Source organism: Paenibacillus whitsoniae, from assembly GCF_003955665.1.
Taxonomy (GTDB): domain Bacteria; phylum Bacillota; class Bacilli; order Paenibacillales; family NBRC-103111; genus Paenibacillus_E; species Paenibacillus_E whitsoniae.
The window spans coordinates 173,015-230,685 of the sequence record NZ_RXHU01000011.1 but is presented as its reverse complement, the minus strand read 5'-3'; the positions used below and the strand labels follow the sequence as shown (position 1 = coordinate 230,685).

At 54.9% G+C, this 57,671-nt stretch carries 47 protein-coding genes and 1 riboswitch (2 of these 48 running past the window's edge); of the genes, 33 read left to right on the top strand and 14 right to left on the bottom strand.

The genetic code is table 11. The annotated features are described in order from the left end of the window. Window positions 1-278 carry the final stretch of a sensor histidine kinase gene (locus EJQ19_RS03350; protein WP_126139778.1) on the top strand. It extends 1,444 nt beyond the left edge of the window, so only the last 278 of its 1,722 coding nucleotides appear in the window; the start codon falls outside the window, past its left edge; the stop codon is at window positions 276-278. Continuing rightward, the gene (locus EJQ19_RS03345) at window positions 253-1,854 is read left to right on the top strand and encodes a response regulator transcription factor (protein WP_164716290.1); all 1,602 of its coding nucleotides are present in this window, start codon (window positions 253-255) and stop codon (window positions 1,852-1,854) included. The genes EJQ19_RS03350 and EJQ19_RS03345 overlap by 26 nt, the downstream gene beginning before the upstream one ends. 59 nt (window positions 1,855-1,913) lie before the next feature. On the opposite strand, the gene EJQ19_RS03340 is transcribed toward EJQ19_RS03345, so the two are convergent. The 6 genes from EJQ19_RS03340 to EJQ19_RS03315 all read right to left on the bottom strand — a co-directional run bounded on the left by EJQ19_RS03340 (window position 1,914) and on the right by EJQ19_RS03315 (window position 13,801). Further along, complete coding sequence (locus EJQ19_RS03340) at window positions 1,914-4,130, bottom strand: helix-turn-helix domain-containing protein (protein WP_126139776.1); 2,217 nt, start codon at window positions 4,128-4,130, stop codon at window positions 1,914-1,916. A gap of 116 nt (window positions 4,131-4,246) precedes the next feature. Next, entirely contained in the window at window positions 4,247-5,914 is a 1,668-nt protein-coding gene (locus tag EJQ19_RS03335) for an extracellular solute-binding protein (protein ID WP_164716289.1), read from the bottom strand. A gap of 104 nt (window positions 5,915-6,018) precedes the next feature. Further along, window positions 6,019-6,894, bottom strand: a complete 876-nt coding sequence (locus EJQ19_RS03330; RefSeq protein ID WP_126139774.1) for a carbohydrate ABC transporter permease — start codon at window positions 6,892-6,894, stop codon at window positions 6,019-6,021. A 12-nt stretch (window positions 6,895-6,906) separates the two neighbouring features. Further along, window positions 6,907-7,902 (bottom strand): ABC transporter permease, encoded by a 996-nt coding sequence (locus EJQ19_RS03325; protein ID WP_420901658.1) that lies wholly within the window; start codon window positions 7,900-7,902, stop codon window positions 6,907-6,909. 118 nt (window positions 7,903-8,020) lie between these two features. Then, a complete protein-coding gene (locus tag EJQ19_RS03320; RefSeq protein WP_126139773.1) occupies window positions 8,021-9,142 on the bottom strand; it encodes a glycoside hydrolase family 88 protein in 1,122 nt (373 codons plus the stop codon). A gap of 1,059 nt (window positions 9,143-10,201) precedes the next feature. Next, complete coding sequence (locus EJQ19_RS03315) at window positions 10,202-13,801, bottom strand: polysaccharide lyase 8 family protein (protein ID WP_126139772.1); 3,600 nt, start codon at window positions 13,799-13,801, stop codon at window positions 10,202-10,204. A gap of 363 nt (window positions 13,802-14,164) precedes the next feature. Here EJQ19_RS03315 and EJQ19_RS03310 point away from each other — a divergent pair, with 363 nt between their 5' ends. The 3 genes from EJQ19_RS03310 to EJQ19_RS03300 all read left to right on the top strand — a co-directional run bounded on the left by EJQ19_RS03310 (window position 14,165) and on the right by EJQ19_RS03300 (window position 17,764). After that, window positions 14,165-15,148 (top strand): ABC transporter permease, encoded by a 984-nt coding sequence (locus tag EJQ19_RS03310; protein WP_338143320.1) that lies wholly within the window; start codon window positions 14,165-14,167, stop codon window positions 15,146-15,148. Between the two features lie 18 nt (window positions 15,149-15,166). Next, window positions 15,167-16,120, top strand: a complete 954-nt coding sequence (locus tag EJQ19_RS03305) for a carbohydrate ABC transporter permease (protein WP_126139771.1) — start codon at window positions 15,167-15,169, stop codon at window positions 16,118-16,120. Between the two features lie 87 nt (window positions 16,121-16,207). Beyond that, window positions 16,208-17,764, top strand: a complete 1,557-nt coding sequence (locus EJQ19_RS03300) for an ABC transporter substrate-binding protein (protein ID WP_126139770.1) — start codon at window positions 16,208-16,210, stop codon at window positions 17,762-17,764. 48 nt (window positions 17,765-17,812) lie between these two features. On the opposite strand, the gene EJQ19_RS32385 is transcribed toward EJQ19_RS03300, so the two are convergent. Next, complete coding sequence (locus EJQ19_RS32385) at window positions 17,813-17,929, bottom strand: sporulation protein YjcZ (protein WP_126139769.1); 117 nt, start codon at window positions 17,927-17,929, stop codon at window positions 17,813-17,815. Window positions 17,930-18,165: 236 nt separating this feature from the next. On the opposite strand from EJQ19_RS32385, the gene EJQ19_RS03290 reads away from it, so the two are divergent. Both EJQ19_RS03290 and EJQ19_RS03285 read left to right on the top strand, forming a co-directional pair. Further along, window positions 18,166-18,891 carry a class I SAM-dependent methyltransferase gene (locus EJQ19_RS03290; protein WP_126139768.1) on the top strand — a complete coding sequence of 242 codons (726 nt, stop codon included), beginning with the start codon at window positions 18,166-18,168 and terminating at the stop codon, window positions 18,889-18,891. Between the two features lie 79 nt (window positions 18,892-18,970). After that, window positions 18,971-20,185 (top strand): ROK family transcriptional regulator, encoded by a 1,215-nt coding sequence (locus tag EJQ19_RS03285; protein ID WP_241242707.1) that lies wholly within the window; start codon window positions 18,971-18,973, stop codon window positions 20,183-20,185. A 629-nt stretch (window positions 20,186-20,814) separates the two neighbouring features. On the opposite strand, the gene EJQ19_RS03280 is transcribed toward EJQ19_RS03285, so the two are convergent. Further along, window positions 20,815-21,612, bottom strand: a complete 798-nt coding sequence (locus tag EJQ19_RS03280; RefSeq protein ID WP_126139767.1) for an alpha/beta fold hydrolase — start codon at window positions 21,610-21,612, stop codon at window positions 20,815-20,817. Between the two features lie 174 nt (window positions 21,613-21,786). On the opposite strand from EJQ19_RS03280, the gene EJQ19_RS03275 reads away from it, so the two are divergent. From EJQ19_RS03275 to EJQ19_RS03230, 10 genes are all read left to right on the top strand, one after another. Continuing rightward, window positions 21,787-22,167, top strand: coding sequence for a hypothetical protein (locus tag EJQ19_RS03275; RefSeq protein ID WP_241242706.1), 381 nt, complete (start codon window positions 21,787-21,789; stop codon window positions 22,165-22,167). Window positions 22,168-22,459: 292 nt separating this feature from the next. Further along, complete coding sequence (locus tag EJQ19_RS32770; RefSeq protein ID WP_126139766.1) at window positions 22,460-26,878, top strand: rhamnogalacturonan lyase family protein; 4,419 nt, start codon at window positions 22,460-22,462, stop codon at window positions 26,876-26,878. A 245-nt stretch (window positions 26,879-27,123) separates the two neighbouring features. After that, window positions 27,124-27,837 (top strand): response regulator transcription factor, encoded by a 714-nt coding sequence (locus EJQ19_RS03265; RefSeq protein WP_126139765.1) that lies wholly within the window; start codon window positions 27,124-27,126, stop codon window positions 27,835-27,837. After that, the gene (locus tag EJQ19_RS03260; protein ID WP_126139764.1) at window positions 27,834-29,021 is read left to right on the top strand and encodes a sensor histidine kinase; all 1,188 of its coding nucleotides are present in this window, start codon (window positions 27,834-27,836) and stop codon (window positions 29,019-29,021) included. Before EJQ19_RS03265 ends, EJQ19_RS03260 begins: the two co-directional genes overlap by 4 nt. A gap of 550 nt (window positions 29,022-29,571) precedes the next feature. After that, on the top strand, window positions 29,572-30,150 hold the full coding sequence (locus tag EJQ19_RS03255; protein WP_126139763.1) for a stalk domain-containing protein: 579 nt from the start codon (window positions 29,572-29,574) through the stop codon (window positions 30,148-30,150). A 135-nt stretch (window positions 30,151-30,285) separates the two neighbouring features. Further along, window positions 30,286-31,641 (top strand): molybdopterin-dependent oxidoreductase, encoded by a 1,356-nt coding sequence (locus EJQ19_RS03250; protein WP_126139762.1) that lies wholly within the window; start codon window positions 30,286-30,288, stop codon window positions 31,639-31,641. A gap of 197 nt (window positions 31,642-31,838) precedes the next feature. Next, window positions 31,839-32,444: an MOSC domain-containing protein gene (locus EJQ19_RS03245; protein WP_126139794.1), complete on the top strand. Its 606-nt coding sequence runs from the start codon at window positions 31,839-31,841 to the stop codon at window positions 32,442-32,444. Beyond that, window positions 32,441-33,049 carry a molybdenum cofactor guanylyltransferase gene (gene mobA / locus EJQ19_RS03240; protein ID WP_126139761.1) on the top strand — a complete coding sequence of 203 codons (609 nt, stop codon included), beginning with the start codon at window positions 32,441-32,443 and terminating at the stop codon, window positions 33,047-33,049. Before EJQ19_RS03245 ends, mobA begins: the two co-directional genes overlap by 4 nt. A 98-nt stretch (window positions 33,050-33,147) precedes the next feature. Beyond that, on the top strand, window positions 33,148-34,155 hold the full coding sequence (gene moaA / locus EJQ19_RS03235; protein WP_126139760.1) for a GTP 3',8-cyclase MoaA: 1,008 nt from the start codon (window positions 33,148-33,150) through the stop codon (window positions 34,153-34,155). A gap of 23 nt (window positions 34,156-34,178) precedes the next feature. Next, window positions 34,179-35,444 (top strand): molybdopterin molybdotransferase MoeA, encoded by a 1,266-nt coding sequence (locus EJQ19_RS03230; RefSeq protein ID WP_241242705.1) that lies wholly within the window; start codon window positions 34,179-34,181, stop codon window positions 35,442-35,444. A gap of 341 nt (window positions 35,445-35,785) precedes the next feature. Here the strand turns inward: EJQ19_RS03230 and EJQ19_RS32135 are convergent, their stop codons facing one another. After that, complete coding sequence (locus EJQ19_RS32135) at window positions 35,786-35,887, bottom strand: YjcZ family sporulation protein (protein ID WP_206438357.1); 102 nt, start codon at window positions 35,885-35,887, stop codon at window positions 35,786-35,788. A 157-nt stretch (window positions 35,888-36,044) separates the two neighbouring features. Further along, a complete protein-coding gene (locus tag EJQ19_RS32765; RefSeq protein WP_164716288.1) occupies window positions 36,045-36,836 on the bottom strand; it encodes a stalk domain-containing protein in 792 nt (263 codons plus the stop codon). 6 nt (window positions 36,837-36,842) lie between these two features. Then, window positions 36,843-36,996: riboswitch (cyclic di-AMP (ydaO/yuaA leader) on the bottom strand. Between the two features lie 156 nt (window positions 36,997-37,152). Between EJQ19_RS32765 and EJQ19_RS03220 the strand changes: the two genes are divergently transcribed. The 5 genes from EJQ19_RS03220 (at window position 37,153) to lepB (ending at window position 41,236) form a co-directional block, all read left to right on the top strand. Next, window positions 37,153-37,806, top strand: a complete 654-nt coding sequence (locus EJQ19_RS03220) for a PspA/IM30 family protein (protein ID WP_126139758.1) — start codon at window positions 37,153-37,155, stop codon at window positions 37,804-37,806. A gap of 416 nt (window positions 37,807-38,222) precedes the next feature. After that, window positions 38,223-38,885, top strand: coding sequence for a cell wall-active antibiotics response protein LiaF (gene liaF, locus EJQ19_RS03215; RefSeq protein ID WP_126139757.1), 663 nt, complete (start codon window positions 38,223-38,225; stop codon window positions 38,883-38,885). Window positions 38,886-38,910: 25 nt separating this feature from the next. Further along, window positions 38,911-39,975, top strand: a complete 1,065-nt coding sequence (locus EJQ19_RS03210; protein ID WP_126139756.1) for a sensor histidine kinase — start codon at window positions 38,911-38,913, stop codon at window positions 39,973-39,975. Window positions 39,976-40,019: 44 nt separating this feature from the next. Continuing rightward, window positions 40,020-40,670 carry a response regulator gene (locus EJQ19_RS03205; protein WP_126139755.1) on the top strand — a complete coding sequence of 217 codons (651 nt, stop codon included), beginning with the start codon at window positions 40,020-40,022 and terminating at the stop codon, window positions 40,668-40,670. A gap of 17 nt (window positions 40,671-40,687) precedes the next feature. Beyond that, entirely contained in the window at window positions 40,688-41,236 is a 549-nt protein-coding gene (gene lepB, locus EJQ19_RS03200; protein ID WP_126139754.1) for a signal peptidase I, read from the top strand. Window positions 41,237-42,100: 864 nt separating this feature from the next. Here lepB and EJQ19_RS03195 read toward each other — a convergent pair. After that, window positions 42,101-42,796, bottom strand: coding sequence for a hypothetical protein (locus EJQ19_RS03195; protein WP_126139753.1), 696 nt, complete (start codon window positions 42,794-42,796; stop codon window positions 42,101-42,103). Window positions 42,797-42,923: 127 nt separating this feature from the next. Here EJQ19_RS03195 and EJQ19_RS03190 point away from each other — a divergent pair, with 127 nt between their 5' ends. Next, a complete protein-coding gene (locus EJQ19_RS03190; RefSeq protein WP_126139752.1) occupies window positions 42,924-43,370 on the top strand; it encodes a GNAT family N-acetyltransferase in 447 nt (148 codons plus the stop codon). A 36-nt stretch (window positions 43,371-43,406) separates the two neighbouring features. Here EJQ19_RS03190 and EJQ19_RS03185 read toward each other — a convergent pair whose 3' ends face one another. Beyond that, on the bottom strand, window positions 43,407-43,805 hold the full coding sequence (locus tag EJQ19_RS03185; protein ID WP_126139751.1) for an LSm family protein: 399 nt from the start codon (window positions 43,803-43,805) through the stop codon (window positions 43,407-43,409). A gap of 190 nt (window positions 43,806-43,995) precedes the next feature. On the opposite strand from EJQ19_RS03185, the gene zwf reads away from it, so the two are divergent. The 3 genes from zwf to EJQ19_RS03170 all read left to right on the top strand — a co-directional run bounded on the left by zwf (window position 43,996) and on the right by EJQ19_RS03170 (window position 48,409). Beyond that, the gene (zwf, locus tag EJQ19_RS03180) at window positions 43,996-45,531 is read left to right on the top strand and encodes a glucose-6-phosphate dehydrogenase (RefSeq protein ID WP_126139750.1); all 1,536 of its coding nucleotides are present in this window, start codon (window positions 43,996-43,998) and stop codon (window positions 45,529-45,531) included. Between the two features lie 151 nt (window positions 45,532-45,682). Then, window positions 45,683-46,765, top strand: a complete 1,083-nt coding sequence (locus EJQ19_RS03175; protein WP_126139749.1) for a metallophosphoesterase family protein — start codon at window positions 45,683-45,685, stop codon at window positions 46,763-46,765. Between the two features lie 45 nt (window positions 46,766-46,810). Then, window positions 46,811-48,409 carry a peptide chain release factor 3 gene (locus EJQ19_RS03170; RefSeq protein ID WP_420901657.1) on the top strand — a complete coding sequence of 533 codons (1,599 nt, stop codon included), beginning with the start codon at window positions 46,811-46,813 and terminating at the stop codon, window positions 48,407-48,409. A gap of 550 nt (window positions 48,410-48,959) precedes the next feature. Here the strand turns inward: EJQ19_RS03170 and EJQ19_RS03165 are convergent. Next, window positions 48,960-50,138, bottom strand: a complete 1,179-nt coding sequence (locus EJQ19_RS03165) for an ROK family protein (RefSeq protein WP_126139748.1) — start codon at window positions 50,136-50,138, stop codon at window positions 48,960-48,962. Between the two features lie 80 nt (window positions 50,139-50,218). On the opposite strand from EJQ19_RS03165, the gene EJQ19_RS03160 reads away from it, so the two are divergent. From EJQ19_RS03160 to EJQ19_RS03150, 4 genes are all read left to right on the top strand, one after another. Further along, window positions 50,219-51,010 (top strand): glucosamine-6-phosphate deaminase, encoded by a 792-nt coding sequence (locus tag EJQ19_RS03160; protein ID WP_126139747.1) that lies wholly within the window; start codon window positions 50,219-50,221, stop codon window positions 51,008-51,010. Then, complete coding sequence (locus tag EJQ19_RS03155) at window positions 51,007-52,176, top strand: N-acetylglucosamine-6-phosphate deacetylase (RefSeq protein ID WP_126139746.1); 1,170 nt, start codon at window positions 51,007-51,009, stop codon at window positions 52,174-52,176. Before EJQ19_RS03160 ends, EJQ19_RS03155 begins: the two co-directional genes overlap by 4 nt. A 56-nt stretch (window positions 52,177-52,232) precedes the next feature. Further along, complete coding sequence (locus EJQ19_RS31695) at window positions 52,233-52,400, top strand: hypothetical protein (RefSeq protein ID WP_164716287.1); 168 nt, start codon at window positions 52,233-52,235, stop codon at window positions 52,398-52,400. 300 nt (window positions 52,401-52,700) lie between these two features. Further along, on the top strand, window positions 52,701-53,537 hold the full coding sequence (locus EJQ19_RS03150; RefSeq protein WP_126139745.1) for a YheC/YheD family protein: 837 nt from the start codon (window positions 52,701-52,703) through the stop codon (window positions 53,535-53,537). Here the strand turns inward: EJQ19_RS03150 and EJQ19_RS03145 are convergent. Continuing rightward, window positions 53,532-54,890 carry a putative bifunctional diguanylate cyclase/phosphodiesterase gene (locus EJQ19_RS03145; protein WP_164716286.1) on the bottom strand — a complete coding sequence of 453 codons (1,359 nt, stop codon included), beginning with the start codon at window positions 54,888-54,890 and terminating at the stop codon, window positions 53,532-53,534. The genes EJQ19_RS03150 and EJQ19_RS03145 overlap by 6 nt on opposite strands. A 215-nt stretch (window positions 54,891-55,105) precedes the next feature. Between EJQ19_RS03145 and EJQ19_RS03140 the strand changes: the two genes are divergently transcribed. The 3 genes from EJQ19_RS03140 to EJQ19_RS03130 form a co-directional block, all read left to right on the top strand. After that, window positions 55,106-56,209, top strand: coding sequence for a LacI family DNA-binding transcriptional regulator (locus EJQ19_RS03140; protein WP_206438356.1), 1,104 nt, complete (start codon window positions 55,106-55,108; stop codon window positions 56,207-56,209). Window positions 56,210-56,274: 65 nt separating this feature from the next. Then, the gene (locus tag EJQ19_RS03135; RefSeq protein ID WP_126139743.1) at window positions 56,275-57,435 is read left to right on the top strand and encodes a Gfo/Idh/MocA family protein; all 1,161 of its coding nucleotides are present in this window, start codon (window positions 56,275-56,277) and stop codon (window positions 57,433-57,435) included. Window positions 57,436-57,458: 23 nt separating this feature from the next. After that, a protein-coding gene (locus tag EJQ19_RS03130) for a ThuA domain-containing protein (protein ID WP_126139742.1) crosses the window boundary here: on the top strand, window positions 57,459-57,671 show its 5' portion. The gene runs 417 nt beyond the window's last position; the window shows 213 of its 630 coding nt (coding positions 1-213); it begins with the start codon at window positions 57,459-57,461; its stop codon lies off the right edge, out of view.

The window sequence follows — 57,671 nt, the reverse complement described above, 5'->3', positions numbered from 1 at the left end:
CGAATGATTTTTTCCTGCTGCGCATTGAGGATAATGGGAAGGGCTTTCAGGCTGAGCTATTGTCACAGCTTAATTCGGCGCAGTATTTGGATCAGTCCGGGGACGAACATTTGGGGATCTGGAATGTCAGGCATCGACTGCAGATGAATTTTGGACGCGAGGTTGGCATACAGTTTGGGAATCGAGAGGACCATGGTGCGGTCGTGACGCTCAGGCTGCCGTGGCATAAACATGGGGAAGGGAAGAAGGACCATGATGAACTTGCTGGTCGTGGATGACGAGAAGTTTGCAGTCAAAGGCATTACGGTTGGCATCGATTGGTCGGACATGCCGATTGGCGGCATTTATGAGGCGTTGGATGTCGAGGAAGCGAAGCGTATTTTGTCCACGCAGCGGATTGACATTATGATCTCGGATATCGAGATGCCAGGTGCGAACGGGCTGCAGCTGCAAGAATGGGTGCGGGCGCATTCGGCGCATACGGAAACGATTTTTCTCACGGGACATGCAAACTTTGAATATGCGCAGCAGGCGGTCAGGCTCGGCAGCTTTGACTATGTGTTGAAGCCCGTGGACCATGATCGGTTGCATCAGATTGTCGGCAGCGCCATGGAGAAGATTAGAGCGGATCAGGAGCAGCAGGAGTTTCATGAGACGTACAAGACGTATTATCAGCACTGGGTGAGTGAACTCCCAGCGATTGTGGAACGCTTCTGGCAAGAGCTGTTAGGGGGAAAAATACCGGCGAATCCGGAGCGGTTGCTGCGGCACTTCCAGATGTATGAGCTGCCCCTACAGATAAGGAGCACGATTCTGCCGATTCTCATCTCCGTGGAACATTGGAAGGAGGCGTTGAATGCCCGCGATGAGGAAATCATGGAGTATGCGATTCGCAAGGCGGCGGCGGAGCTTATTGTCGCGGAGCAGCAAGGCTGTGTGATTCAGGAGAACGGATCGACGCTGGTGCTGCTGTACGATGCGGAGGCGTGTTTGTCGGAGCAGGAAGTGAGGCGGAGATGCGAAGGGTTCATCGCGGCGTGCAATCGTTATTTTCAGTGCAGCTTGTCGTGCTACATGGGCTCGTATACGGCGCTGACGGATGTGGCGGTGCGGGTGGCGGATCTGTGGCAAGCGGAGCGGAACAATGTGACTCGGAGCAACTGCGTGTTGACGGAAGCGGAGTCAGCGGACGGGGCGAGCGGCAGAAAGCGGGAAGCGCCGTCTTTCGGCGATTGGAGCGTTTTACTGGAGGCGGGGAAAAAAGAGGAGCTGATCCAGCGCATTCAGGAAACGATTGCCCGCTACCAGGGGGAAGAAATCGGCTCTGAGACGGTGGAAGCCATTTACTATGGCTTGCTGCATCTGGTGTATCAGGTGTGCCATAAGAAAGGGCTGGCGGTGCATGATCTGCTGCCTCCGCAAGAACTGCAGGATTACGCGGGGGCAACGCGTTCGCTCCACCAATTGCAGAACTGGGCGATTCGCGTCGCAGTGAGCTGCTGTGACTATATGAACGAGCATCTGAAGGACGTATCGGCAGTCACAATGCGCGTCTGCCAGTATATCGAGACGCATCTGCACGAGGAGCTGAGCCGCGAGGAACTGGCCGCAGCGGTATATCTCAACCCGGCGTACTTGTCCCGGTTGTTCAAGAAGGAGACCGGGCTCTCGATCTCGGAGTTCAGCCTCAAGGTTCGGATGGAGCGCGCGAAGAAGCTGCTCGCGGAGTCCAATGACAAAGTGAGTGCGGTGGCAGAGCAAACGGGGTATTCGCATTTCTCCTTTTTTGCGAAAATGTTTAAGAAATATACCGGTTTGTCCCCACAGGAGTATCGGAAGAGCTTTCAAGGGTAGAAGAAAACCAGCAACCGCGGAGGTTGCTGGTTTTTTGGCGTGGAGCGCGCCGGAGGCGCTCACTGATGAACTTTGCGGTAGTCGCCGGGTGTGACGCCGACGGTTTTTTTGAACGTCCGGATAAAGGACATCGGGTGCAGGTAGCCGACTTTGCCGGAAATGTCCTGAATCGGGAGGTCGGTGTTGCGCAGCATGTCTTTGGCATGCTCCATGCGCACCTGGCATAGATAGACGACGAATTTTTCGCCGAATTCCTCTTTGAAGAGCGTGCTCAAGCTTGAGGTGTTCATGTTGAACTGTTCACCGAGCATCGCGAGCGACAGGTCGGGATTGTCGAAGTGCGACTCGATGTACTCGCGAACCCGGCGGACAACGGCGTGGTTACCCTTTTCTTCGCGAAGGCTTCGCATGAGGCGTGTGCAGGCCGTCAGGCGCTCCTGATAGAACGATTCCAGCTCGTCAAGCGTTTCGAGCGACTCCATGCGCGCTTCCCATTTGGCACGGAATTCGGTGTTCCATAGTTCCTGATACTCGGGCGGCAGCTCCATCATTTCTCTTTGGAAAAAGAAGTTCATATAGATGAGAACGCCGTCGATTTCTTCCTTCGGTAGCAGCAAGGAGCGGAGGCCGTTAAAGAGCAAGGTCAACTGCTCCTGCCAGCCGTCGTTGCCGACGCGGAAGGCCTGTGCGATGGTCCGCACGTACTGCAGGTACACAAACAGATCGTCGTGGGAGAGCACTTCGATTTCCCAGTGGCCGATGACGCGGTTGCTGCCGAGCGCGGATTTGTAGCTGAGCGCTTGGGTCGCGGATTCGTACGATTGCGCGATGGCGCGGGCATCCGAAACGGCCGTCCCAATGCCGAAGGTGACAGTCAGCTTCAGGTTCTCGAGCAACCACACGCGAATCTGCTCGGATTGCGCCAGGATGCGGCTGCCGCCATGCAGCGGCTTGTCTTCGTCGGCGTCAAAATAGATGACGCACAGCCGGTGATTGGTCACCCATTCCTGCCAAATGCGCAGAGAATCGGCTTTGGCCGTTTCGTCTACGACTTTGGTCAGGATGTATTTGAACAAGCCCTGATCTTCATGCGAATATTGCCGGATAAACTCCGGATATTTATCGATTTCGATGATGCTGACCGAGGCGCCGTTCAGCGTGCCGATCTTCATCTCGCTGAGTTCCTCGCGCCACTCGTTGTCGTTAAGCGAGCCGTTACCTTCGACGAGCTCCTGAAACACGCGCAAGCGGCGATAGCGCTTGTTCTCTTGCGCGCGGTGCTCGTAGTCCTGCGTAGCTTCGATCATATTGCTGAGCGTAAAGTCGATGTAGCTGAGCTCATCTGTGGAAGGTTCCTGAATAGCCGCATGTTGATGCTGCTGGTTGTATTTCTGAATGCGGGACATCATCGTCTCGATCGGCTTGTAGTTTTTGCGGGAAATGTAAACCATCCACCAGATGCCCAGAACGAGCCCGAGGAAGCCTACGATTAGCCAGCCGCTGGTCAAGTAGCTGAAAAGGTTGCTGAATGACTTCACTTTTAATCCGCTGTGATAGGTCCAACCGGTGTAGGCGGAGGTGAGAATGATGTCCTCGGTATCTGCGGGACCCTTGTCTTGCTGGAACAAAGCGTTGCCTTGCTGGTCCGTGACCGAGATGTAGCTGACGTCAGAACTAGCGAAATTGCTCAAATACGACCGAATAGCTTCTATATTAACGTTAACCACCATCAGGGCAATTCCTTTGCCGCTGAGTGGAACGCCTTTGGCGATGGAAATGACGTTTTCTTTCTCGGTACTGTCTGGAAAAACCTGAAATATGCGCGGTCTGCTCCAACCGTTCGGGCGCTCGGTCAGGTTATCATCGATAAAAGCACGGTCAGCGAACTGATCGATGATGAGCTTGGTTTTGTCCGTCACGATCGCACCGTCACCGGCTCGATAGATGTAGACGGAATCAATCCAGCTATTCGTGTTGAGCATGCTTTCCAAGAGACGCGAGAGGTCGATGATGAATTCGGGAGAGCTCTCCATGCCTGCAAAATACGTTAATTTGGCGTTACGGGATATGGTTTCCATCATCATCAATTCGATGGAACGCAGTGAGGTATCGATGTTGTTTTGCAGATTTTGCGCATAGACGCGGCTTGATTTGGTGGCTTCCTTTTGGGAAAGCTCACTTAGCTGAACGATGCCGATAAAGGCAAACAGACAAACAAGCAAAAGCAAGACGGGCAAATACGAGAGAAGCAGCCTGTGGAACCAATTTTTGCTCATCGTTGTAACACTCCTTCGAATAGGACCGTCTTCAGTCTACCACACAATTCTGCGTGTATAGAAGCAGTGGAAATGAGAGAGAAGGCGAGTGAGGTACTCGCCTTCGAAATGATGCTTTACTTTTTCATATATTGGTAAAAATCTTTGGTGAAGATGACGCCGTTATTTTTGTAGTCGGTATAAGCTTTCTGTTGGAAATCGTCAATTTTTTTGCCGCCGCTCTTTTCCCAAGCCTCTTTCGCGTCTTTGATCGCTTGCTCGGTCGTGTAGCTGCTTCCGCTGACAATCGCTTTCGTGATCGTGTTCGTGATCGTTGTTGTTGCGGTGTTATTGATGACGACGAGGTCATCGGTGAGTGTCACCGGCAATGTCAGGTCGTAGTAAAGCGGACGATCCGGCGAAATGTAAGCATCGCGGCCTTTGGCGATCAGCTCAGCATACTGTTTGTCGATCGGCTTGCTCAAGTTGAGTGACGTGTTCACAAACTCGGCGCATTTGCCGAATTTATACGTTTGGCTGAGCATGGAGAAGTCGGCGTTCCAGGTCAATTCTTTCTTATTCTTCTCGACATCGATCGGTTTCGGGCAGCCGGTTGTCGCATCTTTCTGATAGTGGACACCTTCCAGACCGTATTGCAGCGTATTCGCTGTCGAATCGCTCATGAGCCAGTCGACGTATTTGATGACGGCTTCGACGTTTTTGGTCGTTGCGTTGATCGCCGCATCAAATTGGAACGGTGTTGCACCTGCCGGTGAGTATTGACCGAATTCCGTTTTGGGTAGCGGAATGACGGAAACTTCGGCATTTGGATTGTTTTTCATCAGGGTATCGTAGATGCCATAACCTTTCGAGCCTTCGAGGCCGTCGCCGACGTACATGCCCAGCTTGCCGTTGACCCAGTCCTGTTGGGCTTTCGCACCTGTTTTATCTGCGAAAATATCTTTATCTACCGTTCCGGCATCATACAGACGCTTTTTCAGCTCGGTAGAAGCTTGGAGACGGTCCCAAGAGCGAACGTACTGGTCGCCTTGCAGGTGGTACATCCAAGCCGGCGAGCTCGGCTCAAAGCCGTAGAACATGTCGATGTCTGTGAAAATTGTGCCGAGCGTATCCTTTTTACCGTTGCCATCCGGATCTTGCTCTGTAAATGCTTTGGCTACTTGGTAAAATTCTTCGGCTGTTGTCGGAGCTTTCAGGTTCAGCTTTTTGAGCCAGTCATTGCGAACCATCAGGTAATGGTTCGTGGAAGCGGGCAGCAGGCGTCCGAAGAAGAACGTTTTGCCGTTATAGGATGTCAGCGTTTTAATAATCGGGTTATCTTTCAAGAACTGCTTATACGTTGTGGAATATTTCTCAATGGCGTCGTCGAGCGGGATGATTTGCCCTTTAGCGGCAAGATCTTTCATATACGCATTGGAGAATTCTAAAATGAGATCAGGCGCGTCGCCGGATGCGAAGAGCACGTTCCACTTTTCCTGCGAATTCGTCCTAGGGACCGGTACAAACTCGACCTCAACCGGCGCATTTTCATTAATCCATTTGGTCCAACGGTTGTCGGTAATTTTACCTTCGCCCTCAGGGACGTTATTGCGGTCATAGATGGACACTTTAATTTTAGGTTTAGGTCCTTTAGTTGCTGCAGCAGTCGCAGAAGAAGTGGAAGCTGCACCTGGAGTGCTTGTCGTTTCATCGGACTTGCTACCGCAGGCTGTCAGCAGCACGCTTCCTGCCAGCATCAATGCGAAAGAGGTTGTAACGGTTTTGTTGAGTAGTTGTTTTTTCATTGTATAGACACTCCCCTTGTCATATTGTCGCATACTTTGGATCGCTTTCAAACTGAATTACACGGAATGTGTTGGATCACCACCTAGGCAAAGTATGGAAGCCATTAGCCTTTCACTGCGCCGATCATCACGCCTTTCACAAAATAGCGCTGCAGGAATGGGTATACGACCAGCATCGGAATGGTCATGACGATAATGCCTGCGGCTTTAACCCCTTCCGGTGTGAGCGAGAGGGCAAGATCCGGTTGCACGTTGGCCATTTCCTGCATGAGGCTTGAATTTTGAATCATTTGTTGAATTAGAACTGCCATGTTGTGTTTGCTGGAATCGTTAATATAGATCAGAACGCTCATGAACGAGTTCCAATGGCCGACCGCGTAGAATAAAGAGAGCGCTGCCAAGACTGGCGTGGAGAGCGGCAGCACGATTTGGGTGATCAGCCGCCATTCCGAACAGCCGTCAATCCGTGAGGCCTCTTCGAGTTCCTCGGGCATCCCTTCAAAAAAGCTCCGCAGCACCATCATGTTCCAGACACTGACGAGGCCGGGCAACCAGAGCGCCCAGTAGGAATTGATCAGGCCGAGGCTTTTGAGCAGCAGGTAGCTTGGGATGAGGCCTGCGCCGAACAGCATGGTGAAGATGATGCCGAACGAGTAGACTCTGCGTCCGATGAAGTAACGCTTGGACAGCGGATATGCCGCCAAGATGCTGGCGACCATATTGAGCGCCGTCCCCACGACAGTGATGACAACGCTGTTGCGGAACGCTTCGACTACCGGTGTTTCCTTCAGGAGCGCTTTATAGCCGCTTAGCTCCAGATTCACCGGCCAGAAGGCGATGCTCCCGGAAGCGATGGCGTGCTTATCGCTGAGTGATACGGCCGCGATATGAATGAGCGGAAGCAGGCAGCTCAGCCCGACGAGTGCGAGAATCAGATAATTGACGGTGTAAAATATTTTTTCACCGGTCGTATGCTTCATGGTGGTTCCTCCTTACCATAGGCCTTGGCCGAAACGTCTGGCGATTCGATTGGCGATGACGACCAGCAGCAGGCCGACCAGCGATTCGAATAAACCCATTGCGGTAGCGAGACTGAATTGCGCTTGCTGAATACCGGTTTTGTACATAAAGGTTGAAATGACCTCGGAAATTTCGGCAACGGTATTATTTTGCAGAACAAAGACTTGATCAAAGCCGACTTCCATCAGATGGCCGATTTTGAGAATGAGCATGATAATAGCCGTAGGGATGATGCCTGGAACGGTGATTCGTATGAGCTGCTGCCATTTGTTCGCCCCATCGATGCTCGCGGCTTCGTACAAGCTTTGGTCGATGGAGGTAAGCGCAGCCAAGTAGATGATGGCGCCCCAGCCCGCTTCTTTCCAGATGCCGGACGTCAGGAAGATCGTGATCCACGATACGTCTTTGTAAAGGAACGGGTACGTGAAGCCGAACAAGCTGTCCAGGACATGGTTGATGGCCCCTGTGCTTTGCGAGAAGATCGTCACGACGATGCCGCCGATAATGACCCAGTTCAGAAAGTGGGGCAAGTATACGAACGTTTGCACGATGCGTTTGAACCACATTTTCCGGACCTCATTCAGAAGCAGTGCCAAGATGATCGGCATCGGAAAGCCGATGATGATGCTGAGTCCGCTCAGGCGAAGGGTGTTCCAGATGATATTCGTCATCTGCTTGGTGGAGAAGATGAGTTTGAACATATCGAGTCCCGCCCAAGGACTGCCCCAAATGCCTTTGATGAACGTGTACTTTTTGAATGCAATCACAAGGCCGGTCATTGGATAGTATTTGAAGATGAGAAAGTAGATCAGTATCGGTATAAACATGATGTAAAGCGGAATGTTTTGTTTCAGCACCCGTTTGGTGTATTTGCGCTGCAGCCAACCGGTTCTGACGACCGGCTTCGCGTCGGTGGCTGGCGGGATGGTGGTGGTCACGGAAGAGACCGAGTCGTCCATCGATTTCATTGCTGCTGTCACTTCCTCTCGGTTGAAGTAAGGCTATCGTATAGCAAACGCGCTTTGGCGCTCAATATACATGATTTTGTGCGATTAACAGAGGGCGAAAAGCGCGCCGCTATGCGATTTATCTCGTCCATGGCCCCCAGAAACCGGACTTGCCCTTCAGCTTGGCCAATGCTTCCATGTAATAGTAGTCGCCGTAGATGAGCGGCCGGTCGATGTTCTGGTTCATCGGCAGGTTGCCGGTGCCGTGAAGCAGAATCGCTTCCTCGTTGTCGTCGGCGTGATAGTTCGTATACAGCGAGTGCAGGATGCTGAGTGCCTGCTCGTGATAGTAGCGGCCTTTTTCGCCGCCGACGATGTCCGCCAGGTCGAGCAGCCCAGTCGCCGTAATGGCGGCGGCGCTGGAGTCGCGCGGCGCACCTTCCTGCGTCGGCAGGCGAAAATCCCAGTAAGGCACACGGTCTTCCGGCAAATGGTTCAGGAAGAAGGCAGCGGCGCGTTCGGCGGCATCGAGGAATTCCCGGCGCCCTGTGTGCCGGCAGCCGAGCGTCCAGCCGTAGATGCCCCAGGCCGCGCCGCGTGCCCAGGCAGACCCTTCGGCGTAGCCTTGCCCGCCGCCGGCGCCGGTGCGTTCCCCCGTCTCGGGATCGAAGAAGACGACGTGGTGGACCGAGCCGTCGCTGCGCAGGAACTGCTGCGCGGCGGTGAGGGTGTGCGCGACCGCGATGTGGCGGAAGCGGGGGTCGCCCGTCTGTTCCGTGGCCCAATACAGCAAGGGCACGTTCATGAGGCAGTCGATGATGGCCCAACCGATGCGTTCGGGTTGATTCCAGGCGCGGATGAAGCGGCCCTGGATGTTGAACCGGCCGGCGAGGTGGCTGGCGGCCAGCATGCCTCTACGGTGAGAGGCTTCGCTCTCCGTGACCTGCCACTGCGCGAGCGAGCTCAGCGTCCACATGAAGCCGATGTCATGGCTTAATGAGCTGTAGTCCTGCAGCAGCGCGTCGAGCTGCGCTTCGCAGTCTTCGGCGATGGCGCGAAGCTCTTCGTCACCGTGCTCGCGGTAGACGAGCCACAGGAGGCCGGTCCAGAAGCCGGCTGTCCAGTACACCGGCGGCATGAGGTGATATTCGCCGTCGATGGAGCCGTGCGGAAAGCGTGCGCCGATGCGCAGGCTTGCTTTTTTTATTTTCCGGGCACCTGCGTCCCAAGCTTGTTCGATCCATTCGGGTGTCGTATGCATGTGTATTCTCCATTCCTTGGCTAGTTAGGTTCGGCAGCCCCTCGCTTCTATGTGAGCGATTATTAGCTTGCTGCGGGAACACGCTTAGCTTACTGCGCCTGGGCGGAATCCCTCAATATACATGTTTTTGCGGGATAAACAGCGGTTGAATTTGGAGCGAAGGGGGTGAACGGAGTGAACGGGGGAGGGGGAGTGTTGGGAAACGTCAAGGAAGAGCGGCAAGAGGGGCTGTAGGATGAGAGCAGCAGGAAGCGTCTAAAATTAGAAGAGGAAAAGGGAGGCGAAGAGCGGGTGAAGAGTAGATTAGAGCGGATGAGAGCGGATGAAAGCGGATGAAAGCGGATGAAAAGCCTGGGAGAGCCGGTAAGGCTAGGAGCGGCTGCATGTAGGACTACTGGGCGAGGCATATAGGGCGTAAATGGACATGTTAATCTCTGAAAAATTGCTAATCCCGGATATTTCCAGGGACTAGCTGGCTGGTGTGATGCGAGAACTTGTATTTTGTACAGTAAACTGTGGGGAGAAGGGGGGAATTTGAGTGTTTTGCTGCAAAAAGTACAGGTAAATTTCCGGTCTGAGCCTGGAAAGGGGCTAAAAGGGGGGCGAGTTCGAAAATTTGATGTACATTTTACAGGATTTCGCTCGATTTCTGCCGATTTTGCGAAATTTGATGTAATTAATGCAGGTGAGCCTGGGCGAGCGATGGTTAGGCGGGGGAGCGAGGTAGCGGGAGGCGTAAGGAGCGAGGTAGCAGGGAAGTGGGGAGAGTGAAGAAGCGGGGAGGCGTTGGGCACGAGGGAGAATGGAGCAGCAGGGGAAGACTGGTAATCAGGTAGCAAGAGCGGGGAAGAAAGGCATCGAAATTCACGGAAACAAGGGTCAGAAAAAGGGTGAGGTGCCCAGTAATAAGGATGTGAGGATTCGTGGAACCTACGAATCGAGTCAAAAAAAGGAGGGGGGGCCCCTCCTTTTCAACATGGCGGATAGTAGTACTTCTAGCAGCGTCATCTAGCAAGCAAAACGCTGCCGTCTGGATGCTTCAACAACGCCACTTGCCGCTTACGGTTTATAGCTGACCTTCACATCGTCTATGCTCATCGAGCTGGCGTTGCCGGCGATGGAGGAGATGATTTTATCCACTTTCGTCAGTCCCGAATACCGGTAGTTCCACTGCGAGCCGCGCAGTTCGCCGTTGATGTAGACGTCGAATTTTTGGGTCGAGGTGTTAATGATGACTTTCAGGCGGTAAGGCTCCCCGTTGGCGGTGGAAGTCAGCAGGTTCGTCTGCGTGCCGCCGTTGTAGCCCCAAATTTTGCCGTTCTGCATAATGATGTGCGCGGCGTAGCCGTTTGAGGTCAGGCTGCTGTCGCCGAGGACCAGCGCGTTTTTCCAGTTGTTATCGTCTGCGGTGATGGTCGCTTCCGCAATCAATGTGCTGCCGGCTGGCGCGGTAAATACTTGATACGCTTCGGCTTTGCCGCTGGTGGACGTTGTCGTCAATTTGGCCGCTTTGTTGCCCGCGAGCCCGATGGCGTTCTGCACAACGGCCGTATTCCCAGAGGCGCCTCCATTATCGAACGTCCAGCCGCCTTGCCCGTTCAAATTGCCGAGCGCGAGGCCGTCAAAATCCGTAGCGATCACCGTGCTCAGCGTCAGCGGTGCGTACGAGATCTTCACGTCGTCGACGCTCATGGAGCTGGCATTGCCTGCGATGGAGGTGGAGAACTTATCAAGCGTGTTCACCGCGGCATACCGGTAGCTCCAGTTGGAGGCGCGGAGCACATCGTTGACGTAGACGTTGAATTTTTTCGTCGATGCGTTGATGACGACTTTCAGGCGATACGGCTGACCATTGGTAGTGCCTGTTAAAATATCCGTTTGAGTGCTGCCGTTATAGCCCCAGATTTTGCCGTTCTGCATGATCAGATGCACGGCTGAGCCGCCACTGGTCAAGCTGTTATCCGCGATGACCAACGCATTCTTCCAGTTATTATCGTCCGCAGTGACGGTGGCCTCTGCGGTAATGTAGCTATCTTGCGGCGCGCTAAAGATTCGATTCGCCACCGCACCGCCGCTGGTGGAAGTGGTCGTCACTTTCAGCGACTTCGCTGCATAAGCGCCGTTTACCGGCGAGACGACGACGGATTGACCGGCAGCGCCGCCGTTGTCGAAGATCCAGCCGTTTTGCCCGTCAAGGGAACCCAGGGTCAGGCTGTTAAAATCTTCGTTCACAGCATAACCCGTGACCGCTCCGCCGACTGGCGCTGCGAAGAACGCCTTGATGCTCTTGCCGGCAGCACCGCTCACGTTGACGGTTAGCGTCGTCGTGCCGCCGCTCGTGCTGACGGTGATGCGGGAATCTTTGTAAGCCAACGGGCCGAGGCTTTGCGTCAACGTCAGCTGGATCGTACCTGTATTCTCCATCGTAGGGTCGGAGATGGAGACTTCGGTGCCGTTCTCGGAGGTGCGGACCATGACCGACGCCTTTTTGTTGGAGGTAATGCCGCTTACCGTCTTTGTTGCGTTCTGCCAGAAATTGATACCGAGGGCATTCAAATTATTTTCACGAACGGCTTGCGCCTGCGTGCTGTTCTCGATGATCGTCACGTCCGGCGACGCCGCGTAATTCGCGACTTGCGTCGTCGTTTTATTCGGCAGCAGCACGTACGAATAGCTTCCAGCCGTCGGTGCATTGCCGTGATCCAGCCATAAGGTCATAAAGTTCCGCGTGTAATTGACAAAATACTCAGGGGTCAGCGCCGGATCGTTGTAGTAGGTGTTGATGCTGTTCCAGTTGGCGGTGCGGGCTTGACGCAGCCCTTTCACGGTTGTCGCCGTCGGGAAGTAGTAGCCGATGTCCGCGCCTGCCGTGTTGCCGGCAAGGTGCATCCAGCTAACGCCGGACATCGTCTCCGACCAACCGAGCGAGGCGGATTTCGTGGTGCCGCCGACCGTCAGCGCGTTATTGCCGCTGCTGTTCAGCTTGCGGTTCTCGATTATGGTTTCTACCGGCTTGGTCGTTACGGAAGATTGAATGCCGGCGCCCAGGTTGACGATTTCATCGTCGAACTGGAACCAGGACTTGTAGGCGGACATGGACGAGTCCGGAGCGATGACTTGCATGCCGGTCACGCCGTACAAGCCGCCGACGTCGGTACCGCCGACCCAGTTAGAGCCGTTCTTCAGCTGTCCGCCAGGCTCGCTGTTTTGCAGGACGGTCGTGCCTGCCAAGCGGTGGCTATCGACTGTCGGCCAGAACGCATCGTGATACTGGGCGATGTCGGTATTATACAGGTAGGTCATCCCATCGCCGGTGTGCCAGCCTTTTATATTTTCCGTATTGACATTCTCGTAGTTTCCGACACGTCCCGATGACATGCTGACACCGAACGCAAAGCCAGGTCTGCGCTGCACGGCTCTCGCCATATTCGGATACTGCTTGTTCCCGTACAAATCGCCTGCGGCAACGATGGAAGCGTCGTTCATAATCGCTTTCGTCTGCTGGATAAGCTGAATCGAGCCCAGACTCGCATAAGGCGTCGGGGATGTGGCGTCGCTCATCCACTGCTTCACCATGGACTTGTAGCGTGCGGCGTCGGCAGGGTTTGGAGCGGAATAGGCCAGCCGCACCAACGATGAGCCTAATGCGCCCACTGTCGTGACGCCCAGGTTGTCGTTGGCGACGCGGGCGATGTTCCGTCCGTTCACCATTTCCATCATATTATCTTTATAGAGGAGCGGCTCGTACGCGTTGTAAATCCACTCATACACATGGCTGAGATCCGGGTCGGTAAAATCCCAGGTCGAGCCGGCAATCAGGTACATGAGTTGCGTCAGATTATCGAGCAGCGAACGACCGTAGCCGGCGTTGTAAGGAATTAGCGCCGTATGCTGGAGGAACGAGCCGTCGCTGTAGAAGCCTTCGCCTGATGTGACATAGTCGAAGACAGGGCTCATGCCGTTCACGCCGTTCGTGATTTTGGTGCTGTTCTTGGCCAGAATGCCTCCGGTAATCATAATGTTGCACGTCCAGACGCGGTTAGCGCCCGTGTTGGAGGAGGTGAACGGCAGGATCTGCCAATCGATAACGGCCTGCCAGTTATTGATTTGCGTCGTGCTCAAATACGGATAGAGCAGGACGGAGATGGCATTGATCGACAGGGGCGATGAGATTTGCCAGTCGAACCAGTTGCCGTAACCGCGCTTAGGCACGCTGGTGTTGTAGCGGTTCGTGTACATCCAATCCATGGCGCTGATGATGTCGGCGCGCAGCGTCGCGTTTTGATACAGGGCGGAGCCGTTCGTGCTGTAGGCTGTGGCCATCGTTTGAAGCCGGCTGTAGCTGCCGGAAACGTGGGTGGAGTTCATGCTCGCGCCGAGCGGATCTCCGAGCTCACTCCACAGATAGGTGCGGCCTGCGGATTTGTCCATCGTGCTCCAGAACTGTTGAGCATTCGTATCCAGAGCCGTAATCTTCGGCGCAATATCGGGATCCAACGGGTTAAACGAGGTGCCGCCGGTAATGACGTCAGATAGCTTGAGGCGCAGCGTATCATACTCATCACTGGCATAAGCGGTACGGTTTGGTACGAGCAGCAGACTGCATAATAAAGAAGCAATAAGCAGCATAGCGGTGATGGCGGATGGTTTACGTTTCAAATTCCTTCCTCTCCTTCGCTTGGGTGTTGGGACAACTTGAAAGCGATTTCAATTCTGACGAATTCACCTCCCCGGACGGGATTGCACACAGCCAAATGTGCCCATTCAACATACAATTCGCTTTCGCTATCCGGCAATATACAAATTTTTGAGCCATATACAGAACGACGCCATTTGCCGATAACGCCTGCTTGCTAGGCGCACACTCGTGCCTCGAAGCAGGTCAATTGCATCGACGGGCAGCATTTCACGCCCATGTCACAGAACTGCTGATTCGGTCATTTCCAGGATAGAGATTTGACCGGGAAAAATTTACAATAAGCTTACAGAACAGGATTAAGCGGAAAGGAGCGCAAGAAGCAGATGGAACATACGCCCAAAGCGGCAGTGCAGACGATGCCTGCGAAAGCTGTGAAGCGGGAGCGGGTGAGATCGACATTTTTACGGACGGTCCGAAGGTACTGGATCTTCTACATCATGATGGCGCCGGCGGCCCTGCTGCTGATCATTAACAATTACATTCCCATGGCAGGCGTCCTGATCGCCTTCAAGAATGTCAACTACACGAAAGGCATCTGGGCGAGCCCTTGGATCGGTTTCGATAATTTCAAATATTTGTTCGCCAGTGAATCGGCCTGGGTCATTACGCGAAATACGATCTCGTACAATGTTGTGTTCATTGCGTTGAATCTGGTGATCGCCGTCACCATGGCCATCCTTTTTAATGAAATGCGAAGCAAGTTCCTAGCAAAATTTCACCAAAGCGCGATGTTTCTACCGTTCTTTCTCTCGATGGTGTGCGTGGCTTATCTTGTATACGCTTTCCTCGGGGCAGAGCATGGCTTCTTGAACACGGTGCTGCTTCCGAAGCTAGGGATTCAGCCCATCGATTGGTACACGGAGCCGAAATATTGGACGGTCATCCTGCCGATCGTGAACACCTGGAAAAACCTTGGCTACTACACGGTCATCTACATGGCGGCCATCCTCGCGATCGATCACGAGTATTATGAGGCGGCGATTATGGACGGCGCGAGCAAATGGGCGCAAATCCGGCGCATCACCATTCCGCTCATTATGCCCGTCATGATTACGATGACGCTGCTGCAGGTAGGGCGCATATTCTATGCGGACTTCGGGCTGTTCTTCCAAGTGACGAAAAATGCCGGGGCCTTGTTCCCGACGACCCAAGTCATCGACACGTATGTGTATCAGACGTTCCTGACGATGGGCGACATCGGGATGTCGTCCGCAGCGGGACTGTATCAAGCGGTCGTCGGCTTCCTGCTCGTCCTGGTGACGAACTTGTTCGTTAGAAAAGTGAGCAAAGAGAACGCCCTATTTTAAAAGGAAGGAGTGTCTGTCATGCGCGAAACCACCATCCCATCGACGGTCAGCCAACTCCGTGTCCGCAAGACGAGGGGACCCAATGAGCTGTCCGCTCCGGCAAACTTGCTGGTCAACGTGTTTTTCTGGCTGTACACGGCGGCTTGTCTGATGCCGCTGGCCCTGGTCATCATCGTCTCGTTCTCGGATGAGAAAGGCGTGCTCATTCACGGGTACAACTTCCTTCCTGAGGCGTGGAGCCTGGAAGCGTATAAATTTATGTTCAAGGATTGGCATCAAATCCTGCGATCCTTCGGCATCTCGGTGTTTCTGGCCACCGTCGGCACGGCGATCTCCCTTATCCTGATGTCGCTGTATGCTTATCCGATTTCCCGGAGCGATTTTCCGCATCGCCATTTCTTTTCATTCTTCATGTTCTTCACGATGCTGTTCAATGGCGGACTCGTTCCGTGGTATCTTGTATACACCCAGCTGCTGGATCTGAAAAATACGCTGGCTGCGCTCATGCTGCCGCTGCTCGTCTCCGCGTTCTTCGTGCTGCTGCTGCGCACGTTTTTCGCCAGCTCGATTCCGATGCCGCTCATTGAAGCAGCCAAGATCGACGGTGCGGGCGAGATTCGCATCTTTTCCCGGATTATCCTGCCCTTGTCGATGCCGGTACTGGCGACGGTGGCGCTTTTCCAGGTGCTCAACTATTGGAACGACTGGTTCCTCAACCTCGTGTTCATCTCGGGCAGCAAGAACATCAATCTGCAGTTTATGATGTACAAGACGATGCTGGACATTCAATTCCTCAGCTCTAATGTGCAGGCGAGCCAAGGTTTGTCGCAGGCCGGCGGGATTTTGCAGCTGCCGACAGAGACGGTGCGCATGGCGATGGCCGTGCTTGGCATCGGGCCGATCGTGTTCGCGTATCCGTTTTTTCAGAAATATTTTAAGAAAGGTCTCACGGTAGGTGCGATCAAAGGGTAATTTCCGCAAGGCTTGTCCCGGTTAACGGTCATTCCGTTTATCGGATCAGCATACAGAACGTTGATAAAAAAGGGAGGAACATGTTTCATGAAAGTGTTCAAAAAAGGCACGATTGTCGGTTTAACATCCCTGTTCGCGCTATCGCTTACTTTGGCAGGCTGTTCATCTGAGGCCAGTAAGGAGCCGGCGGCCAGCACATCAGCGGCTCCCGCCGCGTCAGAGAAGCCCGCTGCAACGAAAGCCGCGACAGGATCGGATTTGAAGCCATACGAAGTGAAGCTCGTCTATCCGGGTACGCCGCAGCCTGACCAAGCGAAAGTCGAAGATGCGATGAACAAAGTGCTCAAGGATAAAATCAATGCGAGCATCAAGCTCATGCCGATCGATTGGGGGCAATGGGACAACAAGACGAATCTGATGATTGCGTCTCGCGAGGAATTTGATATTCTATTCACGGCGCAGTGGAACGGCCATGCGGTAAACGTCGGCAAAGGCGCACTGATGCCGCTGAACGATCTGCTGACCCAATACGGCAAAGGCATTACGGATGCGCTCGATCCCGCTTTCCTCGAAGGCGCCAAAATTAACGGTAAAAATTACGGAATTCCGACCAACAAGGAATTGGCCGCTTCCGGCGGTGTCGTGTATCGTGCCGACATTGCGAAAGAGCTTGGCCTTGATATGGGCAAGGTCAAAACGATGGCAGATCTCGGCGATGTACTGAAAACGGTTAAGGAGAAAAAGCCGGAAATGACCGCCCTGTTCCTGCGCGACGGAGATAATCTCAATGCGCATTATATGGCACAGTACGATTATCTCGGCGACAGCACGATCCCGGGTGTGATTCTGAAGGATGGCAGCGACACGAAGGTTGTGCCGAAGTGGGATCAGCCGCGCTATAAGGAGATTCTGAAGCTGACCCGCGATTTTATGCAAAAAGGCTACATTAATAAAGATGCGGCGACCACGCAATTGTCCGGTCAGGATGCACTCAAATCCGGCAATGTGTTCATGATTACCTCCTCGCTCAAGCCAGGCAAAGATGCGGAGCTCGCCAATGCGACCAATCTGGTCGGCAAGCTGGGGCAGATTGAGCTGACACCGCGCACCATTTCCACTGGCGATACGGCGGGATCGATGCTGGGCATCTCCGTGACGTCCAAGGATCCGGCGCGTGCCATGATGGTCATTAACCTGCTGCATACCGATAAGCAGCTGAACAACCTGATCAACTTCGGGATCGAAGGTGTACATTACACGAAAGTGTCCGACAACATCATTAAAGCGACGGATGCAGGTAAAAACTATGCGCCGGGTGCGGCGTGGCAGTTTGGCAACCAGTTCTTGAACTATTTGTACGATAACGAAGATCCGCAGAAGTGGGACAAATTCAAGGAATTCAACAAGTCAGGCAAAAAGTCGCCGGGCCTCGGATTCACCTTTGATTCCGAGCCTGTGAAAACGCAAGTCGCCGCTGCGGTCAACGTCGGCAAAGAATTCGATGCCACGCTGGACACCGGCTCCGTCGATGTAGATGCGTCCTTGCCGAAGTACCAGGATAAAATGAAAGCAGCCGGCATCGATAAAATTATCGCCGAGAAGCAGAAGCAGCTCGACGCGTTCCTGGCGGCCAATAAGAAATAACCCTATGTAGAAGGAGCCGGGTTCCTCAGAACCCAGGCTCCTTTACGATTACCAAGCGTAAGTCATCGTTACGATAACAAGCAAGATGAACAATACAAGAACTGCAGCAGCGGATGTATATCCGCCTCCATAACCAGCACCAGTCGTACCTACAGCAACACCCATTCACGTCACCCCCCATCGCAAGGAATGCTCTCTGTCTGAATCGGATGAGAGACAATACTATCCTATGGAGATGGTTCCCTGAATGTTTGGGTGTTTTGACTATATGCGGGGAAGAAGATTTCCTCACGTAGGCAAGCGCCCTTTTTGCTTGAAAACGGGGAACTCGCCGAACAAGTGGCAGACGCCATCCATATGGTAGTTAAAGAAACGTTATGCCACCATGGAGGTGTAGGGTGATGGAATATTTGGATATGCTCGCTAAGCTCGGCATCGGCAACGCCCATCCCGGCGGCTTCGGAGAGACGGTCGAACAGCTCAAGCGGTATCCGATCGAGCAGGGGAAGCGGGTGCTGGAGGTCGGATGCGGCACAGGTAGAACCGCTTGCTATTTGGCAGAGCAGGGCATTGAAGTGACCGCCGTGGACATCCGGCCGGAAATGATTGCGAAAGCGAAGGTTCGGGCAGAGAAACAAGGCGTATCCGTGAATTTTATCGTCGGCGATGTATGCTGTTTGCCTTTTGAGGACAGTACTTTTGATGTTGTGCTGGTGGAGTCGGTGACGAATTTCGCCGATGCGGAGAAAGCGGTCTCGGAGTACTATCGGGTGCTTCGTCCGGGCGGCAAGCTCTACGATCGCGAAGTCATTCGCATAAAGGAGTTGAGCCCTGCCATTCACCGCGCACTGTGCAGCTTCTATGGCGTGAATAAAATATACAGCCAGGAGGAGTGGCAGGCGCTGTTCGAGGGCAAGCGCTTCGATCCGGTCGAATCTTCCGGGGTTCATGCGTTCCCGCTCGCCATGTTTGAAGACCAGGTGCAGCATCCGGACCCTGTCCATTTATCCGACAAGCAATCGTTCTTGGATCCGCGTATTTGGCAAATTACGGCCCGCTATGACGAGCTGGTGAACAAATACCATGCCTATCTGGGCTATACGCTCATGATTGGCACGAAAGGGTAACGGTTTACGCCGGCTAAGCAGGAAATTCGTTCGTGAATGGCGAACATGTGAGAAAGATTTTCAATGGAGGCTGCTTCTTTTGAACGTAGACGTCATATCTGAACGTATTTCCAACCGCAAAGCGAAAGAAATTTATGAGCTGATCTGCAGACAAACGACCGTTTCCAAAATAGAGCTGCTGGAGCAAAGCGGCATGACGGTCTCGACGTTAACCCGGCATCTGGAGGAACTGACGGCGCAGGGCCTGATTCTCGAATCGGGCTTTGGCGTTTCGACAGGTGGGCGCAGACCGATTCTGTATGAGACCAATCCGGCTTATGCCTATGTCTTTGGTCTGGAGATTTCGCGAACACTATCCAAGCTCGTATTGGTCGATCTCGGGATGACCAAGCTGGAGGCCAGAAGCTGGGCGATGACGGCGGAAATGACGCCTGATGTGCTCGTCGGCCTGATTGTGAAGGAAGCGCAGGCGATGCTGGCGCATCATGGGATAGCGATTTCCGACGTGCTCGGTATCGGCATCGGGTCGGTCGGTCCGGTCGACCGTCATTCCGGCGTAATTCTGGAGCCGTCGTATTTTCCGTCTAAAGGCTGGCAGCAGGTGCCGATCTGCAAGATGCTGAGTGAGGAGCTTGGGATTCCGTCGATGCTCGACAACGGGGCGAATACGGCGATTCTGGCGGAGTCGTGGCACCAGCGCTCGCAGAGCTTCAAGCATCTGCTGTACATCCATGCAGGTGTAGGCCTCCGTTCCTCGATGGTTTCCGAGGGGAAGGTCATTTACGGTGCCGTGGATATGGAGAGCTCGGTCGGTCAGATGATCATCCAGACCGACGGCGTCGCGCCTCGGGACAAGTCAGGCAATTATGGCGCGCTGGAGTCGTACGTATCGCTGCATGCGATCGAAAAGAGGGCCAAATCGGCGATCAAGATGGGCCGGACAACCTTGCTGACGCAGTTGGTAGCCGATCCGGAGCAGCTGACCTATGTACATATGATGGAGGCACTCCAAAAAAACGATGGGCTTGTCGTGGAGATCGTGACGGAAGCGGCAACGTACTTCGGGATCGGGCTGGCGAATTTGCTCAATATTTTGCATCCGGAGAAGGTCATTCTCGGGGGGCCGCTTCTGGCCGGCGGAGAGCTGTTCTTCCAAACGGCGACCGCGGTCGCGATTCGAAAAGCGTACTACTACCCCGCGTACCAAGTGGTATTCAGCCGAGGCGGGCTCGGCGAAGAGGCGCTGGCGATCGGCGCGGCGGTGCTCGTGATGAACCGGCTTTTTAAAGTGTGAGTAGTGGTTGGAGCGTTCATTTGGTGGTGAGCGCTTTTTTGTGCGGATGGGGTGTGTAGATAGTGCCGCGCTTCGGACAGAAGCGGGCGCTATCGCGTTGACGCTGGCGAGCAATCCCCACGGAGCGGATCCGGCGAGCCTTTCGGCGTTTGTATGCGATAAGATGAGCCTGCTTCTCCCCGCCAGCACCGCCTTCCGAGCACGTCGTACTCCACTTACGCGGTTCGATCCTGCAAAAAGTACATGTCATATGGCCATAGAGGCTATTTTTCCACAAAGACCTGCATAATGTGCAGCTAAATTTGGCTATTCAAGCGATGAAAGGGCTTACATCGAGGGTGGAGCTTTATTTTGATGTAGGAAATGCAGGTTTTCATCTGATTAAGCCTTTTTGGAGAGGATTTACTGTAGGTTCTGCAGGGTGTGGGTAAGGGGGAAATGATGGAGAAGGGGCTGTCCCAAAAGTGTTCGCATGACAAGGAACGTCCCATTTTACAAGCAAAAGAACCTCAAATTCCACTTCAAAGTGGAGGATGAGGTTCTTTTACTTGACGATATTTGGCTCAAAGTGGGGCTAAAAAAATCACAAATTGCCTTTTGGGACAGCCCCTTCTATTTGTCAGACGTTGTTAGCTTGCAGCAACGTTACGTAGAAAATCAAGCAGCAGGGCGCTGAACGCCTCCGGCGCCTCCATCGGCGCGAGGTGCGAGGCGCCGGCGACGACCTCGAAACGCGCGCCGGGGATGGCGTCCGCCATCTTGCGCATGACGTCGGGCGGCGCGATGGCGTCGTGCTCGCCGGCGATGACGAGCGTCGGCACGCGGATCCCGCCGAGCAACGCGGCGGAGTCCGGGCGGAACGCCATCGCCAGCGCGGCGTGCACGAGCCCTTCCGCCGGCATCGCGTCCATTGTCGCGCGCAGGCGGTCCACCAGCGCCGGCTGGGTTTCCAGCGTCGCCGGCGTCAGCAGCTTCGGCAGCATCGCGTCACGTGCGGCCGCGGGGCCTTTCTCGTACAGCGAAGCCGCCATGTTCATGCGGTTCTTGCGGGCTTCGGGGCTGTCCGCCTCCGGCCGGGTATTCGCCAGAATCAGCCCCGTGAAGCGGGCGGGTGCCTTGCGCATGAGCGCAAAGGCGACGTAACCGCCCATGGAGAAGCCGCCGAGGGCGGCTTTTTCGATACCGAGGCTGTCCATGATGGCCAGCACGTCGTCGGCGTAGCGCTCAATTGCGATCGCTTGCTCGGGTACTGCGGACTGCCCCATGCCGCGTAAATCCGGCGTCACGACGCGGAACGAAGCGGACAGCGCGTTCGCCTGCGCCTCCCACATGCCGTGATCCAGCGGGAAACCGTGCAGTAGAATAACCGCGTCTCCTTGTCCTTTTTCCTCAATAAACAACTCCGCGCCTTCGACATTGATCTTCATTATCCAACAACTCCTCGGCAAAATTGTGACAAATTATTCTGCTCATACTTTCTATATGAGAACCTTATACTTACTTAACATTTGATTGCTATTCTTTGATTATACAATGTTTGCTTCGAGAGAAGAAACTGAGCAGGAAAATTTTTGACGATGAGCGAGAAAGGGAGTTGGTCGATGATGACAAAAAAACCTTGGTCGACACAAGAATTAGACAAATTGCTTCGTCTAGCCACAGAATGCCCGCCGGTAGTCATCGCGCGAGAATTGTCTCGGCCAGTGACATCGGTCCGCAAAAAAATGCGGGAAATGGGCATCAGCTACGTATCCGGCGAACAATGGAAAAAAAATCAGTTTCAGTTTTTGATTGCGGATGACGGCAACGACTACAAGCATATTTGCGCGAGAGAGCCAAAAGAGAACGATTGGGATTCCCCGGTTTTGGATGAATTCTGGACAACGCTTGTGAAAATGGCTCGTGTGGCGAAAAGCAGAGGAAAACGCGTGGATGTGCTTTCGTTTATCGATACATATCGCAAAATTCGGATTGGCGGATAGTTGACGGTGACAGTGATTGCCTTAGCGCAAACTAAGGTATTGGAATAAAGGCTGAGTTCGCTCTTGGGGCGGACTTGGTCTTTTTTGCGTTTGCTAAGCCCTTACTGCCGCGGCCAGACGGGGACTTCAATATAGTCCAAGCTCTGCAACAAAATGCAAGTCCAGTTCGGCGTTGTGCAAACGTAGTTAACACTGTTTTTTAGAGATTTGCCTCGGTTTATTGCATTGTTGCGGAGATAGCGTTGGGTGAATAATGAGGGAGAATTTTACATGAGAGAGAGGTTGAGTAAATATGAGCTTTTGGCGGAAAATGGCCGGGACGGCATCAGTCAAACTGCTGCTTGCGGCGGCCATCGTTGTACCGTGGCTTCCTATGAAAGCGGTTCCTGCATTCGCGGCGGACACGGCTATAGTCAGTGATGATTTCAGTACGTACTCGCTTGGCGCGCTCACGCTTGGAAGCGGTAACAAATGGGCGTCGGAGGGAGGGGTGCCGACAGTTAATGTTTCGCAGGATTCCGTGACGGGCATTACTTATGGCGCGGTCAGTTTTCCCTCGGCAGATCCACCGGTGTCTTCTTATTTCGGGCAGCGCTTTACTCCGGAAACCGGAGGGATGCTGATGCAGTTTGATGTAAACATGCCTGCAACAACAAACGTGAGCTTCTTTTTGATGGACGGAAAAATCAATGCAACCAACGCAGTAGCTTCACAATTCCAGATTCAGAACGGCACCATTAAGAAGATGACGGCTAAGAACACCGGCACAACGCTGGTGAATTATGATGCTTCTCATTGGTATCGGTTTTCGATGATTGTGAATGTGCCTAAGCAGAAGTATTCGTTGACGATTAAAGATTTGAATACGGGAACGGAAGTTGTGACCGATCAAAGTTTTTACACGGCCAATCTTCAACGGGTCAGCAGTTTCTCATTCTGGAATAATAAATTATTAGATGTGCAGAAAATCAACGTTACAAACGTCAAGCTGACTTCGCTGGATTTGACGTTAAGCAGTCTGGCTGTAAATTCGGGGGATTATATGCCTTCCCTCTCCTTCGATCCCGCCGTACAAAATTACAAAATTGATGTGCCTTACTCATCAGCCATCGTTACAGTGGCGCCGACGGCGAGCAACACGGGGCAAGTATCGCTCAAAGTAGGAACGGAAAGCGTAAGCAGCGGGTCTTCGGCGACAGTGCCGCTTACCGGATTGTCCACGGCGGTACCTATTTCCGTTACCTCGCTTACCTATACCGACGTCGCAAGGACGTATAACTTAACGGTCAATAAGCTGGAAAAGTCTCCGAAAGTGACGGATGTTGTTGCGGAAGGACATGACGGCAAGGTGCAAATCGGCTGGAAGCCGCCTATCGATCCTGCGTATCAAGCAGCGCGGATTTATGCGGTGGGCAGCGATCAATCCTTGACGCTTGCGGCGACGCTGCCGAAAGGCACGTCCATGGCAACGCTGAACGGCCTTGTGAATGGAACGGCCTACAATTACAAAGTTACAGCCGTCTATGAATATGACGGTGAAGGCGAGTCCGAGTCTGCCGCGGTGGACGTGAGCGCGACGCCGACCCAGTTCCCGGCCAGACAGATGGAGAAGCTGGATCGCGGTCTGGTTGCGATTCAGGACAGCGGGAACGTTTTTGTGAGCTGGCGCTTGCTGGGAACGGATCCTGCCGATACAACATTTAATCTATATCGCGACGGTGTGAAGCTGAACACTACGCCGATTGCCGGCAGCACCAATTATGTAGATGCCACAGGGACAGCAGATTCTTCCTACTACGTGCGTGCCGTCATGGGCGGCGTGGAGCAGAAAAAGTCCGAGACGGCAATGCCTTGGGCTAGCAATTATTTGACGGTACCGCTGCAAAAACCGGCCGACGGTGTGACCACAGCGGGCGAATCGTACACGTATCGCGCGAATGATGCATCGGTCGGCGACCTGGATGGCGACGGCCAGTATGAAATTGTTTTGAAGTGGGACCCTAGCAATTCCAAGGACAATTCGCAGTCGGGCATCACCGGCAATACGTATGTCGATGCCTATAAGCTAGATGGCACGCGATTGTGGCGGATCGATATGGGCGTGAACATCCGCGCCGGTGCGCACTATTTGGATCTGATGGTGTACGATCTGGACGGGGACGGCAAAGCGGAAGTCGCGCTGCGTACAGCCGACGGTACGGTTGACGGAACAGGCGCGATTATCGGCGACGGAACTGCGGATCACCGGAACGGTACGGGGTATGTTTTGGAAGGGCCGGAGTATTTCTCGATCTTCGATGGATTGACAGGCAGAGAGCTGGTGCGTGAAGCTTACGACCCGCCAAGAGGCGATGTCGGCGGCTGGGGAGATACGTATGGCAACCGTGTAGACCGTTTCGGCGCGGCGATCGCATATCTGGACGGCCAAAGGCCAAGTCTGGTGCTGCAGCGCGGCTATTACACAAGAATGGCAATTGTGGCTTACAACTGGAGAGATGGCCAGCTTACCAAGCTGTGGGCGTTCGACAGACCGAACCCTGGCTATGGACAGGGGAACCATCAGTTGAGCGTGGCAGACGTTGATGCCGATGGCAAAGATGAAATTGTGACAGGCAATACCGCGATTGACGATAATGGCCAACTGCTCTGGGATACGAAGCTTGGTCATGGCGATGCGATGCATCTCAGCGATTTGAATCCAAATCGTCTAGGCATGGAACTGTGGACGGTGCAAGAAGAAACAAGCGCGCCAACCTCGGGTACGATGATTGATGCCCGTACAGGCAAAGTGCTGTTCGGTCAGCCGCAAGTCGGGGCGGATACGGGCCGCGGTCTTTCGGCAGACTTAGACCCGCGCTATCCGGGTGAGGAAGTTTGGGCAATTGATGCGACCAAATCAGCGGCAACCGAAAACAATTCAGAAGGCTTCATGTTTACGAGCGATGGAACAAAAATTTCCAACAAAATTCCAACTTCCAACTTTGCGATCTGGTGGGACGGCGACTTGAGCCGCGAGCTGCTGGATCATAATTGGGATGGAACCAACGGCGTACCGAAAATTGACAAATGGGATTATGCGAACAGCAGTCTGGTAAATTTGGTTAAGTTCAACGGAACTTACTCGAATAACGGCACCAAAGGTAACCCATCGCTGCAGGCCGATATTCTCGGCGACTGGCGTGAGGAAGTTGTGGCTAGAACGGAAGACAGCTCAGCACTTCGCATCTATTCCTCGACGGCTGTAACGGATTATCGCTTCGTCACATTGATGCACGATCCGGTGTATCGTCTAGGCATTGCTTGGCAAAATACCGGCTACAACCAGCCGCCGCATCTGAGCTACTATTTGGGTAACGGCATGCAAACGCCGCCTGCTTCAAATATGTATACAGTGCCTGCGCCGGAAGCGCCGGATACGGGATGCGATTGTGGCGGGGATAGTGGTTCCGGCGGCGATCAAGGAGGAGATAACGGCTCCGACGGAAACGGCAGCGGTGACACACCATCGGGAGACAGCAGTTCAGGCAGCGGGCAATCGGGCTCTGCGCAAACAGGCGGCATCACTACACCGTCCCCTACGGTAAAAGAGGGCGAGCTTTCGCTGACGGCACAGCCGGATGCAAGCGGTAAAGCGGCCGTGACGATTCAGAAGGATGATCTTCTGAAAGCTGCGGGCAGCCAAGCGGGCAACGTTCGTCTGCAAGTAACGCCGGCGGCAGGTACGAAAGAAGTTCAGGTGGACGTCCCGGTACAAGTTCTGCTGAAAACAGATTCAGTGAAGCAACTGGTGATGAACGTCGGGTTAGCGGAGCTTGCTCTTGACACCGACTATCTGAAATCCGGCGCATCCAATCTGCAGCTCCAGGTGGCTAAAGTCGAACCGGCTTCCTTACCCGCGGAAGCAGCATCGCTTGTTGGCAATCATCCGGTGTATGAGCTGAACTTGAAGGTTGACGGCGAAAAAGCGGCGAACCTGGATGGCAAAGTCACCGTCGGCTTCCCGTACGAGCTGCAGCCGGGTGAAGATCCGAACGGCATTGTCGTGTATTACATCGATGGCAGTGGTCAAACGCAAGTCGTGAAAAACGGCAAATGGAACAGCGCGACAGGCAAAGTTGAATTTAAACCGGCACATTTCAGTATGTACGCAGCTGCTTATGTGTCCGTAAGCTTTAACGACTTGTCCGGCGCAGCATGGGCGAAAGACAGCATCGTGAAGCTGGCTTCCCGAGGTATTGTGGACGGTGTAAGCGATCAAGCGTTCAACCCGAATACGCATGTGACGCGTGCCGAATTTGTTAAAATGCTGATGCAAGCATTTGATCTCGCTGATCCGGCGGCGACAAGCAGCCTGACGGACGTGCAGGCCGATGCTTGGTACACCAGCTCCATCGCGGCAGCGCAGAAGCTGGGCATCGTGCAAGGCAAAGCGGATGGCAGCTTTGGCGTGAACGATGAGATCACACGTGAGGATATGTCCGTGCTGATCTATCGCGCATCCGAGCTGCTTGGCATGAAGCTGGCCGGCACATCCACAGGCGGCGCGTTCGCGGATCAGGCGAATATTTCGCCATATGCCGTGAAGGCGGTTGAACAGATGAAAGCAAATGGCATCGTGAACGGTGTGGACGGCGGCAAGTTTGCGCCGCAGGACGCAGCGAACCGCGCGCAAGCGGCAGTTATCATTGATCGGTTGTTTCAATTGAATTAATAAAAAAAAGGCTGGCCGAGAATTGTATCGGTCAGCCTTTTTTATTTGCAGTAAGTAAAGCGTATGTGGGAATTTCAACGTGCAGCTGATGCCCGTATTCGGCAGGAATATTGTTCCTGCGGTACCTGTCGTGGAGGAGAGCAGTTGGCACGGCAGGCGATTTGTAAGGTTTTTGTAATCCTTTTCCGGGGAGAATGCCGTATAATCGGGAAAGAAGACAAAACCGGACAAGGAGGCTGAGCCGGATGAGTACACGTATACTTGTCGTCGATGACGAATCCAATATAACGGACGTATGCAGCGTGTATTTTAACCGCGAAGGCTATCGGGTCATCACGGCGGCAAGCGGCGAGGAAGCGCTTCGTCAATGGCGCCTGCATAGACCGCAGCTTATTGTGCTGGATCTGATGATGCCGGGCATAACGGGCTGGCAGGTCTGCGAGGAGATTCGCAGCGAGGAGGATGTGCCGATTATTATGCTAACGGCGCTTGGAGATGAAATGGACCGTCTGATGGGCCTCACGATGGGGGCGGACGATTATTTGACGAAGCCCTTCTCGCCTCGCGAGCTGGTGCTCCGGGCTAAGGCGATTTTGCGGCGGCAGTTCCGCAGCCAGCCGGAGGATAGCAGCCAGACGGCGCCGGGGCACGTCCTCAGGTTTCCGGGTCTGGAGCTGAATGCGCTCTCCAGAACGGTGCGCACGGAAGGCAAAGAGATTGAGCTCACGGTGAAGGAGTTCGAGCTGCTGCATCTGTTTGCCTCGCATCCGGAGCAGGTTTTTTCGCGGAACCAACTGCTTAATCGAGTCTGGGACATCGACTACTACGGCGACACGACGACAGTGACGGTACATATTCGCCGGCTGCGGGAGAAGATCGAGCCCGTTCCTTCGCAGCCCCGTTACATTAAAACGGTCTGGGGCATCGGTTACAAATTCGAAGGCAGGGAATCGTCATGAAACTGCGGGACTATCTGCTGGTTGCAAGCGGAGTCAGTACCGGCATGATTCTGCTCACCCTGTTTATTTGCTATCGAACGATGATCCTGAACGGGCGGGATGTGTTGATTCTGACAACCGTGACATTAGGGGCAGCAGGCGTATCCATGGTGCTTCACTACGTCATGACGAGGCCGCTCGAAAAAGCGATTCGTGCCATTACGCGAGAAACAGAACAGTTGGCGGAAGGGCAGTTTGAAGGCAAGGCCCCGGAGATTGGCCCAGTAGAATTTCAAGGGCTTGCCCGGCAATTTAACGTGATGTCTGTGAAGCTGAAGGAAAGCTTTCAGCAGCTAAGGTCGGCTGAGGCTTCGCGCAGGGAGCTGATTGCCAACGTCTCTCACGATTTGCGCACACCGATGGCGTCGATTCAGTCCTATGTCGAGGCGCTTCAGGACGAGGTCATTCAGGACCGTCCGACGTTTGAGCGCTATTTGCAAACGATTAAGCTGGAAACCGGCCGTTTGGATGCGCTGATCCAGGAGCTGTTCAAACTCTCGCAGTTGGAAGCGGGCGGAACGATGTACGATCCCGTGCCCTATTATGTGGACGTTCTGCTGATCGACAGCCTGCAAGGCTTGGCGCTGAAAGTCGAGGAGAAGCAGCTGCAAGTCGAGGTTGACGTGCCGGATCGGCTTCCTCCTGTAGCCATTATGCCCCAGGAAATCAATCGGGTACTGGGCAACATGCTGAGCAATGCGATCCGCCACTCCCCTCTGGGAGGCACGATAAAGATACAGGCGGAGCTTGCAGACGACGGCTTCGTGAAGCTTGCGATCCAGGATCAAGGGCCGGGCATTCCTCCGGAAGATGTTGCGAGGGTATTTGAACGCTTTTATCGCGTCGATCCGTCCCGGACGCGCGCTGGAGGCGGTGCAGGGCTCGGACTTGCGATCGCGAAATCGATCGTCGAGCTGCACGGCGGCGCGGTTGGTGTCCTGAGCGGTCAGAGCGTTCAGGGGGGACGAGGCTGTCAGAGTGTGCAGGAGGAGCAGGGCGGACAGAGCGTACAGGAGGAGCAAGGCGATCAGAGCGTGCAGGAGGAGCAAGGCGGGCAGAAGGCGAATGGGGCTCAGAGCATTCTGAGCCAGCACCGTACAGGGAGCTGCTTTTGGTTCACACTGCCTGTGTATAGAACGGAATAACGCATGGGGAGCCTTCTCCTGTCGCTGATTGCGGTGGGGGAGGGCTTTTTGCGCTGGCGCGGTGCGTCTAGATGTCTGAGGAGAGCTACCGCACAGCTTGCCAAAACTTGATGATACTCGCGTCATTGGAAGCTGGCAGGAGACTCACACGCATGCGCCGTAGTCGGCTACCTGTAAAAACTACAGGTTATTTGCTAAACTTCCGCAAAAAACATCGAAGACATGTAAAACATACAGTTAATTTTTGGATATAGACTGATTTTCGCCTTTTTCCATCCAAATTAGGGGATTTACATGTACATTATGCAGGTAAGTCGGTCATTTGGCTGTTTAGATTCCCATTTACATGTACAAAATGCAGTTCATGACCTTTTGTGGTACTGTAGGCATCTAGCTTGTGAACACTTCGGTACGGATTATACGGCACGCCGCACAGTTCTGATAGGCTTTTGTAAGCCTTTTGTAAGAAACCTGTTAGTCATCGGTAATCTTTGTCCCTTAATTTTGTAGAGGAAGAACGAATGACTATAATTTCAGGAGGCTGGATACGATGAAAAATTGGAGAACCATGCTGATGACAGGCGTTGTGGCTTGTACACTCGCTTTGCCTGCGTTGGCGAATGCGGATGAGATGATGAACAAGAACAGCTATGACTACACGGGCGTGACCACGATGATGAAGGATGGCATGGAGTTGGTGCCGCTTCGGCAAGTTGCAGAAAGCCTAGGCTACCAAGTATGGTGGATGGGGGAAACCCGTTCGATTACGCTGAGTAAGACGATGATGGACGATAAGGGCATGATGCAGGATAAGTCGATGATGGACGATAAGGGCATGATGAAGGACAAGACGATGATGGACGATAAGGGCATGATGCAGGATAAGTCGATGATGGGCGATAAGGGCATGATGCAGGATAAGTCGATGATGGATAGTAAGGGCATGATGGAGGATAAGTCGATGATGCAAGACAAGTCGATGGTAGATAGCAAGGGGATCATGCTTCAGATTGATAGTAAATCGGTTCAGATCGACGGCATGACGGAATTGATGATGTATGCACCTGTCCTCATTGACAGCACGACGTATGTGACGAAAGCGTTTGTTGACATGTATCTATTAAAATAGGATTCGTCCCGAGCCTCTCTGCACGAAAGTGCCGGAGAGGTTTGGTGTCTGAAGGACAAAAATGTAAGCCTTTTTTAATATTTATGGAGTATGATGAGAGCATAAAAATGTGGCTCAAATCGAGGAGGTACAACGATGGACGGCAAACGGAGTTGGCTGAAGCAATCGTTTGGAAAGCGTTTAACTGCGATACATAGCTGGAACGCCTGGATTTTGTTGGCGCTGACGGTGACGGGCATTGTGCTGAGCATCGGTGCAATCCGCGGGGAGCTGGGCGGCTTTCGGGTGACGCTCAAGCAGTTGCACATCTACCTTGGCCTCGCATCCATCCTGCTGATGCTGCTGTACGCGCCGATGCTGCGCAAGCACTGGCGACAAATTCGCGCGCGGCGCGGTCAACGCGCGAATCTGGTGTTCGTCCTGGCGCTGCTCGCAGGATGGGCGGCTTCGGGCATCATCCTGTGGCAGTTCCGCCACATGCCACCGGGGCTGAACAACGCGGCGCTGCTCGTGCACGACCTGCTCACCTGGGTGGGCGTGCCCTACGCCGTGTACCACGCCATCTCGCGCAGCCGATGGCTGAAGCGCCAGGCGCGGCTCGAACGCGCAGCCGCCGCCAACCGCCCGCGGGCTGCGCAGCCCGCGCCAGCTGCGGAACCCGCCGCTGCCGCCGTGCAGCCGGCTGCGGCACCAACACCGGCCGCCCCCGAAGAGGCGGCCGAACGCACCGCCGCGCAGGCGCTCATCGCGGCGCTGAAACAATCGCCGATCACACGCGGCTCCTTCCTGCGACTTGTCGCAGGAGGGCTGCTCGTGATCGCGGTCGGCCCCGCCTTTTACCGGTGGGTAAAAGGCGCGTTCGACACCGGCGGGTCGCAGACCGCCGAGTACCTCGCGAGCGACGGCAACAAGATGCTGCCGCCGCCGTCGCCTTTGCCCGACTCCGCTGCGGTGGTCGGCGGCGGAGCGCAGGGGAATTTCCGCATCTACACCGTAACGGAAATCCCTGTATTTTCCTCGGATACGTGGCAATTCGCCATATCCGGGCTGGTGGAGCGTCCCGCCACGTGGACGTGGGAGCAGTTCCTGGCGCTGAAGCGCACCGTGCAGGTCAGCGATTTTCACTGTGTAACGGGCTGGTCCGTCTACCACTGCACCTGGGAGGGCATCCCGCTGAAGCAGCTGCTGGCTGCTGCTGGCGTAAAGCCCGGCGCGAAGTTCGTGAAATTTTACTCCGGCGACAAGGTGTACACGGATGCACTTTCGCTGGATCAGGCGGGAATGGACGATATTCTCGTAGCCATAATGCTGGACGGCAAGCCCATCCCGAATCAGCTCGGAGGCCCTGTGCGGCTCATCGTCCCCAAAATGTACGCCTACAAGTCCGTCAAATGGCTGCAGGCAATTGAGCTGATCGACAAGGAGCATATCGGCTATTGGGAAGTGCGGGGGTATGATAACGATGCCTGGGTGGGCAAGTCCAACATGTAAGTGGCTTTCCGAGAGCTGCGTCGCTCAGATTCGGTTCCAATCCAGCAGCATGCCAAGAGACTCATCTGTCATAAGCGGACAGGAGGTCCTGCTTTCTTTTTGAGCGGATTTTGGTATAGTAGAAACTAACCATCTTGCTCGGAAATGAGGGAAGCCAATTGCAAATCGTATCGTTAAACGTAGGTCTGCCGCAAGTCATGAAGTATCGTGGAGAAGAGCTGGTTACCGGGATTGTGAAAACGCCCGTCAGCTCTCTTTTACATTTATCCAAGCTAGGTTTAGAAGGGGACGGGCAAGCGGACTTGACCGTGCATGGGGGCGTCGACAAAGCGCTGTGCGTGTATCCGGAGGAACATTACGCCTATTGGGAGGAGAAGCGGGGGCAACGGATCGAACCGGTGACGTTCGGCGAAAATTTGACCGTTCGCGGCATGCTGGAGCAGGATGTGTGCATCGGGGACATCTACGCGATCGGAGACGCGCTGGTGCAGGTTTCGCAGCCGAGGCAGCCCTGCCACAAGCTCGCTAAACGCATGGACTGGCCTCAAGCGGCGCTCTATGTACAGGAGACAGGCTATACCGGGTACTATTTTCGCGTGCTGCAGGAAGGGAAGATTTCACAGACATCCCCGATCAAGCTCGTTCGCCGAGATGAGCATGGCATCACATTGAAATACGCCAACCACACGAAGTATCACGATAAAAAGAACCTGGAAGCCGCCCGCAAGCTTGCGGGGCTTGAAGTGCTGTCGGAGAGCTGGAAGCAGTCTTTCCTTAAAAGAGTCGCGGAGCTCGAAGCGTGAAGCTCACGGGTGTCATTTTGGCCGGAGGGCTGAACAGCCGCATGGGCGGGAGCCCCAAATATTTGCTGCCTTGCGGTGACGAACCGCTGATCGGCAGGCAGATCAAGGAAATGTCGCGCATCTGTGAGCAGCTGCTCGTTGTCACCAATACGCCGGAGCGCATGGCCCCCGTGCTCAAACCGTATCCGGGCGTGAGCTGCATCCAAGACCGCTACCGGCAAAAGGGCCCGCTCAGCGGCATCCACGCTGCCAGCTGCGCCGCTGCATCGCCGTTCATGTGGATTGTGGGCTGCGACATGCCCAGGATTTCGGCGGATGCGGCGGAAGCGATGGCAGGGCACGGGCTAGCCGAGAACGCGGACGCGGTCATTCCCGTCATTGCGGGGCGTACACATCCGCTGCACGGCATTTATGCCCGGAGCGTGAACAGTGCTGCGGAAAACCTTCTCCGGCAGGAGCGCTACCGGGTGATGGGGCTGCTGGATGCGCTTGATTGTCGGCGGGTCGACGAGCTGTTCTTTGAAGAGAAAGGAATCCCAACCGGATTTGCGGCGAATGTGAATACGCCGGAGGATTGGATAGATATGTTAGGTAATATGCCGTGAATTAATGGAAGGTAGAATAATAGACAGAAATCCAGAGCGTTATTCTTTAAAAATGTAAGAAAATATGCCATAATGAGCACAGAAAGAAGGTGGACGCCATGTCGAAACAACTGTTGATGGATCGTTTTGGCCGAATGCATGATTACCTGCGAATTTCTGTGACGGATCGCTGCAATTTGCGTTGTGTGTACTGCATGCCGGAGGAAGGCATGGAGTTTGAACCGGATGAGAAGCTGTTGACGTTCGACGAGATTGCGGACGTTGTTCGCGTACTGGCCGGCCTTGGGGTTCGCAAGCTGCGGCTAACCGGCGGCGAACCGCTCGTTCGTAAAAATCTGGAGCAGCTCGTCGCCATGCTGTCGGCGATTCCGGGTATTGAAGATATTGCGTTGACAACGAACGGGATTTACTTTGCGTCGCGCGCCGAGAAGCTGCGTGCCGCCGGGCTAACCCGCGTTAATATAAGTTTGGACTCGCTGCGGGCGGACCGTTTCGCGCTGATTACGCGCGGCGGCGATATCACCCGTGTGCTTGCTTCGATTGAAGAGGCTTATCGCGTGGGGATTACGCCGATCAAGCTCAACGTGGTGCTGATGAAGGGCATCAACGACGACGAAATTGCAGACTTTTTGCAAATGACGATCGATCGGCCGATCCAAGTGAGATTTATTGAGTACATGCCGATTGGACACGCCGATGAGAACTGGAAATCCCGGTATCTCCCGCTGAGCGCTGTGCTGGACTGCTGTCAAGAACGCGGCTGGCAGGCTGAAGCATCCGAGGCTGTGTACGGCAACGGCCCCGCCCAAAATTACCGGATTGCCGGCGCGAAAGGCGCATTCGGGCTGATTCATCCCATCAGCGATCATTTTTGCGAGACTTGCAATCGGCTGCGCCTGACGGCCGACGGCAACATCAAACCGTGCCTGTACTGGTCGGATGAGTTCAACGTCCGTAAATATATCGGCGATGATGAAGCGGTCGAGAATCTGTTCTTCCGGGCGCTGGACATCAAGCCGCAAAATCATGAAATGGCGCAGGCGCTGCTGAACGAAGCGCAGTCGCATACGCCGACGCTTCGCCGAATGTCGCAGATCGGCGGGTAATTGTGAAAGGGGAACGGGAGCACGTGAGTCGCGAATTGAAGCTCAAATTCGGACGAAACATCGTCAGCGTCGAGGAAGCGCGCTTGCTCTTGGCTAAGCACGCGGCACCGCTTGGCGTGGAGCGCATCGGCCTTGCGGCCGCCTTCGGGCGGCGGCTGGCCGTAGACGTGCATGCGGACCATGCGGTTCCGCATTTTCGCAGATCCGGCGTGGACGGGTATGCCGTACGCGCCGCCGATATTGCGGAAGCCACGCCGGAGGCTCCGGCGCAGCTTCGCGTCGTGGAGCACATCCCGAGCGGCACGATGCCTCAGCTCGCGATTCAGCCTGGCACGTGCGCGCGGATCATGACCGGTGCGCCGGTGCCGGACGGCGCGGATGCCGTCGTCATGCTGGAGATGACCGACGGCGTGGAGGCCGAGGCCGCGACACGCGTGTGGGTGAAGAAAAACGTCGAAGCCGGCAGCAACATTACGCCGATTGCCGGCGAAATTGCCACCGGGGAGCAGCTGCTCGCTTGCGGCACGCGGATCGGCCCCGGCGAAGCGGCAATCCTCGCGACCTTCGGCTGCGCCGAGGTGCCGGTGTACCGCAAGCCGGTGGTGGCGATTTTCTCCACAGGTGCGGAGCTGCTCGGCATTGACGCCCCTCTGGAGCCGGGGAAAATCCGCAACAGCAACAGCTACATGCTGGCTGCACAGGTGGAAGCGGCCGGCGGCACGGCCATGGTGAGGCCGGCGCTGTCGGACGATCCCGCAGAGGTTGAAGCGGCGCTCAGGGAGATACTGCCTGCCGTCGATCTGGTCGTGACCTCGGGTGGCGTATCCGTCGGTGATTACGACGTGCTGGTGGGCGTGTTCGAACGTTTTGACGGAGAGCTGCTATTCAATAAAGTCGCGATGCGGCCGGGCACACCGACGAGCGCGGCGCTCTGGAATGGCAAGCTGCTGCTTGCGCTCTCCGGCAATCCCGGTGCTTCGTTCGTCGGTTTCGAGCTTTTTGCGAAGCCGGTGATCGACTGGATGCTCGGAGGCGGCGAGCCGAATGCCCTGCAGCAGTCGGCGCTCCTGGACGTCGACTATAACAAGCCGTCGGCTTACCCGCGCTACGTCCGGGGTACTAGGACTGTCGTTGACGGCATCGTCCGGGTGAAGCCAGCCGGCATCGATAAGTCCAGCATCATGGTATCGATTAAGGATGCGGACTGCCTGATCTATTTGCCTGCCGGCGGACAAGGGTTCCCGCGCGGCGAGCTTGTGACGGTGTATCCGACGGGCGGCTCGCGGTGAAAGGGAGTGTCGCCGCGGGCAGAACGGGAAGACAAGTTGGCGTCTAGGTCGTTATCTTGCCGAGATTCCTGCGAAAAAGCAGGGGATTTCTTACAAATACCGGCGTTTTCCTCAAAAGCCTGCGAAAAGCAGCTTTTTAGGCCATGCTTGCTCAAAAAGGGCGCTCTCGCCCAAAATTCCTGCTCTTTTGCAGGCATTCATCGAATCAGGAAGGGAAAGTGGAAAATGCCTGCCTTTTTGCAGGCATTTGCTCCGCATCCCCATTAAACCCATAGAAAAAGCCTGTCGCCCCCAGCTTCACAGCCGGGGTGCGGCAGGCTTTTTCAGCATGATGCCGTGTATTAGTAGAACGTCGCCAGAATGATCACAAGCAGCACATATAAAACAAGGATAATGCCAACGGATCCGTAACCAGTTCCAGTACCTGTACCTGCACAACTCATAATGAAATCCCCTCCGAATGTGGATTGTGTTAGGTGCTTACAACATCAGCATATGGCGGAGAGGCATTCGTTGATTGGACATTTGCCCGCCCAGGCCGCAACAAAAATCAAAAGGCCGACCAGCCTGAACAAGGCGGTCGACCTGCAAGCGAATCCGCTATTCGGACAGCTTGTACACTTTAATTTTTTGGATGCCGTAACTGCGCAGGGCCTGCTTCGAGCCAGGGATGAAAATATCGATGCGGTTGCCTTTAATCGAGCTGCCCGTATCCGTTGCATAGGCGATCATGCCGCCTTGCGGGAGGCCGTTATAGGAATAACCTTCGATATAAAGCTTCGTGCCGAGCGGGATGACCGAAGGATCTACCGCGACGGTGCCGACTGCCAGGCGATTGCCGAGAAAATCGAAGGCGCCGAAGCCGCCGTTTTCGGACGGGTCTGCGGAGTAGGCTGTCGATTCAAAAACCTGGTAATCCGGTGCATGATGCTGACCGTCATTGCTGAGAATCGCCAGCTTGCTGCTGGAGTCCCATTGAATCGGAATGCCTGCGGTATTCGAGAGAAAGCGTAGCGGGACATAGACGCGCCCGTTTTGGAATTGAGGCGGCGTGTCGAGCGTTACAGGAGAATTATCGATCAGGGCTTCTTTTTGGCCGGAAATCAAGGTAACGGTATGATGGCTGTTATCGAGTGTAACTGTAACTTGATTTCCAACTTTTTTCCAATCAACTTCATAGCCCAGCTTTTCCGTTACAAAACGGAGTGGAACTTGCGTCGAATGATTGTCATCCAGAAACGGTTGCGCATCCGGAAAACGAACAAGGTCATCGTTGACCTGCACTTTCACGTCCATTTCGGCAGCTTTGGCTGTGAATGGGGAAAGAAAGCCAGCAGCCAGTACTGTCAAAGACACAGCAAGGCCTGTTAACCCTTTGGTAAACTTATGCAATTGGTAATCCTCCTTCATGTAAGCCTTCGAGGTTAGTTGACGGGTTCGGGAAGAAGGTTCTCCCTAGTCTGCGGCGGATGGCCGGCAAATATTCACCCCAAGTAAATCGTCCCCCGTACCAATACTTCAATAAATGCATCGGATTCGGCTTCAAATAGTTTATCATTTGCGGCATAGCGGAACAACGTCCAAAATGTGGTAACGCTGCACGTACTGGACTTAGGTCTAGGTTCAAAACAGTCGCGGGTCCGTTTTGACCTTCTTCGGAATCGGATACGATAAGGGTATGATGAACGATAAAAAGGAGCGGATCGCAATGACGAAGCATCGCGGCGGATTTGACTTTTCACATATGTTTGAACATGTAGGCAAAATGATGGACACCGTTTGGCAGGAGACTGTCGGCAAATTGGATCCTAATGCCCCCGGGAATCGCCGGGTGGATAAAGATTACCTCGAAGAGCGCTACCAGGAGGCGCTCCACGACATGATCGGGCTGCGCCAGCACATTGAGCGCGCCGAAGAAATGGCGCAGCTGCGCGCCGAGCAGGCCGAGCTCGCGATGCGGGCCGGCGATGAGGATCTCGCGCGGCTCGCCCTGCAAGAGAAGCTGCGCGAGGAGGCCGCTTGCGAGCAATACCGCGCGCAGTACGCGAGCCTGCAGGACGAGTGCCTGCGGCTCTCGGAGCAGATGCGCGCGGATGTGCCGCCACGTGATGGCGGCGGCACCAGCTATGAGGCCTCGCGCCACAGTTGGCGCGAGCTGGAGTCGACCGGCCGCGAGCTCGGCCGGGAAGCCATGCAGGGGCTGCGCATCGCCGGCCGCCTGTCGAAGGAGACGCTGAAGGAGGCCAGCGGCAACCTTCAGCATGAACTGCGCGCGCTGCGCACCCGCTTGCAGCGCGAATGGCAAGAAGAAGAGCGGCGTCGCGGCGCCGATCGGGATTCGCACGGCGGCGGCGTGAAGTAGCCGCTGCATAGCCGTCAGCCGGCGAGTGAGCGCCGGCCGCAGACGACTCGGCTTGCGAAGGCTTCACTGCTTCGCCTTGCCCGCTGCCGGGCAGCGTTCTTTTACATCACGACGCTTGATCTTCCGAGTCTCCCGCATCGCCTACGCTGCATATGCCAACCCCTAGAGCGGTAAGGAATTGCTTATTGGAGGCGGTGCAGACTTATGGTATGCTAAGGAATGTCTGAAAACCCGCTCAGGGGCATCTTTCACCACCTTTTCGCCCCCTGCTGCGTCACTTCTGCTTGACGTACCCCCGGTACGCCTTCACCAAAGTTCCTTGCATGGAACGAAAATTCGGCAAAATCTGCTACCCTCGGAGCATTCAGACACTCCATAGGAAGCGATGTGTACAAGCAACCAGAGGAGGTGCAACGATGGGAGAAGAAACCAAAAATAACCGCAGCCGCAACACAGCGCTTGTGCTGATCGCTGCCGGTGTTTTTTTGCTTCTGGATCATATTGTAGGCTTTTTCCCTATTCTTGCGATACTCCTCATTCTGCTCGGCATACACCGGGTGCGGTCTAAAAAGGAATACAAAGGCTACGTCCTGATCGGGGCCGGCGCGGTGATTCTATTTGGCAATCATGTGACGATTGTAATCGCCATTGTGCTGATATCACTGGGATTATTTTTTATCAAATCCAGACAAGTGTATAAAGATGAGAGCTATAGTCAGAAGCAGAAGATCGTGGACAGCGTTCGGCTCGGGCGCGAGCCTTGGATTTTACGCAACAATTCCACCTGGTATCTGGTGGGGGAGACCTATATCGATCTGTCTCTGGCCATCCTGGAGCAAAAGGAAACGACGGTCATTCTGCAAGGCGTGGTCGGCGACATCGACATTAAAGTGCCGGACGATATCGGCGTCTCGGTTGTATCTTCGGTGACGTTCGGACAGATTCAAGTTGCTGCGGAACGGGAGACCGGCGTGATGAACAAGTTGACATGGCAATCGAACAATTATGATTACTGCGACCATCGGGTGAAACTCGTCCTTTCTTTTATCGTAGGAGATATCAAGGTTAAAGTACTGTAACTCGCGTAGGGAGGTTCCTCACCCAGTGGACGGTTATAAACGGCGGTTAACGAACATGATATGGCGCAGTATGGGGGAGGCGATCGTTTTCAGCTTCGTGGTTTTCGGGGTTGTGCTGTATTTTCTGAATTCCCGGAACATTATGCTCGCCTTTACGGGCTGGCAGGACATCGTCACGTTCGCCTTTATGTCCTTGATTATTTTGACGGTGGTTGGGGCTGTATACGGCTATTGGAATTCCTCCCGCGTGACCCGTAGGCTCGATCCGATGATGGAGGCGCTGCTGCTGCTTGAAAAAGGGACGTTCACCCGCGGCAACTATGCCAACGGCGAGGATGAGATTGGCCGGCTCGGCGAGCAATTGGAGCGGGTTGTGAAGCGTTGGGAGGAGCAGGTGACGAGCTTGCAGCGGCTGTCCAACCATAACGTGGAGCTGACGGAAAAAGCAAAGCTGACCGCGGTCATTGAAGAGCGTCAGCGTCTTGCCCGTGAGCTGCACGATGCGGTTAGCCAGCAGCTGTTTGCCATTTCGATGACGGCGACGGCGGTCGGCCGGACGCTCGACAAGGATTTTGAGAAGGCAAAGCGCCAGATTCATCTCATTGAAGAGATGGCTTCCGTGGCCCAATCGGAGATGCGCGCGCTGCTGCTGCATCTGCGGCCGATTCATTTGGAAGGCAAGCGGTTGTCGGAAGGCCTGACCGAACTGCTTAAAGAACTTGCAGCGAAGGTGCCAATGGCGATAACATGGGATATGGACGAAGAAATTCGTTTGAATAAAGGAATTGAAGATCATTTGTTCCGTATTGTACAGGAAGCGCTGTCGAACGCGCTGCGGCATTCCAAGGCGAATAAGCTGGAAGTGAAGCTGCTGCACCGCTCTGACGGCATTCGGCTGGTGATTCGGGACGACGGCGTCGGTTTTGAACTCGATGCGAAGAAGCTGACGTCTTACGGCATCGTGTCGATGAAGGAGCGCGTCAATGAGATTGGCGGGTCCGTTGACATTATTACAGCGCCTGACCGCGGTACGCGGATTGAGATTCGGGTACCGATTCTTGCGGGCGATGTCCAAGCCATAGAGGGCTAGATGCCGCGGTACCTGGCGGCGCTGCCGGACGGAAGGAGAAGCAAATGGACGACGACACTCTGATTAAAGTACTGCTAGTGGACGATCACGAAATGGTGCGCATCGGACTTGCCGCGGTGCTGGGCACTGAGGATGGCATTGAGGTCGTAGGTGAGGCCAGCAACGGGATGGACGGCATTCGTCTTGCCCAGGAGTACCGGCCTGACGTTGTGCTGATGGATCTTGTGATGGAAGGTATGGACGGGATCGAAACGACCCGCAAATTGCTGCAGCTCTACCCGGATTGCAAAGTGATTGTGTTGACGAGCTTTCTGGACGATGAGAAAATGTATCCGGTGATCGAAGCCGGCGCATTCAGCTATCTGCTCAAGACGTCACGTGCTTCTGAGATTGCCCAAGCGATCCGCGCCGCGGCAAAAGGGCAGTCGATTCTGGAGTCTCAAGTGGCCTCCAAAATCATGAACCGCTTTCGGCAGCCGAAGCAGGAAGCGCAGCCGCATGAGGAGCTCACGGAGCGCGAGATGGAAGTGCTGCGCTTGATTGCGCAGGGCAAGTCGAATCAAGAGCTTGCGGACGACCTGTTTATCGGTGTGAAGACGGTCAAGTTTCACGTCACGAACGTGCTCGCGAAGCTGGGCGTGGAGGATCGGACGCAGGCGGCCATTTATGCGTTCAAGCATGGATTGGTGGAATAAAGCGAGGAGCGAACCGAATGAAGGCAGCCAAACAAATTTGGAGTTGGGTCAGCTCCATTGCGATTTCTTTTGTATTAGTTTTAATTCTAGGCGTGTTCGTGTTTCAATCGACCCGGGTGAGCGGACACTCCATGGATCCAACGCTGCATGATACGCAGCGGGTATACGTCTCGAAGCTGTCGCACACGTTTCGCTATGAGCCGGATTACGGCGACATCGTCATCATCGATTCCCGCGTGAACCTGCGTCGGACGTTCAAGAACGACCTGTTGGACAGCCCGCTGCTCAGCCTGTTCGTCCACGGCGACGACAAGCACATCTGGATCAAGCGCGTGATCGGGAAGCCGGGCGACGTGCTTGAGATGAAGAACAACAAGCTGTACCGCAATGGCGAGCTGTTGGACGAGCCATACTTGAATGAGGACATGAAAGCGAACAGCAATAAGAAATGGACCGTCCCCGACGATAATATATTCGTGATGGGGGACAATCGAAATAATTCGATGGACAGCCGGATTATCGGATTCATTCCGATGGATCATGTGCTGGGGAAGAAGCTATTTTAAAAGGCATTCGTAGATAAGCCGCACTTCTTGCGCTTTTCTTTTATCCGGATTCGGGATGGGGTAGCGTGGAGGGGCGGTTTTTTTAGTTTTGGCAGTCGGCTGGCTGAGTGGGGGATGCTGATTGCGTTGCGAATAGAGGGATGTGGTTGGTTAATTGCGTTGCGAATAGCCGGATGTGGTTGACGAGTGCTGAACGAACGATATGAATGTCCGCCCCCAGACGGCGAAATGTCTCCTAATAGCTGCTGCCGTGGGTGCTGAACCTGTATTTTGTACATGTAATCCTGGCGATGATGTAGGGAATGGAGCTACTTCCTGCATTATGTGCAGGTAAATTTCCTCGATTGGGGCGATATAAGCTGAAATTGGGGGGTGGGGTGCAAAATTGCTGTAGGAAATGCAGTTAATCGCGTGGAATTCGAAGATTTGCGGAAATTACCTGTACAATTTACAGGTGACGTGGCACGCGAGTCGAATTTCTGGCGTATTCGAAGCTAATGATGAGAAGCAAGCACGACTAGTGCAGAGGGATGAGGAACGGGAGTCCCTTGGATGGAGCAGCAAGCCTGCAAAAAAGCAGGAATTTCTCGCTCCCCCTTCCTGATTAGATGAAATGCCTGCAAGAAAGCAGGAAATTTCGGCGAGAACCCGCGTATTCAGCGAGTTTGGCCTAAAAAACTGCTTTTTCGCAGGCATTTTGCGAAAACCATTATTTTTTCGAATAAAGCCTGCTTTTACGCAGGCATTTCTCTGTTCTCGTTGGCAGCGCCTAAGTAGTAACGCAGCGCGTGCTGCCGATCGGTCGCTCCTGGCGTGGGCATGCAGCGCACTGCATGCCCTATGCGCACTCCCGGCACGTGCGCCTTACATCCGCGCGTCAAGCAGCAGGCCGCGCAGCGGCACCGGCAAATACGCGTCCAGCTTGGCGCGGTATTGCCCGTATGGCTTCAGCGGCGATGCCGAGAGCTGAAGCAACGCCGCCGCTGGCATCTGCTGCAGCTGATCCAGCCGCTTCGCCATCGACGCCGCGAAGTTCGTCACGCGGCTGATGGCCGAGCCCGCGTCTGCGCGAAGCGCCGCGTCGCGGCCGGCCTCGAGCAGCTCGGGCTCAAGCGTGAGCTTGCCGTCCTCCTGCTCGGTGATGCCGATGTCGCCGAGCCGGTACGGCTGCGCAGCGCGTTCGAGCCCGCGGAGCAGCACGTGGCTGACTTCGCCGCCGGCTTGACCGAGCTCATCTTGTAAATCATTATAGGAATCAATAAAATGATGAACGGTTTCTTCGATGTCGCGATCTGCAGCGGGCTGACGCTCGTCGCCCGCCCTTACCAGCGCCGCGGCGGATTGCTGCACGTGCTGGGCCGAAGCGAGGACGTTCGATACGCTTTTGGCTGCAGTGTGCGCATAGTGCTTGTACGGCAGCTTCTCATAGGGCAGATCCATCGCTCTGCGGATTGTGCTGGCTTGCCCCCCGGCCGTCCGGCTCACCGCGGACACCCGATAGTAATCCTTATGCGTCTGGTAGCTGCTCACTGCTTGAATCGGTGGATAGGCATTGATCATCGCGTCATCCCCCTCCTTCCTTTTATTATATCACCAAAGCGAAATGGGGTAAATTGGCAGGCACAGGGTCATTTCCGGCAGACGCGACATAAGATAGCATTATTGCTGCTTGTGGAGGCGGTGCTGCATGATTCGTAAACGTTTACCTACATCGGACGACGCCATGATCCATCGCATGGTCATCGAACAGTTGGTGCCTTACTCAAGACTCTACGAAGCGGGCCAATCGGTGACGTTCTCAGAAATTCGATCCAGGCTGAATCGCAACAAAACCTACGTAGCGGCCCGAGGTTTCCGTAAGCCGTATGGCTTTATTACGTTTGTACGCAAATCGAGCGTGCTCTTCGTCGATATGCTGGCGATTGACGAGCGCGAGCAGGGGAAAGGCCTCGGCCATGAGCTGATGAAAACAGCGGAGGATTACGGCCGGAAAGAGCGCTGCAAATCCGTAGAGCTGTTCGTCGATGACAGCAATCCAAGAGCGATTCACTTTTATACGAAACGAGGGTATGCGGTGGAGACGTACATTCCGGAGCTTTACTGCTACAAAATGAGCAAGCGCATAACAAGATAAAAGGCTGGGATGGCTTGGGCATCCGCAGCCTTTTTTTTATACCGTCTCTGTAAACATCGCGCCCACATTGTCCAGCGGGACGTCCCAGGAGCGCGGAGCTGGAGCCGGAGCCGGAGCAGGAGCCTCTGGCGGCGGTCCCCAGAATCCGAACGAAATCAGCCCGGCAGGCGTTTCCTGCTCCGGCGCAGACTGCTCGGCAGGCGTCTGTTTCTTGGTCGTTTTTACCGTTTTACTTTTGGTTGCGGTCGGCTTCTTGGCGGTTTTTTTCGGTTTTGCACTGACGTTCGCGAGCGGCTCGTCGCCGATCGTCAGTCTATTGTTGTCAACGCGATGCAAGACGCCGAATAATCGTGAGCCGTCTTTCAAGACGAGGAACACGGGCTTTCCGAGCAGATTTTTGCAGCTTTTTGCCGAAATTGGGTGAATGGGTTGCATCTGATGTGGCACCTCCGTGAATTGTTGGTATGATAGCCTATGCGCCGTATTGCCGACTGGTATAGACGAATGTCTAGTTTGGTATAAGAAAATGTTATGGAAGAAATGTCGTAGAAAAGTTGAATCGTCTGACAAATTTCGGTATGCTATGCTTATTACCCTAATCTAATAGAGAAAGAATGATGCATAGATGAGTGGAGCTGTATATTATATTTTCGGGGCAACAGGGGATTTGGCGAAAAGAAAGCTGTTTCCGGCGTTTTACAGCCTGTATCGGGAAGGCAAGCTCGGCGAGAACTTTGCCGTTGTGGGGCTGGCGCGCAGACCGCGGACGAATGAGCAGTTCCGTGATGATGTGAAGCATTCGATTCAAGATTTTGCACGGTACAAAAAAGTGGATGATGCCGAATGGGAACGGTTCGCGTCCCATTTTGAATACATGTCGCTCGACATTAACAATGTCGCGGGCTTCCATGAGCTGAACGTACTCACGGCCAGGCTCGACGACAAATTCCAAACCGGCGGCAACCGCCTGTTCTACCTGGCTCTGGCGCCGGAACTGTTCGGCAATGTGTCGCTCAACCTGAAAGAAGGCGGCTTGCTGAATACAACAGGCTGGCACCGTCTGGTGATCGAGAAGCCGTTCGGCTACGATCTGCCGTCTGCACAGCGTTTGAACGAGCAGCTGCGTCAAGTGTTCGAAGAGAAGGACATTTACCGCATCGATCATTACCTCGGCAAAGAAATGGTTCAAAATATCGAATTCGTACGCTTCGCGAACGCGTTCTTCGAGCCGCTCTGGAACAACAAGTACATTGCGAATATTCAGATTACGCTGAGCGAGACGGTCGGCGTGGAAGAACGCGGCGGATACTACGATCACTCGGGCGCACTGCGCGATATGGGTCAGAACCATATGCTGCAGATGATTATGATGATGGCGATGGAGCCGCCAAGCCGTCTGAATCCGGAAGATATTCGCGACGAGAAAGTGAAAGTGCTGCGCTCCCTGCGTCTATTTGAAGACGGCGAGGATGTGCGTGCTAACGTGGTGCGCGGTCAGTATATCGAAGGCTCCTCCAAAGGCAAAGTGCTGCCGGCGTATCGCGAAGAGGACAACGTGAACCCGCAGTCGACGACGGAGACGTATTTTGCCGCACGCGTGCACGTGGACAATTTCCGTTGGGCGGGCGTACCTTTTTATATCCGTACTGGCAAAAGATTGCCGCTCAAAACGACCGAAGTTGTCGTCGAGTTCAAAAATATTCCGAACAACGTCTACCTCGCGTCTAAACATCAGATGGAGCCGAACCTGTTGGTGTTCCGTGTGAATCCGATGGAAGGCATCTATCTGAAAATGAATGCGAAGCAGCCGGGCTCCGAAGGTGTCATCGTGCCGATCGCGATGGACTTCTGCCAAAGTTGCCAAATCGGCATCAACACGCCGGAAGCCTACGAGCGCCTGCTGTACGATGCGGCGCGCGGAGATTCCACGTATTTCACGCGTTGGGACGAAGTTGCGCTGGCGTGGGAATACGTTGACCGGATCGCTGCGGCGTGGAGAGAGACATCCCAAGATTTGAAGCAGTACCCTGCGGGCTCCTGGGGGCCTGAGGCAGCATCGAAGCTGCTAAGCGACGATGGCTTCAAGTGGTGGCCAATCAACGGTCAAAACGAAGGCGAAGTCGATTGGGATGCAGTTCAAAAGACAACGGTACTCGCTTAAAAGCGTACCTGCAAATCCAACAGGCGAAGGAGCCTGTTGGATTTTTGTTTTTGTCGAATAGTTGGTCCGAGGGCATCGTAAGCCGTACATTTTTTTGGTATACTAAATCGTACGGAGCAGGCTTGAAGATCATATATTATGGGGTGTATCCATGTCGCGCAGGGCATTTATTCGGTGGTTGGTGGCCATCGGCGGTATTTTAATCGGGATTAGCGCCTGGTTCAGTTGGCTCGTTAAGAAAAAATTTATGACGGAGACCGTAACCGTAGCTGCCCACTCTGCAGATACGCCCGAACCGTCAGCATCGCAGGAACCGCCGCAGCCTTCGGAAGAACCGCTGCCGCCGGGGCCGCTGATGTCGTTCTTTATTTTAAGTGACCTGCATGTGACGATCGGAGATCCCCTTACGATGACGAAGCTGCGGCAAGCGTTGGATGATGTCACCCATTTTGACGGACCTGTGGATGCGATCATGCTCACGGGCGATTTGACGGATACCGGAACGGATCGGGATTATAAGGAGCTGCGGGGGATTTTGAACGCGTATAAGCTGCCGCCGGTTCATGCCAATATGGGCAACCACGATTACTATACGATTTGGATCAACAAAGCGAATCAATGGGACCAGGACGCGGTGCCGAATGGCAAAAGCGATGCGATCAGCCGTGAGCAGTTCAAGAAGTTTTTTGGCTATTCCCAGATTTATAACGATTTTACGGCGAATGGACATTCGATCGTGTTGTTATCGCAGGAAACCTATGTGCAGGAAAAGCCGGAGGTCGGTGAAGGCGCCTGGTACTCCGACGAGCAGATGGCGTGGTTCAAAGCGCGAGTGAAGCAGCTGTATAAGCCGGGACGGCCACTGTTTGTCATGACCCATCAGCCGCTGCCGCCGGTCGGGACCGATGGCAAAACGCATCAACTGATGCGGGCGATTGAATTCCGCGATACGCTTGCACCGTATAAGAACGTGCTCGTGTTCTGCGGCCACCGCCATCAGGATTTCCAGAACGGCACGCCGCATTACATTCAGGAGACGTTCCATTATTTTCATAACGCCTCCGTCGGCAGGACGCTGAATCGGGCGTACCAGCAGGAAGCGCGCAACAAGGCGCAGGGGATTTACGTGCAGGTGTTTGCCGACAAAGTGACTGTGCGCGGCCGTGAGTTCAGCAACCGTACTTGGATTGAAGAGGCGAATTGGACGGTGCCTTTGGAAAAAGTGAAAGTCTGATCCGCCATTTGATAAATGTTTAATGTAGAAGCAGAAGGGAATTTAATGACCACTATGAAAACGCAACTCAAGCAATTGCTCGAAACGGAAGTCGCCAAGCGGCGGACGTTTGCGATTATTTCTCACCCGGATGCGGGAAAAACGACGTTGACGGAGAAGTTGCTCCTGTTCGGGGGCGCGATTCGTCTCGCGGGAACGGTCAAAGGTCGCAAAGCCAGCAAGCATGCGACTTCCGACTGGATGGAGATCGAGAAGCAGCGGGGGATTTCCGTTACGTCTTCCGTCATGCAGTTCGATTATGAAGGGCATCGCGTCAACATTTTGGATACGCCGGGCCACCAAGACTTCAGTGAAGACACGTACCGTACGCTGACGGCCGCGGACAGCGCGGTCATGCTGATTGACGTCGCCAAAGGGGTCGAGACGCAGACGAAGAAGCTGTTCCAGGTGTGCCGGATGAGAGGTATTCCGATTTTTACGTTTATTAACAAATTGGACCGTGAAGGGCGGGATCCGTTCGAACTGCTCGAGGAGTTGGAAGAGGTGCTCGGCATCCGTTCCTATCCGATGAACTGGCCGATCGGGTCCGGCAAGCAGTTCTGCGGCGTGTATGACCGTGGCAAATCGCAGCTGGAGCTGTACCATGGCGAGGATCATCGCGACATTCAGGTCCGCAAGGTCAGCGGTGTGGATGACCCGCTCGTGAAGGAAATCGCCGGCGACTTCCTGCATCAGCAATTGTGCAATGATATTGAATTGCTGGACGTAGCCGGGGACCCTTTTGACATGGAAAAAGTGTTAAAAGGCGAGCTGACGCCGGTTTTCTTCGGTTCGGCGGTCAACAACTTCGGCGTGCAGACGTTCCTGGAGAACTTCCTGCAGCTGGCGCCAGATCCAGAGCCGCGTAACAGCTCCCTCGGGGAGATCGAGCCGACCCGCGAGAAATTCTCGGGCTACGTGTTCAAAATCCAAGCGAACATGAACCCGGCGCACCGCGACCGCGTTGCGTTCCTGCGCATCGTGTCCGGCAAGTTCGAGCGCGGCATGTCCGTGAAGCACGTACGGCTTGGCAAAGACATCAAGCTGGCGCAGCCGCAGCAGTTCCTTGCGCAAGATCGGGACATCGTCGAAGAGGCGTTCCCTGGCGACATTATCGGGTTGTTCGATCCGGGTATTTTCCACATCGGGGATTCCTTGTGCGAAGGTGAAGCCCTCACGTTCGACGAGCTGCCGACGTTCTCGCCGGAGCTGTTCAGCAAGGTGTCTATCAAGAATGCACTCAAGCAAAAGCAGTTCCTGAAAGGCATCGACCAGCTTACCGAGGAAGGCATGATCCAGGTGTTTACGACGATCGGCTTCGAAGATATGATTCTCGGCGTCGTCGGCCAGCTGCAATTCGAGGTGTTGGAACACCGGATGAAATCGGAGTACGGCGTCGACATTATGCTGCAGCGGCAGAACTACCAGTTCGCGCGCTGGATCGTGGATGAGAAGATAGATCCGGGCAAGTTCCGCATCAACTCCACACTTGTGAAAGACAAGAAGGGGAACTATGTCGGCTTGTTCGAAAGCGAGTATGCGCTGCGTTCTTCGATCGAGAAGAATCCGAATGCGCAGTTCTTGAGCAGCGCACCGACGAATTAAGGGATGAAGAGGCAGGCCTTGGGCTTGCCTTTTTTTGCTTAGTAGGTTGTACGGCAGTTGCCGCCGTCCGCTCGCCGGCAGCTATTTCCAGGGAAGGGAACGTGGATGCGCTATTTGTGCGAAAATCGCGGAGATTTGCCTGTAAGGGAGCGAGAGGCCCTTATTTGTGCTTTTTTGGGGCATTTTGGGGTCTTGGAGATCGATTAGCGTCCTCTCGTTCCGCATCATGATCGAAAGTGGAGAGATTGGCCGGATTAGCGTCCTCTCGTTCCGCATCATGGTCGAAATTGGGGAGAATGGCCTGGTTAGCGTCCTCTCGATCCCCGTAAGGATGGCAGGCGAAAGGTGCTGTTCCACACCTCTATAGGACTAGGCAGGCACATGGCCATGGCGAGTTTTAAAAAAGCGCTTGCTAATTTCGAATAATTGGTATAAATTTTATACTAATTGGAGAGGAGGGGAAGCGGTCGGGTGCAAACTTCACAAATAAGATACCGCCATTATCTTATTTGTCTAAGCAGCGTTGGGGGAAGCTGACGGCCAAAGCCGCTTAAAGCGGGTAAGTCGCTGCCTCCCACGTCTGGATGGCATCGGCGGCGGCACCAATGCAGCTTGCGTAAGGGTATAACTCTGAACGCGCGACGCGGACAGGGATGACGGCTGAGAGACAGCGGCGTTGGAGCTCGGACTCGATGTGTGGAAACAGGATGGAGGACGCCTGCATCAGCGGGCCGTCGCAGACGACAAGCTTCGGATTCAGCAAGTTGACCACATAGCTCAGCGCCTGCCCGATGGTACGACCCGCACCTCGGAGCACCTCCAGAACGACAGGGTCTTTGTGGTGCAGTCTGTCCAGGACGGTCTCCCAACTGAGCGGTTCGCTGCTTCCGGCGCCGTCCGCTTCGCTGATCTGGCGCAAGAGGGCAGGTAGGCTGACCAAAGCCTCCAAGCAGCCGCGATTGCCGCAGCCGCATAAAGGGCCGTCCGGCTCCAGCACGAAGTGACCCAGCTCGCCGGCAGCACCCACGCTTCCTCTGACGACGGAGCCACTCGCCACAAGGCTGCAGCCGACGCCGTTGCCGAAGTAGCAGTAGGCGAAGTCATTGCTGCCGCTACCGCTGCCATGCCATTGTTCGCCTAGGGAGGCGAGCTTGACGCTGTTGTCCAATTTGAGCGGGATGCTCAGCCGATCCTTTAAAAGCGCCAACAGCGGCACATGCTGCCAGCTTAAGTGACTGGAGTGGATAATGCTTGAGCGATGCTCTTCCATAAGACCAGGAATGCCGATGCACATGCCGACGCAGGCCTCTGCCCCATAGGTGACAAGCAGCTTGTCCGCTTCGGACAGCAGGGATTGGACAACATTGTCCGGTGCCGCATCCCGCAGAGGGACGGAGTAGGAGGCAATCGGTTGGGCATACAAATCGGTCACCGCCCAATGAATGACATCCGAGGTTATCTGGACGCCGATCGCCCATTTATTGCGGGCCTGAAATTGGATGACCGTCGCTTTTCGCCCGGCGCCGCTTTGCGCTTGCTGGCCGAGTTCCTCAACAAATCCCGTCTCCATGAATTCGCCGATGATGGCATTCACGGTGTTCTTGTGCAGGTTCAGTGTTCTGGCCAAATCGACGCGCGTCGTTTCACGGTTGTGTTTCATTTGGCGGTATATGATTTGGCGGTTGACGTCTTTGGCGATGGTCGGTCCTCGGCCTTTTGAAGTGCCCATGTGCGCTGCCCCTCTTCCACATTTGTATGCATTTATGATAGCAGGAACCAAAGTTCTAGTAAAATTAGGGAGGATTATTCATGCCAAACGACAAATTTGCCCCTGTAATTACCACGAAGGCGGATCAACTTAACGTTCAGGTTTATCCCAATCGATCAGCGCTAGGCAGCGCTGCGGGACTGGAAGCGGCTGCGTATATGAGAGCTCTGTTGGACACGAAGCCGGGCATTCGGATGATTTTTGCGGCGGCGCCTTCGCAGAACGAATTTTTGGAGACGTTGATTGAGGCGTCCGGGGACCTGGACTGGAGCCGAGTTACGGTGTTTCACATGGACGAGTACATCGGCCTGCCGCAGGATGCGCCACAATTGTTCAGCCGTTACGTCAGCGAGCGGTTGTTTGATCGGGTAAAGCCGGGGACAATTCATCTGATTGATTCGGGAGCCGAGCCTGAGGCCGAATGCACGCGTTACAGCCGCTTGCTAGCCGAAGCGCCAATCGACATCGTCTGCCTGGGCATTGGCGAGAATGGCCATTTGGCGTTCAACGATCCCCCGGTTGCGGATTTCAACGATGCTGCTTTGGTGAAAAGCGTCGAACTTGACCAAGTCTGCCGTCAGCAGCAGGTGAACGACGGTTGTTTTGCAACGCTTGCGGAGGTGCCGACGCACGCCGTCACGTTGACGATTCCGGCGCTGATGTCCGGAGCCAGACTCTTTTGCATGGTGCCGGGCGTGCGCAAAAGAGAAGCGGTTCGGCATACCGTCGATCTCGAGCAGCCTGTATCGGTGTCATGTCCCTCCACCATTTTGCGTCAGCATCCTGCTTGCACGTTATACACGGATGTGGATGCTTACGGTGAAACAAGATGAGCGGGCAGCTTGAACTATCCGGCCTGGATTACCGGACCGGAGAGCCGCTGCGCATCGTCGTCGAGGATGGCTGTATCTCGGCAATTGCGCCTGGCAGCTTAAGCTCGCCTGCATGCGAGGCCGGCCTTTATGTCGGCCCCGGCCTGGTCGATCTGCAAATCAATGGCTACGGTGGCGACGATTTTAATACGCTGCTTGGAGACGGCGGGGAATTTCCGCTGGAGCGCATCGCCCGCCGCTTGGCTGCGAGGGGGTGTACGACATTCTATCCGACCGTAATTACGAACGGCGATGAAGAGCTATGTGAGTTACTGGCTGCCATCGATCGGGCATGCCGGCTTCATCCTGAATGGGCCGGCTTCATCGGTGGCATTCATCTCGAAGGGCCGTTTATTTCGCCCGAGGATGGGGCGCGGGGCGCTCACCCGCTCGAACATGTGACAGCGCCGGAGTGGGCGAAGCTGCAGCGCTGGCAGGAGGCGTCGGGCGGCCGGATCCGGCTGCTGACGATGTCGCCGGAATGGCCGGGGAGCGACAGCTTCATTGCACGCTGCGCAGCCGCCGGCCTGGTCGTCTCGATCGGCCATACGTCTGCGACACCCGAGCAGATTCGAGCTGCGGCTGCTGCCGGAGCCCGCATGTCGACGCATCTGGGCAACGGGGCGCATCGCATGCTTCCCCGGCATCCCAACTACCTCTGGGAGCAGCTTGCGCTGGATGAACTCAGCTGCGGTCTGATCGCAGATGGCTTTCATCTGCCGGATCAGGTGCTGAAGGTCATTATGAAGGTCAAAGAGGACTGGGCCTTTCTCGTCAGTGACGCGGTGTCCCTCGCAGGTATGGCGCCGGGCCGATACGAAACGCACATTGGCGGCTGCGTCGTTTTAACACCGAATGGCCGGCTGCATATGGAAAGCAATGAAGATCTGCTGGCCGGCTCGGTGACATTGCTCCCTGACGCCGTGTCTCACCTTACAGAGCGGGGGCTTGTGGATTTTGGGACAGCTTGGGATATGGCATCGCTGCGCCCGGCCCTACAAATGGGCTTGCCTGCTGCGCAGGGACTTTCGGTCGGGGCGCCCGCAGATTTGGCGACTTTCCGCAGAGCGGGAACCCGCATTGAGCTGCAGCAGGTGGTTAAAGCGGGGAGACTTGTTTCGAAGTAGTGGCATCTTTGGCAGCCTGCCTTCTTCCATTGGCGTAGAGGGGGAGGGGGCACACAGTGGAACGGTTGCCAGTGAGCTTAATTCGTCGAAAAGCTGGCCGTGCGGCCTGTAACGGTTGTGGCAGCGGCTATTTAAACGAAATCGGTGAGATTTCGCCGGTATTTAGGCAGATAAGCCCTATGGCAACCGTAAAAGTGTGCAATGCCGCATTTTGTATCGAATAGACGCTGTGGCGACCGTTACGCATGTGCAGCCATTCCTGTTGTTGCAGTGCTCGACAGATGAAGATGACCTAGTGGTTATGGGCTAGGTAGAGGTCTCGACCACCCCCCTGGTATCGGGGCTTGGTCGGCAGACTAAAAGCTTGGCGAAAGCGCCGGGCTTTTTTTGCGTGGGAAGGCAAGTCCTTCCTACGGCTTCGTGCTGTCGGTCCCCCCCTTGGCTTTGCAAAACGGCCAGTCGCCACTTGACTTCCGTCTACATATGATGCAGGAGGAAAATATGGAGGCTGGAGGCAGCAGCACATGGTGACAACGTGGAAAAAGAAGGCGAAGAAGGGGAAACTCCCCTCCAAGCGCGCGGCGGCAGCAACAACTGCAAATAAAGCCCGATATGTGAGCAGCAAAATGGGAAAAACGCGAGCGTTGGAAGCGAAAGCATCACTTCGCGGGTATGTGCCTGCGACGAAGTGGCTGAATGCGGCTGTGCTGCAGGAGATGCTGAGCGAGCATCGCATGGTGTATGTGAAACCGAACGCGGGCATGTGCGGAGACGGTGTGATCCGCGTGGAGAAGGCGTTGCCCGAGAACGGGGCCTCACTGCGCTATACGTTCCAATCTGGCGTACGGAAGAAGTCGTTCGCAACGTTTGAGGGGATGTATACGGCGCTGCGCAAGGTGATCGGGAAGCGGCGGTATCTGGTCCAAAAAGGGATTCAACTGCTTAAATACAAAGGAAACCGCTTTGATTTGCGGGTCATGGTGCAGATGACGCCGGCAGCCAAATGGGAAACGACCGGTGTGATCGGGCGCGTCGCCCATCCGTCGAAAATCGTGACCAACTACCACGATGGCGGCAAGTTGAAAAGCGTCGATACGCTGCTGCGCAGGTATATGACGGCGAACGACCGCAAGCTGTACGTGAAACGTCTGGAACAATTGGGGCGCAAGGCCGCGAAGGCTGTAGAGGCACGGTATAAAGGGGTTAAGGAGATCGGCGTTGACATCGCGGTCGATTATGAAATGAAGCCGTGGATTCTTGAGGTGAACACGAGTCCTGATCCGTACATTTTCAGGAAGCTGAAGGATAAGCGAGTTTACGCAAAAATAAAACGATACGCCAAAGCATACGGCCGGTTATGAAATCATAACCGGCTGTGCGTTGTGCGCGCTGTACGTATGTTCAATTTCTGCGACGGAAATCGGCGGGCTTAACAAGTAGCCCTGAATCGTCGTGCAGGTCGTTTCCCGCAAGATGTCCAGCTGGCTGACTTCCTCGACACCCTCCGCGACGACTTGCAGATTAAGCGCATGACCGAGATTGATGATCGCGTTCGTGATCGCCAGGTCGCTCTGGTTCGTTTGAATGTTTTTGACGAAGGAGCGGTCAATCTTTAGACAGTGGATCGGAAACTGCTTCAAATAGCTCAGCGACGAATAGCCGATGCCGAAATCATCGATCGAGATGGAGATGCCTTTTTGCGTCAGCTTATCGAGGACGGCGACGGTTTTTTCCATGTTTTGCATAATCGAGCTTTCGGTAATCTCAAATTCCAGGAACGACGGGTCGACGCCGCTCCGGTCAATGATATGAATCGCTTTATCGGCAAAATGTTCATCCTGGAACTGGCACGGAGAGACGTTGACGGCTACCTGGTAGTCAAGCAAACCCGACTCATGCCATCTGGCACGCTGCAAGCAGGCTTCCCGCAGCACCCATTCGCCTAGCGGCAAAATGAGTCCGGTCTCTTCAGCGAGCGGAATGAAGTCGTTCGGAGGAATCATCCCGAGCACCGGATGCTTCCAACGCACGAGCGCCTCCAGACACACAATGCGGCCGGAAGAAAGCTCCAGACGCGGCTGATAGTACAGCATCAATTCATTGTGCTCGATAGCGCCTCGGAGCTCGGCTTCCATGATGAGTTGATTGGAACGATGCCGGTGAATATGCTCGAAAGGGACAAGTTTGTTTTTGCCGGAATGCTTGGCGGCAAGAAGCGCTTGCTCTGCTTGAATGAGCGCGGCCTCCGTCATGCTTGCGGAAGAGATGGGTTCGCTGAGACCCATGCTGGCGTTCAAGTAACAGGGTTGTCCGTTCCATACGAAAGGCGCGGTGAATTGCTGCCGAAAATGTTCGGCGTTGACCTGAAGCGCTTCAGGCGAGTCGCCTTGAAGAAGCAGAGCAAACTCGTCATCGCCGGAACGGGCGAGAACGAGATTCGAGCCAGAGATCTGCAGGCGTGCGGTAATCTCTTGGAGGAAGCGATCTCCGGCCGCATAGCCGAGCGAGAAATTCACTTGCCGGAAGCGGTCGATATCCAGCACGAGCAGGGCGAGTAAAGCGGGAGAGGAGGTATGTACGTTATGCTGAACGGCACGCTCGAACGCTGCGAGCAGCTGTCTGCGATTGGAAATACGAGAGGGCAGGTTCCGGCTCCTCGGAGCCTGCCCGGTTAACGATGCGGCGAGGTGAAAAAGGCGCCTGATTGCTGTCATTGCTATCACACTTCCCACATCAAAGTAGTTCATAAACATCTTATAATCATAAATCGGCGGCGCGGTTAGGACAACCTAAACATTTGCCACTGTTTACAATAATTGTTTAATTCCTTGACGAATCGAATGAAAATTTAGCGGGTCGTGTCGAAAAGCGCTGAATCCTAGAAGCATAAGGGAAATTTCAATTTGTTATTGACAGGGGGCCCATTGCAATGAGAAAATGTACGCGTGTACATTTTAGTGATGCAGGATGGAAGGAGCGAGGCGATTTGGTAACGCGAAAAGAGGTTGCCGAGCTGGCAACCGTCTCGGAAGCGACGGTCTCCCGGGTATTTAACGGGGTAGGACCGATGAAGCCGGCGACGAAGGAGCGCGTCTTGGCGGCTGCGCAGACACTCGGGTATCATCCCAATGCGATCGCCCAAAGCTTTGCGCGCCGGCGGAGCGGCAATCTCGGCGTCGTGCTGCCGTATATGCCGAAGGTGCATCTGTTTTCCACGTATTATTTTGCGGAAATTTTAAGCGGAATCGGCGAGCAGTGCCGGAAAGAGGGCTACGATCTGCTGCTTTCTCTGCTGCCGACAGACGAGGAGCTGGATTATACGCAGCTTTATCGTTCGCAGAAGGTGGACGGCTGCGTCATTCTTGGCGCAAGGGATACGCCGGAGCAGCGGAGGTCGTTGGAAGAGCTGAAAGCGCAGGGTCTGCCGTTCTGTCTCGTGAATCAACGCTTCGAGGGACTCCCGCTGCTGGAAGTGGACGCGGATCATGTGGAAGGCAGCTATTTGGCGGTGCGCAGCTTGCTTGCGGACGGTTATCGTCGCATTGCTTTCATGAACGGTTCCCCCGATTATTCGAACTCCGTCGACAGGCTGGCCGGGTATCGCCAAGCGCTGCTGGAAGCGGGGATTGCCGCTCAGCCGGAGCTTCTGCTCGAAGGCAACTACAGCCGGACGAGCGGCTACAAGGCGGCTGCGGAAGTATGGGCGATGCGGGATCGCATCGACGCGATTTTTGCGGCGAACGACCGGATGGCCATCGGGCTGATGCAGGGGCTGCGGGAGCGCGGCTGGCTTGCCGGGCGCGACTTTGCGATCATCGGCTGCGACGATTCCGATGCGGCGAAGCTGAGCGACCCGCCGCTCAGCACGATTCACGTCCCCTTCTTCGAGATGGGCAAGGCGGCGGCACGCGCGGTGTTAGCGAGCATCGGACACGGAGAGCCGGGGAGCGGCCAGCAGCTGAAGCTGCCGACGCAGCTCATTGTGCGGCAATCGTCCAGGCGCGCGGCTGGCGCTGAACATGGGCGCGAGTAGGGTTGACGCGGGACTGGGGAAGGAAATGACGGGTTACATCACCATTATGGGAGGCGGTTCAACGCATGAAGTCGTTCAACGTTGGGATGATTGGCTATAAATTTATGGGCAAGGCGCATAGCCACGCGTACAAGGATTTGCCGATGTTTTTTCCGCAGGCGGCGAAGCCGGTGATGAAGCTGATCTGCGGGCGCGATGAAGCCGGCGTGAAGCAGGCTGCCCAGCAGTTCGGCTGGGAAGGGTATGTGACCGATTGGCGCGAGCTGGTGAACCACCCGGATGTCGACGTCGTTGACATCAATGCGCCGAGCGATGCGCACAAAGAGATTGCGCTGGCGGCAGCCAAGGCCGGCAAGCACCTATTCTGTGAGAAGCCGCTGGCGCTGACTCTTGCGGACGCGAGAGAGATGCTGGAAGCGGCGGAGGCGGCAGGTGTGAAGCACATGGTCGGCTTCAACTACCGTTTTGCCCCGGCTGTGCAGCTGGCGAAGAAGCTCGTGGAGAGCGGCCGCCTCGGCACGATTTATCACTTCCGCGCCTGGTTCCTGCAGGACTGGATCGTCGATCCGACGTTCCCCCTTGTCTGGCGCTTGCAGAAGGAAATTGCCGGCTCCGGCTCGCACGGCGACCTGGGCGCGCATCTCATTGACCTGGCGCACTTCCTCGTGGGCGATATGGAAGAGGTCATCGGCATGAGCGAGACGTTCGTGAAGGAGCGGCCGCTGCCGTCTTCGATGACGGGCCTCAGCGCCAAAGGCAGCAAAGACGCTCCACACGGGCCGGTGACGGTGGACGATGCGACGCTGTTTATGGCGCGTTTTGCCAGCGGAGCGCTGGGCAGCTTTGAGGCGACGCGGTTTGCGCCGGGGCATCGGTGTACGAATGCTTTTGAGATTAACGGGAGTTTGGGCAGTGTGAAGTTCGATTTCGAGCGGATGAACGAGCTGCAGGTGTATTTTACGAGCGATGATGAGGATGTGCAGGGCTTTAGACGCGTACTGGCGACGGATGCCCCGCATGCCTACATGGATGCCTGGTGGCCTGCGGGGCACACGATCGGGTATGAGCACACGTTTGTGCATGAAGTTGTGGAGTTAATGAATGCGCTTGCAGAAGAGCGTCAGCCGGTGCCGAATTTTGTGGACGGCGTGAAGTGTCAGGAGGTGCTGGAAGCGGTGGATCAATCCATTGCGCAGCGCCGTTGGGTGAAAATCAGCGAGGTTTAACGAGGGAGAGGGGCGTAAGCGCGATGGCAAAACAAGCACTCATCGTATGGGGCGGCTGGGACGGGCATCAGCCTGAGGAGGTTGCCGGGATTTTTGCGGGGCTGCTTCGAAATGAGGGGTATGGCGTCGAGGTATCGAATACGCTGGACAGCTTTCGTGATGCGGAGAAATTGGCGGGCATCGATTTGATCGTGCCGGTCTGGACGATGGGCAAAATCGAGAAGGAACAGCTGTCT

What these genes read in the sequence shown, in the direction of transcription:
- EJQ19_RS03220 (WP_126139758.1), top strand. Translation starts at nt 37,153, where the DNA reads ATGACGAAGCATCGCGGCGGATTTGACTTTTCACATATGTTTGAACAT.
- EJQ19_RS32770 (WP_126139766.1), top strand. Translation starts at nt 22,460, where the DNA reads ATGAGCTTTTGGCGGAAAATGGCCGGGACGGCATCAGTCAAACTGCTG.
- EJQ19_RS03310 (WP_338143320.1), top strand. Translation starts at nt 14,165, where the DNA reads ATGGAACATACGCCCAAAGCGGCAGTGCAGACGATGCCTGCGAAAGCT.
- EJQ19_RS03335 (WP_164716289.1), bottom strand. Translation starts at nt 5,914, where the DNA reads ATGAAAAAACAACTACTCAACAAAACCGTTACAACCTCTTTCGCATTG.
- EJQ19_RS03140 (WP_206438356.1), top strand. Translation starts at nt 55,106, where the DNA reads ATGAGAAAATGTACGCGTGTACATTTTAGTGATGCAGGATGGAAGGAG.
- EJQ19_RS03320 (WP_126139773.1), bottom strand. Translation starts at nt 9,142, where the DNA reads ATGCATACGACACCCGAATGGATCGAACAAGCTTGGGACGCAGGTGCC.
- EJQ19_RS03300 (WP_126139770.1), top strand. Translation starts at nt 16,208, where the DNA reads ATGAAAGTGTTCAAAAAAGGCACGATTGTCGGTTTAACATCCCTGTTC.
- EJQ19_RS03145 (WP_164716286.1), bottom strand. Translation starts at nt 54,890, where the DNA reads ATGACAGCAATCAGGCGCCTTTTTCACCTCGCCGCATCGTTAACCGGG.
- zwf (WP_126139750.1), top strand. Translation starts at nt 43,996, where the DNA reads ATGAGTGGAGCTGTATATTATATTTTCGGGGCAACAGGGGATTTGGCG.
- EJQ19_RS03290 (WP_126139768.1), top strand. Translation starts at nt 18,166, where the DNA reads ATGGAATATTTGGATATGCTCGCTAAGCTCGGCATCGGCAACGCCCAT.
- EJQ19_RS03175 (WP_126139749.1), top strand. Translation starts at nt 45,683, where the DNA reads ATGTCGCGCAGGGCATTTATTCGGTGGTTGGTGGCCATCGGCGGTATT.
- EJQ19_RS03150 (WP_126139745.1), top strand. Translation starts at nt 52,701, where the DNA reads ATGGTGACAACGTGGAAAAAGAAGGCGAAGAAGGGGAAACTCCCCTCC.
- EJQ19_RS03325 (WP_420901658.1), bottom strand. Translation starts at nt 7,902, where the DNA reads ATGAAATCGATGGACGACTCGGTCTCTTCCGTGACCACCACCATCCCG.
- EJQ19_RS32135 (WP_206438357.1), bottom strand. Translation starts at nt 35,887, where the DNA reads ATGAGTTGTGCAGGTACAGGTACTGGAACTGGTTACGGATCCGTTGGC.
- EJQ19_RS03250 (WP_126139762.1), top strand. Translation starts at nt 30,286, where the DNA reads ATGGACGGCAAACGGAGTTGGCTGAAGCAATCGTTTGGAAAGCGTTTA.
- liaF (WP_126139757.1), top strand. Translation starts at nt 38,223, where the DNA reads ATGGGAGAAGAAACCAAAAATAACCGCAGCCGCAACACAGCGCTTGTG.
- EJQ19_RS03135 (WP_126139743.1), top strand. Translation starts at nt 56,275, where the DNA reads ATGAAGTCGTTCAACGTTGGGATGATTGGCTATAAATTTATGGGCAAG.
- EJQ19_RS03245 (WP_126139794.1), top strand. Translation starts at nt 31,839, where the DNA reads ATGAAGTATCGTGGAGAAGAGCTGGTTACCGGGATTGTGAAAACGCCC.
- EJQ19_RS03265 (WP_126139765.1), top strand. Translation starts at nt 27,124, where the DNA reads ATGAGTACACGTATACTTGTCGTCGATGACGAATCCAATATAACGGAC.
- EJQ19_RS03345 (WP_164716290.1), top strand. Translation starts at nt 253, where the DNA reads ATGATGAACTTGCTGGTCGTGGATGACGAGAAGTTTGCAGTCAAAGGC.
- EJQ19_RS03155 (WP_126139746.1), top strand. Translation starts at nt 51,007, where the DNA reads ATGAGCGGGCAGCTTGAACTATCCGGCCTGGATTACCGGACCGGAGAG.
- EJQ19_RS03340 (WP_126139776.1), bottom strand. Translation starts at nt 4,130, where the DNA reads ATGAGCAAAAATTGGTTCCACAGGCTGCTTCTCTCGTATTTGCCCGTC.
- EJQ19_RS03260 (WP_126139764.1), top strand. Translation starts at nt 27,834, where the DNA reads ATGAAACTGCGGGACTATCTGCTGGTTGCAAGCGGAGTCAGTACCGGC.
- moaA (WP_126139760.1), top strand. Translation starts at nt 33,148, where the DNA reads ATGTCGAAACAACTGTTGATGGATCGTTTTGGCCGAATGCATGATTAC.
- EJQ19_RS03305 (WP_126139771.1), top strand. Translation starts at nt 15,167, where the DNA reads ATGCGCGAAACCACCATCCCATCGACGGTCAGCCAACTCCGTGTCCGC.
- EJQ19_RS03255 (WP_126139763.1), top strand. Translation starts at nt 29,572, where the DNA reads ATGAAAAATTGGAGAACCATGCTGATGACAGGCGTTGTGGCTTGTACA.
- EJQ19_RS32385 (WP_126139769.1), bottom strand. Translation starts at nt 17,929, where the DNA reads ATGGGTGTTGCTGTAGGTACGACTGGTGCTGGTTATGGAGGCGGATAT.
- lepB (WP_126139754.1), top strand. Translation starts at nt 40,688, where the DNA reads ATGAAGGCAGCCAAACAAATTTGGAGTTGGGTCAGCTCCATTGCGATT.
- EJQ19_RS03280 (WP_126139767.1), bottom strand. Translation starts at nt 21,612, where the DNA reads ATGAAGATCAATGTCGAAGGCGCGGAGTTGTTTATTGAGGAAAAAGGA.
- EJQ19_RS03195 (WP_126139753.1), bottom strand. Translation starts at nt 42,796, where the DNA reads ATGATCAATGCCTATCCACCGATTCAAGCAGTGAGCAGCTACCAGACG.
- EJQ19_RS03160 (WP_126139747.1), top strand. Translation starts at nt 50,219, where the DNA reads ATGCCAAACGACAAATTTGCCCCTGTAATTACCACGAAGGCGGATCAA.
- EJQ19_RS03165 (WP_126139748.1), bottom strand. Translation starts at nt 50,138, where the DNA reads ATGGGCACTTCAAAAGGCCGAGGACCGACCATCGCCAAAGACGTCAAC.
- EJQ19_RS03205 (WP_126139755.1), top strand. Translation starts at nt 40,020, where the DNA reads ATGGACGACGACACTCTGATTAAAGTACTGCTAGTGGACGATCACGAA.
- EJQ19_RS03275 (WP_241242706.1), top strand. Translation starts at nt 21,787, where the DNA reads ATGATGACAAAAAAACCTTGGTCGACACAAGAATTAGACAAATTGCTT.
- EJQ19_RS03330 (WP_126139774.1), bottom strand. Translation starts at nt 6,894, where the DNA reads ATGAAGCATACGACCGGTGAAAAAATATTTTACACCGTCAATTATCTG.
- EJQ19_RS03190 (WP_126139752.1), top strand. Translation starts at nt 42,924, where the DNA reads ATGATTCGTAAACGTTTACCTACATCGGACGACGCCATGATCCATCGC.
- EJQ19_RS03170 (WP_420901657.1), top strand. Translation starts at nt 46,811, where the DNA reads ATGACCACTATGAAAACGCAACTCAAGCAATTGCTCGAAACGGAAGTC.
- EJQ19_RS03185 (WP_126139751.1), bottom strand. Translation starts at nt 43,805, where the DNA reads ATGCAACCCATTCACCCAATTTCGGCAAAAAGCTGCAAAAATCTGCTC.